Annotated in this window: 52 protein-coding genes and 1 pseudogene (1 of these 53 running past the window's edge); 27 read left to right on the top strand and 26 right to left on the bottom strand. The window is 61.1% G+C overall.

The features are described from left to right. A protein-coding gene (locus BJD99_RS01130; protein ID WP_084344968.1) for a GAF domain-containing sensor histidine kinase crosses the window boundary here: on the bottom strand, positions 1–573 show its start. 1,134 nt of this gene lie to the left of the window's left edge; 573 of the gene's 1,707 nt are visible here — the first part of the coding sequence; it begins with the start codon at positions 571–573; the stop codon falls past the left edge of the window. After that, a complete protein-coding gene (locus BJD99_RS01125; protein ID WP_084344966.1) occupies positions 566–1,237 on the bottom strand; it encodes a response regulator transcription factor in 672 nt (223 codons plus the stop codon). The genes BJD99_RS01130 and BJD99_RS01125 overlap by 8 nt, the downstream gene beginning before the upstream one ends. A 194-nt stretch (positions 1,238–1,431) precedes the next feature. On the opposite strand from BJD99_RS01125, the gene BJD99_RS01120 reads away from it, so the two are divergent. After that, positions 1,432–2,370, top strand: a complete 939-nt coding sequence (locus tag BJD99_RS01120) for a universal stress protein (RefSeq protein ID WP_084344964.1) — start codon at positions 1,432–1,434, stop codon at positions 2,368–2,370. 84 nt (positions 2,371–2,454) lie between these two features. Here the strand turns inward: BJD99_RS01120 and BJD99_RS01115 are convergent, their stop codons facing one another. The 3 genes from BJD99_RS01115 to BJD99_RS20845 all read right to left on the bottom strand — a co-directional run bounded on the left by BJD99_RS01115 (position 2,455) and on the right by BJD99_RS20845 (position 5,985). Then, positions 2,455–4,023, bottom strand: a complete 1,569-nt coding sequence (locus BJD99_RS01115) for a GMC oxidoreductase (protein WP_218775683.1) — start codon at positions 4,021–4,023, stop codon at positions 2,455–2,457. 538 nt (positions 4,024–4,561) lie between these two features. Next, the gene (locus BJD99_RS01110; RefSeq protein ID WP_256895270.1) at positions 4,562–5,572 is read right to left on the bottom strand and encodes a GGDEF domain-containing protein; all 1,011 of its coding nucleotides are present in this window, start codon (positions 5,570–5,572) and stop codon (positions 4,562–4,564) included. A 269-nt stretch (positions 5,573–5,841) separates the two neighbouring features. Beyond that, the gene (locus BJD99_RS20845; RefSeq protein WP_179142132.1) at positions 5,842–5,985 is read right to left on the bottom strand and encodes a hypothetical protein; all 144 of its coding nucleotides are present in this window, start codon (positions 5,983–5,985) and stop codon (positions 5,842–5,844) included. Between the two features lie 23 nt (positions 5,986–6,008). Between BJD99_RS20845 and BJD99_RS01105 the strand changes: the two are divergent. The 8 genes and pseudogenes from BJD99_RS01105 to BJD99_RS01070 all read left to right on the top strand — a co-directional run. Continuing rightward, positions 6,009–6,238, top strand: a pseudogene (locus BJD99_RS01105) (hypothetical protein); the annotation flags it as partial. Between the two features lie 160 nt (positions 6,239–6,398). Continuing rightward, entirely contained in the window at positions 6,399–7,730 is a 1,332-nt protein-coding gene (locus tag BJD99_RS01100; protein ID WP_084344958.1) for a glycoside hydrolase family 1 protein, read from the top strand. Positions 7,731–8,051: 321 nt separating this feature from the next. Further along, positions 8,052–10,850, top strand: coding sequence for an aconitate hydratase (locus BJD99_RS01095; RefSeq protein ID WP_084344956.1), 2,799 nt, complete (start codon positions 8,052–8,054; stop codon positions 10,848–10,850). Between the two features lie 35 nt (positions 10,851–10,885). Further along, positions 10,886–11,569, top strand: coding sequence for a succinate dehydrogenase cytochrome b subunit (locus BJD99_RS01090; RefSeq protein WP_247596238.1), 684 nt, complete (start codon positions 10,886–10,888; stop codon positions 11,567–11,569). Continuing rightward, positions 11,554–13,509 carry a fumarate reductase/succinate dehydrogenase flavoprotein subunit gene (locus tag BJD99_RS01085; protein WP_084344952.1) on the top strand — a complete coding sequence of 652 codons (1,956 nt, stop codon included), beginning with the start codon at positions 11,554–11,556 and terminating at the stop codon, positions 13,507–13,509. The genes BJD99_RS01090 and BJD99_RS01085 overlap by 16 nt, the downstream gene beginning before the upstream one ends. Next, positions 13,506–14,258: a succinate dehydrogenase/fumarate reductase iron-sulfur subunit gene (locus BJD99_RS01080; protein WP_084344950.1), complete on the top strand. Its 753-nt coding sequence runs from the start codon at positions 13,506–13,508 to the stop codon at positions 14,256–14,258. Before BJD99_RS01085 ends, BJD99_RS01080 begins: the two co-directional genes overlap by 4 nt. 57 nt (positions 14,259–14,315) lie before the next feature. Continuing rightward, positions 14,316–15,017: an iron-sulfur cluster repair di-iron protein gene (gene ric, locus BJD99_RS01075; RefSeq protein WP_084344948.1), complete on the top strand. Its 702-nt coding sequence runs from the start codon at positions 14,316–14,318 to the stop codon at positions 15,015–15,017. Between the two features lie 8 nt (positions 15,018–15,025). After that, on the top strand, positions 15,026–15,613 hold the full coding sequence (locus BJD99_RS01070; RefSeq protein WP_084344946.1) for a bifunctional 2-polyprenyl-6-hydroxyphenol methylase/3-demethylubiquinol 3-O-methyltransferase UbiG: 588 nt from the start codon (positions 15,026–15,028) through the stop codon (positions 15,611–15,613). Positions 15,614–15,644: 31 nt separating this feature from the next. Here BJD99_RS01070 and BJD99_RS01065 read toward each other — a convergent pair whose 3' ends face one another. Together BJD99_RS01065 and BJD99_RS01060 are read right to left on the bottom strand one after the other, a co-directional pair. Continuing rightward, positions 15,645–16,544 (bottom strand): universal stress protein, encoded by a 900-nt coding sequence (locus tag BJD99_RS01065; RefSeq protein ID WP_084344944.1) that lies wholly within the window; start codon positions 16,542–16,544, stop codon positions 15,645–15,647. Positions 16,545–16,585: 41 nt separating this feature from the next. Continuing rightward, positions 16,586–17,482 (bottom strand): universal stress protein, encoded by an 897-nt coding sequence (locus BJD99_RS01060; RefSeq protein WP_084344942.1) that lies wholly within the window; start codon positions 17,480–17,482, stop codon positions 16,586–16,588. Positions 17,483–17,743: 261 nt separating this feature from the next. On the opposite strand from BJD99_RS01060, the gene BJD99_RS01055 reads away from it, so the two are divergent. The 5 genes from BJD99_RS01055 to BJD99_RS01035 all read left to right on the top strand — a co-directional run bounded on the left by BJD99_RS01055 (position 17,744) and on the right by BJD99_RS01035 (position 22,508). Beyond that, positions 17,744–18,265 carry a flavodoxin domain-containing protein gene (locus BJD99_RS01055; RefSeq protein ID WP_084344940.1) on the top strand — a complete coding sequence of 174 codons (522 nt, stop codon included), beginning with the start codon at positions 17,744–17,746 and terminating at the stop codon, positions 18,263–18,265. Between the two features lie 144 nt (positions 18,266–18,409). After that, positions 18,410–19,312 carry a universal stress protein gene (locus BJD99_RS01050; protein ID WP_168708317.1) on the top strand — a complete coding sequence of 301 codons (903 nt, stop codon included), beginning with the start codon at positions 18,410–18,412 and terminating at the stop codon, positions 19,310–19,312. Then, complete coding sequence (locus BJD99_RS01045) at positions 19,313–20,314, top strand: zinc-binding alcohol dehydrogenase family protein (protein WP_084344936.1); 1,002 nt, start codon at positions 19,313–19,315, stop codon at positions 20,312–20,314. A 138-nt stretch (positions 20,315–20,452) separates the two neighbouring features. Beyond that, positions 20,453–20,665 carry a hypothetical protein gene (locus BJD99_RS01040; RefSeq protein WP_084344934.1) on the top strand — a complete coding sequence of 71 codons (213 nt, stop codon included), beginning with the start codon at positions 20,453–20,455 and terminating at the stop codon, positions 20,663–20,665. A gap of 58 nt (positions 20,666–20,723) precedes the next feature. Then, entirely contained in the window at positions 20,724–22,508 is a 1,785-nt protein-coding gene (locus BJD99_RS01035) for a SulP family inorganic anion transporter (RefSeq protein ID WP_084344932.1), read from the top strand. On the opposite strand, the gene BJD99_RS01030 is transcribed toward BJD99_RS01035, so the two are convergent. Together BJD99_RS01030 and BJD99_RS01025 are read right to left on the bottom strand one after the other, a co-directional pair. Next, on the bottom strand, positions 22,438–24,933 hold the full coding sequence (locus BJD99_RS01030) for a plasma-membrane proton-efflux P-type ATPase (protein ID WP_084344930.1): 2,496 nt from the start codon (positions 24,931–24,933) through the stop codon (positions 22,438–22,440). The two genes, BJD99_RS01035 and BJD99_RS01030, sit on opposite strands and share 71 nt — an antisense overlap. Positions 24,934–25,148: 215 nt before the next feature. Further along, positions 25,149–25,952, bottom strand: coding sequence for a GAF and ANTAR domain-containing protein (locus BJD99_RS01025; RefSeq protein ID WP_084344928.1), 804 nt, complete (start codon positions 25,950–25,952; stop codon positions 25,149–25,151). Between the two features lie 197 nt (positions 25,953–26,149). On the opposite strand from BJD99_RS01025, the gene BJD99_RS01020 reads away from it, so the two are divergent. Both BJD99_RS01020 and BJD99_RS01015 read left to right on the top strand, forming a co-directional pair. Then, positions 26,150–26,935, top strand: coding sequence for a beta-phosphoglucomutase family hydrolase (locus BJD99_RS01020; protein WP_084345053.1), 786 nt, complete (start codon positions 26,150–26,152; stop codon positions 26,933–26,935). Then, positions 26,932–29,286: a glycoside hydrolase family 65 protein gene (locus BJD99_RS01015; protein ID WP_084344926.1), complete on the top strand. Its 2,355-nt coding sequence runs from the start codon at positions 26,932–26,934 to the stop codon at positions 29,284–29,286. The genes BJD99_RS01020 and BJD99_RS01015 overlap by 4 nt, the downstream gene beginning before the upstream one ends. Before the next feature lie 32 nt (positions 29,287–29,318). On the opposite strand, the gene BJD99_RS21080 is transcribed toward BJD99_RS01015, so the two are convergent. The 5 genes from BJD99_RS21080 to BJD99_RS00990 form a co-directional block, all read right to left on the bottom strand. After that, positions 29,319–29,468: a hypothetical protein gene (locus tag BJD99_RS21080; RefSeq protein WP_373270495.1), complete on the bottom strand. Its 150-nt coding sequence runs from the start codon at positions 29,466–29,468 to the stop codon at positions 29,319–29,321. A gap of 113 nt (positions 29,469–29,581) precedes the next feature. Continuing rightward, on the bottom strand, positions 29,582–30,172 hold the full coding sequence (locus BJD99_RS01005) for a histidine phosphatase family protein (protein ID WP_084344924.1): 591 nt from the start codon (positions 30,170–30,172) through the stop codon (positions 29,582–29,584). Between the two features lie 13 nt (positions 30,173–30,185). Beyond that, positions 30,186–31,259, bottom strand: coding sequence for a class I fructose-bisphosphate aldolase (locus tag BJD99_RS01000; RefSeq protein ID WP_218775681.1), 1,074 nt, complete (start codon positions 31,257–31,259; stop codon positions 30,186–30,188). Next, on the bottom strand, positions 31,256–33,643 hold the full coding sequence (locus BJD99_RS00995; RefSeq protein WP_179142130.1) for a phosphoketolase: 2,388 nt from the start codon (positions 33,641–33,643) through the stop codon (positions 31,256–31,258). Before BJD99_RS00995 ends, BJD99_RS01000 begins: the two co-directional genes overlap by 4 nt. Before the next feature lie 91 nt (positions 33,644–33,734). Then, entirely contained in the window at positions 33,735–34,592 is an 858-nt protein-coding gene (locus BJD99_RS00990) for a slipin family protein (protein ID WP_084344920.1), read from the bottom strand. 298 nt (positions 34,593–34,890) lie between these two features. Between BJD99_RS00990 and BJD99_RS00985 the strand changes: the two genes are divergently transcribed. Next, positions 34,891–35,361: a universal stress protein gene (locus tag BJD99_RS00985; RefSeq protein WP_084344918.1), complete on the top strand. Its 471-nt coding sequence runs from the start codon at positions 34,891–34,893 to the stop codon at positions 35,359–35,361. A gap of 40 nt (positions 35,362–35,401) precedes the next feature. Continuing rightward, positions 35,402–35,800, top strand: coding sequence for a VOC family protein (locus BJD99_RS00980; RefSeq protein ID WP_306294078.1), 399 nt, complete (start codon positions 35,402–35,404; stop codon positions 35,798–35,800). 61 nt (positions 35,801–35,861) lie between these two features. On the opposite strand, the gene BJD99_RS00975 is transcribed toward BJD99_RS00980, so the two are convergent. From BJD99_RS00975 to BJD99_RS00950, 6 genes are all read right to left on the bottom strand, one after another. Beyond that, entirely contained in the window at positions 35,862–36,440 is a 579-nt protein-coding gene (locus tag BJD99_RS00975) for a hypothetical protein (protein WP_143541987.1), read from the bottom strand. Between the two features lie 197 nt (positions 36,441–36,637). Beyond that, positions 36,638–37,426: a GAF and ANTAR domain-containing protein gene (locus BJD99_RS00970; protein WP_084344914.1), complete on the bottom strand. Its 789-nt coding sequence runs from the start codon at positions 37,424–37,426 to the stop codon at positions 36,638–36,640. Between the two features lie 161 nt (positions 37,427–37,587). Beyond that, positions 37,588–38,619, bottom strand: coding sequence for a zinc-dependent alcohol dehydrogenase (locus tag BJD99_RS00965; RefSeq protein WP_256895265.1), 1,032 nt, complete (start codon positions 38,617–38,619; stop codon positions 37,588–37,590). Positions 38,620–38,875: 256 nt separating this feature from the next. After that, positions 38,876–40,222 (bottom strand): MFS transporter, encoded by a 1,347-nt coding sequence (locus tag BJD99_RS00960; protein ID WP_084344912.1) that lies wholly within the window; start codon positions 40,220–40,222, stop codon positions 38,876–38,878. A gap of 105 nt (positions 40,223–40,327) precedes the next feature. Then, positions 40,328–40,609, bottom strand: a complete 282-nt coding sequence (locus BJD99_RS00955) for an MGMT family protein (protein WP_084344910.1) — start codon at positions 40,607–40,609, stop codon at positions 40,328–40,330. After that, the gene (locus BJD99_RS00950; protein ID WP_136170382.1) at positions 40,606–41,166 is read right to left on the bottom strand and encodes a DUF488 family protein; all 561 of its coding nucleotides are present in this window, start codon (positions 41,164–41,166) and stop codon (positions 40,606–40,608) included. The genes BJD99_RS00955 and BJD99_RS00950 overlap by 4 nt, the downstream gene beginning before the upstream one ends. A gap of 223 nt (positions 41,167–41,389) precedes the next feature. Between BJD99_RS00950 and BJD99_RS00945 the strand changes: the two genes are divergently transcribed. Then, entirely contained in the window at positions 41,390–41,689 is a 300-nt protein-coding gene (locus BJD99_RS00945) for a DUF4342 domain-containing protein (RefSeq protein WP_143541986.1), read from the top strand. A gap of 133 nt (positions 41,690–41,822) precedes the next feature. Here BJD99_RS00945 and BJD99_RS00940 read toward each other — a convergent pair whose 3' ends face one another. Then, positions 41,823–42,617: an SDR family NAD(P)-dependent oxidoreductase gene (locus tag BJD99_RS00940; RefSeq protein WP_084344906.1), complete on the bottom strand. Its 795-nt coding sequence runs from the start codon at positions 42,615–42,617 to the stop codon at positions 41,823–41,825. 197 nt (positions 42,618–42,814) lie between these two features. Here BJD99_RS00940 and BJD99_RS20595 point away from each other — a divergent pair, with 197 nt between their 5' ends. Then, positions 42,815–43,402, top strand: coding sequence for a DUF6611 family protein (locus tag BJD99_RS20595; RefSeq protein WP_143541985.1), 588 nt, complete (start codon positions 42,815–42,817; stop codon positions 43,400–43,402). Between the two features lie 31 nt (positions 43,403–43,433). Here BJD99_RS20595 and BJD99_RS00930 read toward each other — a convergent pair whose 3' ends face one another. Next, positions 43,434–44,690, bottom strand: a complete 1,257-nt coding sequence (locus BJD99_RS00930; RefSeq protein ID WP_143541984.1) for a lipase family protein — start codon at positions 44,688–44,690, stop codon at positions 43,434–43,436. Positions 44,691–44,824: 134 nt separating this feature from the next. On the opposite strand from BJD99_RS00930, the gene BJD99_RS00925 reads away from it, so the two are divergent. The 4 genes from BJD99_RS00925 to BJD99_RS00910 all read left to right on the top strand — a co-directional run bounded on the left by BJD99_RS00925 (position 44,825) and on the right by BJD99_RS00910 (position 48,952). After that, a complete protein-coding gene (locus BJD99_RS00925; RefSeq protein WP_084344902.1) occupies positions 44,825–45,424 on the top strand; it encodes a TetR/AcrR family transcriptional regulator in 600 nt (199 codons plus the stop codon). 65 nt (positions 45,425–45,489) lie between these two features. Beyond that, positions 45,490–47,013 (top strand): acetyl-CoA acetyltransferase, encoded by a 1,524-nt coding sequence (locus BJD99_RS00920; protein WP_084344899.1) that lies wholly within the window; start codon positions 45,490–45,492, stop codon positions 47,011–47,013. Next, a complete protein-coding gene (locus tag BJD99_RS00915; RefSeq protein ID WP_084344897.1) occupies positions 47,010–47,801 on the top strand; it encodes an enoyl-CoA hydratase-related protein in 792 nt (263 codons plus the stop codon). Before BJD99_RS00920 ends, BJD99_RS00915 begins: the two co-directional genes overlap by 4 nt. Beyond that, on the top strand, positions 47,798–48,952 hold the full coding sequence (locus BJD99_RS00910; RefSeq protein WP_084344895.1) for an acyl-CoA dehydrogenase family protein: 1,155 nt from the start codon (positions 47,798–47,800) through the stop codon (positions 48,950–48,952). Before BJD99_RS00915 ends, BJD99_RS00910 begins: the two co-directional genes overlap by 4 nt. Positions 48,953–48,960: 8 nt before the next feature. Here the strand turns inward: BJD99_RS00910 and BJD99_RS00905 are convergent, their stop codons facing one another. From BJD99_RS00905 to BJD99_RS00890, 4 genes are all read right to left on the bottom strand, one after another. After that, positions 48,961–49,920: an alpha/beta fold hydrolase gene (locus tag BJD99_RS00905; RefSeq protein WP_084345047.1), complete on the bottom strand. Its 960-nt coding sequence runs from the start codon at positions 49,918–49,920 to the stop codon at positions 48,961–48,963. A gap of 56 nt (positions 49,921–49,976) precedes the next feature. Further along, a complete protein-coding gene (locus tag BJD99_RS00900; RefSeq protein WP_084344893.1) occupies positions 49,977–51,119 on the bottom strand; it encodes an acyl-CoA dehydrogenase family protein in 1,143 nt (380 codons plus the stop codon). Between the two features lie 167 nt (positions 51,120–51,286). Next, positions 51,287–52,645, bottom strand: a complete 1,359-nt coding sequence (locus BJD99_RS00895; protein ID WP_084344891.1) for a cytochrome P450 — start codon at positions 52,643–52,645, stop codon at positions 51,287–51,289. Between the two features lie 94 nt (positions 52,646–52,739). Further along, positions 52,740–53,996: a CdaR family transcriptional regulator gene (locus BJD99_RS00890; protein WP_084344889.1), complete on the bottom strand. Its 1,257-nt coding sequence runs from the start codon at positions 53,994–53,996 to the stop codon at positions 52,740–52,742. Between the two features lie 132 nt (positions 53,997–54,128). Between BJD99_RS00890 and BJD99_RS00885 the strand changes: the two genes are divergently transcribed. The 3 genes from BJD99_RS00885 to BJD99_RS00875 all read left to right on the top strand — a co-directional run. Beyond that, entirely contained in the window at positions 54,129–55,682 is a 1,554-nt protein-coding gene (locus tag BJD99_RS00885; protein WP_084345046.1) for an aldehyde dehydrogenase family protein, read from the top strand. A gap of 20 nt (positions 55,683–55,702) precedes the next feature. Next, positions 55,703–56,530, top strand: a complete 828-nt coding sequence (locus BJD99_RS00880) for an SDR family oxidoreductase (RefSeq protein ID WP_084344887.1) — start codon at positions 55,703–55,705, stop codon at positions 56,528–56,530. A gap of 46 nt (positions 56,531–56,576) precedes the next feature. Continuing rightward, positions 56,577–57,671: FAD-dependent oxidoreductase (locus BJD99_RS00875; protein ID WP_084345045.1), on the top strand; the 1,095-nt coding region annotated here is incomplete at its 3' end.

The following is a 57,671-nucleotide window of genomic DNA, read 5'->3' as shown; positions in this document are numbered from 1 at the left end:
TTCGATAGCAATACCTGCTGCCGACGCGAGCGCCTTGGTAACGACCTCGTCGTCATCGGTGAAAGGTGTTCCATCCTTCTTTTCCGTCAAATACAGGTTTCCGTAAATCTCGCTGCGGATTCGAATCGGTACTCCGAGAAAGGTTTTCATCAATGGATGATTCGGCGGAAATCCCACCGAATCCGGATGAGACGTCAAGTCTTCCAGGCGAAGGACTTCGGGCTGATCGATCAGCAGTCCCAACACTCCGCCTCCGGTGGGGAGCGGTCCTATACGGGTGCGCGTGTCGTCGTCCATCCCGAAGTTGATGAATGCGCTCAGTTCGTGACCTTCCCCGCGCACGCCGAGGGCACCATAGCGAGCGTCGACGAGTTTGACGGCCGATTCAACGATCGACCGCAGAGTCACCTCGAGGTCGAGGTCGGAGGTGATGACCAGCATGGCCTCCAGCAGACCGTCTGCCTGTGCTCTGGCGTCGGCGATCCGACCGATGCGGTTCTGGACTTCGAGCAGAAGTTCACCGAGGCGGAGTTGAGGCAATGACGAGCCGCTGGCACCGTGCCGATCATCCATCCCGAACTCCGGGTTGCCCGCCCGATATTGGATGTGTATCGGCAAGTTTCGAGGCATAAACGGCGGCTTGGGTGCGTCGCTCCATCCCGAGCTTCGCGAGAAGTCTCGAAACGTAGTTCTTCACTGTCTTTTCCGCCAGAAACATTCTGGTCGCAATCTGCCTGTTGGTCAGACCTTCACCGAGGAGGTCGAGCAAGGTGCGTTCCTGCCCCGTGAGATGGTCTATCGGTCCTGGCGCCGCGGTACCCGCTCGCAGCTTGTCCATCAGAACGGCCGCTGCGCGATTGTCGAGCAAAGATCTTCCAGAACCTACGTCCTTGATCGCGCGAGTCAGCTCCATTCCGGTGATGTCCTTGACGACGTATCCACTCGCGCCGGCAAGGATCGCGTCGAGCATCGCCTGATCCTCGGTGAAAGAAGTCAGCATCATGGTTTTCAGGTCTGGCAACCGATCGAGAAGTTCGCGGCACAACTCGATGCCGTTGCCGTCGGGCAGCCGCACGTCGAGCACAGCGACATCGGGCTTCAATGCCGGGATGCGGGCGAGGGCTTGGGCGCAACTGCCGGCCTCACCGATGACTTCGAGATCGGGATCGGAGTCGATGAGGTCGATCAACCCGCGCCGAACTATCTCGTGATCATCGACCAGAAACACTCTGACCACGCCAACGCTCCCTTACCCGCGTCCCCAATGGGCGCCTCGAGTCCAACCATACCTACCTAGGCCGCATTCAAACCGACCATCGGTCACCGAAATCGGCGACCAAAGTCCCTCACATCGGTGTAGTTGTCCTGCCGTGCCACTTGCTCAGTTCAGGGTCTGATGGAGGTCCAGCACCACGATGAAGGAGACTCGCGATGGGTTTACTCCCGACCGTCGTCGGAGTCGACGGGTCATCCGCGTCACTGGACGCAGTTCGATGGGCAGTGCTCGACGCCGAACTACACAATTCCGACCTCACAGTGGTGTCTTCGGTCCCCTTGCCGGGCGGATTTACCGGCATACAAATCCCGCCCGAACCCGCGACTGCGCAATGGAGAGGCGAGACGAGACGGATTCTGGACGAGGCGCTCACGGCGGCCGGGCGAGTCATGACTGGTGCGCGAACGATCGGCGTCGACGCATGCCTATCGGATCGACCTGCAGTGAGCACGCTACTCGCGTTGTCTGCAACGTCCAGGATGATCGTCATAGGCACCAGCGGACTCGGGGGAACCGATCGCCGAACGCTCGGGTCGATCAGTTTCGCACTCAGCACCCACGCCCACTGCCCTGTCACCATCGTGCGCGCCTGGCCCGACGATGATCGGGTGCAGGCTGCGGACGCCGTAGTCGTCGGGGTCGACGGAACGATGGCGAGCGATGCTGCAGTGGCGCTGGCGTTCGAGGAGGCTGCTGTGCGAAGAGCCCCACTCACCGCAGTCCACGCGTGGTCCGATGCGGATCTATCGATAGGAATCCCGGTTCACGGGCTCGAGTGGCCATTGAACAAGCCCCCTACCGAGGATGCTTTGACACGGATTCTGGACGAATACTCGCACCAATACCCGTCGGTGTCAGTCCGACGTGTGGTGGTCAGAGACCGACCAGTGCATGCCCTTCTCGATCATGCGCAGGGAGCGCAACTATTGGTGGTAGGCAGCCATGGTCGCGGCGGATTCAGCGGAATGATGCTCGGTTCGGCGAGCCGATCAGTGCTCGGACGCGCCAACTGTCCTGTTGTGATCGTTCCATCGTCCGGTCGATCCGTTGCAAGAGAGAACTCACACGTCGCCTCCGCTCCATCGAGTCGATAAAAATGCTGATCCCTTGAACAGACGAACACACGTCGAACACACCGGGACAGAAAGATGGCCTGGTGTGTTCGACGCGTTAGTCGGCTAGTTCATATCGTTAGCGATGATGTTCTCGATGTTCCGTTCCGCCAGTGCAGTAATGGTGACGAACGGATTGACGCCGACATTGCCGGGAACCAGGGAACCGTCCATGACATAGAGCCCCGGATACTCGGGGAGCCGACCGTAGTTATCGGTTGCCTTGCCCAGGACACAGCCACCGAGCGGGTGATACGTCAGCTGATCGCCCCACGTCTGCACGGGTCCGAAGAGATCGGTCCGATAGATGGTGCCTTCCTTTCGGTTGATCTTGTCGAACAACTTTTTCGTCATATTGATCGACGGTTGATTTTGGGAACGTTGCCAATCGAGCCCAACCTTGCCTGTTGTCGAGTTGTATTGAAACTGTGCACGTTCGGGGTTCTTGGCAATCGCCAGGTACAGACTCACCCACAGTTCGGCGCCGGCCGGGAACGGTGCGATCTCGGCGAACACCGGTGCGGTGGGATCGGCCCAGTTGTCGATACCCAAAACTGGTATCGAAGATTGCTTGGCCCCTGTCCCGTCCCATGCGTGGTTGGCACGGCCCACCATCACGTTGCCGTTGTGGCCCCATTCCTGACCGACAGCTCCAGGCAAATTCGCCAGTTGCCCTTGCGCTTTCATTGCCACCAGCAGCTTGCTCGTCCCGACACTGCCTGCTGCGAAGAAGACCTTGTCCGCTGTCACGGTCTTGGTGCCAGTGACATTTCCCTGCTCGTCGATCTGGTTCATCACCACCTGATACCCACCGCCCGTGGTGGCCGGCTTCACCTCGGTGACGACGTGCAGCGTGGTGATGGTGAGTTTGCCGGTCGCTGAGGCTTGGGCGAGGTAAGTCTTGTCGAGGGACTTCTTGCCGGCGTTGTTTCCATAGATGACTTCCGATGCCAATGCCGATTTGGTCACTTGACCGGCGGCTTCCTGTTTCATGTATTCGAAGTCGTACACATTGGGTACGAATGTTGTTGTGTAGCCGGATCTCTGCGCGGTTTTGCGTCCTGTCCTGGCAAATTTGTAATACTCGGTCGATTCGAACCACGCTGGGTCGACGTTGTTCACTCCCAGCGCGGCGTTTGCCTTGGGGAAGTAGGTCGAGTACATCGCATTGGAGTCGACGTTCGGCAGGATTTCCTCGAAGTAGTTGCGTTTCGGCGTCACAGCCATTCCGCCGTTGACGAGCGATCCACCACCGACTCCGCGACCCTGGTAGACCTTGATTCCACCGAAGTCTTCGATATCGAGAACACCGACGTATTTACTAATGTTCTTGTCGACCGAACCACCGGAGAAGTGTGAAACCGGTTGCACTGTGCGAGTTCGGAGCCAGGTCGACCGACCGTCCGGCGAGAGCATCGGGCAGAAGATCTTCCCGTCCGATCCCGGCGTGGTCCAGGCCTTGCCCATCTCGACCATGTGCGTGTCGATCCCGGCTTGCGTCAATCGGAGTGCGGCTACCGCCCCTCCGTAACCGCTCCCGATGACGAGCGCGGCAACCCGATCGCCGTCACCCAATGCCCGCCGCGGCGCCGCCGCGGCAGTTGTCCACGAAGACGAGAGTGCCGCTGCACCGATAGCCAATCCTGTTGCGGCGAGAAAGTTTCTGCGCGAGAACCCCGAAGTGGTACCCGAAGATCGATCTTTGGATCCAACGCGAATATTCAAGTAAATCCCTCTCGTTCGGTAACCCCCTCGCAGAGATATACCGTCCGAGAGAGGACCGCGCGAGCAGTACTGGCTAGTAACGTCACGGTGCCGTAAAGATTCCTTAAAAGCGTTCGATGCACACGGGGGTTCACCTGTTATGCCAGGATCCAGATCACGGTGGAGCGAGACCGATTTGGTTGAATTCTCAATCCTTTCGACCGTTCGCCTACCCACGACCCTGTCGCCTTCACTCGAACAGCAGCGGGCTCGTTCACGCTCGCGCCGTCCTGACTCGAGGCCGAATCCGCAGAACAGGACAAACAATACCTACCCGTTCAGTGACGTACCGTCGGCGCTGGATTCGAGAACGAGTGCAGCTCGAGCGCTGTCGTGTACATGAAAGTCCAAGCTCGCCAGAATAGCTTCCGGATACTTTGTATCTCCCGGAAACAGGAGTAGCCGTTGCTCAGTCGAGCGCAGTGCCGTCAGCCGGAACCGCCCTACCATCGGCGGTGTGCGCCCCGCCGTCGAAGCGGTGGAGGGTGTTGCCGCCCGCACGTTTGGCCGCATACATCGCAATATCGGCCCTGGTGTAAACGCTGTCGAACATTGCACCGAGAGTAGCCGCATCGGCATGCGCAACCCCGATACTGACAGTCACCCCCACTCCCGCCCCTTCCGCAAAACGAGACTGTAGTGCGTAAGCCTGCTCGAGGGCCTCCACCGGATCGAGGTGAGTAACGACCGCGAATTCCTCTCCCCCGGTGCGAGAAGTGACAGCAGGAAAGTCGAACGCCTCGTGAATGGCATTCGCGGCCGCACGCAGAACAAGGTCGCCGTGGGCATGACCGTGCCGATCGTTGACGGCTTTGAAAGCATCGAGATCGACCACCATCACCGTCGCCACTCCTACCTGATCTCCGAGTTCGGCGATTGCGGCGACAAGCCCTCGGCGGTTGCGCAATCCAGTCAAAGGATCGAAGAACGCCTGTGATGCATCACGCCGCAGTACGACCATCAGAACGTAGGAAAGCACAGGGGCCGAGAACAACATCAGAATTAACAAGACCAGGTAGGCGCACGCGAGCACTACATCCGCACCAGGCTCGATCACCGCACGCACGAACAACACACCGACAATCACTCCAGCCCACAGCTGATGAGAAACGATCAACTTCGGACTGTGAAAAGCCGCGATATAACCACCGTTCACAGCGAAACCCGCAGCACACGGCAACGCAACGAACGGGTCGGTGAGCATCAGCAACGCGGCAGCGGTAAACAGTTCCAAATAGGCGACGAACAGACGTGAATAATTTTTCGTCGGCCACGGCCCGCGGAGCCACACGAGACCGATCGCAGATCCGACACCGGCAAGACCGTACGCAAGGTAGCGCCCAATACCGTCGGGCACACCAGCGGGACTGAACGTCGCCAGGACACACAACGCCGCGAACAACCAGCACCAGGTACTCAAAGCGATCCGAACAGGGCTCGGCAGCGCGATGGAACGCTGATCGGGCGCAGTCCATCCGGTACCGCCCGGGCAAGACCACAATCGATCGATCGGAAACCTAATCGGCAGAGCCCTTCCGTGCGAGATGTAGCGTCACTACAGCCCGATGTGATGTACGGGTCGACCCCTCATCCGTAGCGACCTACTCAGTGTGACAGAAAACAGGCTGTCCGGTTCGGCAGTGCAATCCAAACCGGTCTCGCAACAACCGCTTACTACTTCGATTCCGTTCACTGTGTGAACAAAATAGTGGAGAGTCTTATGAGCTCGCCTCGCTCCTTCTCGTTCAGCACCGAGAATGTGTCTTCCTCGACCCGGTCGAGGACACGGTCGCTTTCGGCGAGTAGTCCGCGTCCAGCGTCGGTAATCGTCATGATCTGGCGCCGATCTGTCGCAAGTCGATGTCAATGGCGGCGCCATCGCGCTCGGACATCCCCTCGGCGCGACCCGCGCACGCCTGATGACCACTCTTCTGCACGAATTGGAACGGTCCGGCGGGTGCGCTTCGGGCTCCAGACCATGTGCAAGGGCGGCGGCCAAGCCAACGTGACAATCATCGAGCGACTGCAAATTGGACGAGATGAAGTCCAGACAAACGCTGACCTCGCAGCGCCACAGTCGAACTGAACTGCAATCCTAAGAATTTGGTCAGCAATGGAGATACAGAAGTATTCTGTTCGGGTATTCGAATACACCGCATTGTGGACGGTATGACCAATCGGTCCGGCCGGATTCGAATGCCAACCAAAACGGTCCCACTCCACTGACCGCGTACTACTCTGCGCCCATGCGTGTTTCGATACGGCTTTTCACCGCAACAGCACTGATCATGGCTTGGTTGTTGGTACCCGGCGCCTGGCTATCCACCACGCTTTCACCATCCGCCACCGCCACACCCCCGCCATTGTCGGTCGGTGAGGACTTTCTGTGGGGCGTGTCCACCGCCGGCTTCCAGGCCGAGGGGTCCTCCCCGGACAGCAACTGGTCTCGATATTCAGCTTCCGAAAATGCCGAAAACAAGGTCGGCACCTCAGTCGACTTCCGTCATCGCTATCCGGAGGACATCGAGAACGCGTCGAAACTTGGTGTCTCCGTGTTCCGTTTCAGTGTCGAATGGGCGCGCGTGCAGCCTGTCTCCGGAACCTGGGACGAAGAAGAACTCACGTACTACGACGACGTCATAGCGCAGATCCGTGCACATGGAATGCGTCCGATGATTACTCTCGACCACTGGGTGTACCCCGGTTGGGTGGCCGATCAGGGCGGTTGGACCAACCCCAAAACAGTCGATGACTGGTTGGCCAACGCTTCACATGTGATCGACCGATATGCCGGCAACGATGCGCAGTGGATCACCATCAACGAACCGACCGCGTACATCATCAAAGAACTCACCTTCGGCGGCATCACACTCACCCAGGCACCGCAGATGATGGACCGCCTCGTCCAGGTGCACCGGGCAGCGTTCGACATGATCCACACCAAAGATCCCGGTGCACCGGTCAGCAGCAATCTATCCTTCATCCCCACGGTCGCTGGACTTTTCGACTCCACCTTCGTCGACCGCGTCCGCGACAAGATGGACTTTCTCGGCCTCGACTACTACTACGGGCTCTCCGTTGACAACATCACCGCCGCCTACGCCCTCTTCGACCAGCTGTACAAGATCAGAACGCAGCCCGAAGGCCTCTACCACGCACTGATGTACTACAAGGACAAGTTCCCCGACCTGCCGATCTACATCGTCGAAAACGGCATGCCTACCGACAATGCTCAGCCCCGGAAGGACGGATACACCCGATCCGACCATCTCAGCGATCACATCTACTGGCTCGAACGAGCCCGCCAAGACGGAGCCAACGTGATCGGCTACAACTACTGGTCCATTACCGACAACTACGAATGGGGTTCTTACCGTCCACGTTTCGGTCTGTTCACCGTTGACGTAAAGACTGACCCGTCACTGGCCCGTCAGCCCACCGACGCAGTGGAGACCTACCGTCGGATCATCACCGACAAGGGCGTCCCCGCGAATTACACCCCGGTCCGGCGACCAGGTTTCTGTTCGCTGGTGACCTTGCCGGAAAGCTGCCTCGAACCGCCTTCTGTTCCCCGCTGAGCTATCTGAAGCCGAACAACACAAAGGCAACGAAAGCGATGATCTGGCAACTTGCGGGTCGGTTGGTAGTTGGCCGATTACGGGCTTCCGCTTCGTCTGCCGAGACCGGCGTCAACTGCGAAACGAAGGTCTGAGCTCGAAACATCGTGACGGTTGGTTCAGTTCCCTATACGGGCAGAGGTTCTGTGCGTAGGTTTGAGTTGTAGCCAGCATCAGCCGTCATAGCAGTCCGGGGTCAGTCCGATGACGACTGAAGCCTTGCGCGCAGCTAGGGAGCCGGGGCGATCCGCAGCGGACTGATCCTTCGCTTGAGGGAGCGTCATGACAAGCAATAGTTTCGGTGCCCGCGGCCAGCTGAGCGTGGACGGCAAAACCTACGAGATTCACCGGATCGACCGGATCGAAGGGGCCAACCGCCTGCCCTACAGCCTCAAGATCCTCCTGGAGAATCTGCTGCGGAACGAGGATGGACATCTGGTCACGGCTGACCACATCACGGCCCTCGCCGGATGGGACGCCAAGTCCGAAGCCAACTCCGAGATCCAGTACACCCCGGCGCGGGTGCTCATGCAGGATTTCACCGGCGTCCCGTGCGTAGTGGATCTGGTGGCCATGCGCGACGCGATGACCGAACTCGGCGGCGATCCACGAAAGATCAATCCGCTGATTCCAGCTGAACTCGTGATCGACCACTCGGTGATCGCCGACGTGTTTGCGCGCCCGGATGCCTTCGGAGTGAATGCCGAACTCGAATTCGAACGCAACCAGGAGCGCTACCAACTGCTCCGCTGGGGACAGCAGTCCTTCGACGACTTCCTCGTTGTTCCGCCGGACACCGGCATCTGCCACCAGGTGAACCTCGAATACTTGGCGCGGGTGGTCTTCACCCGTGAGGGGCCCCGCGGACTCCAGGCGTACCCGGATACGTTGGTAGGGACGGACTCTCATACCCCGATGGTCAACGGTCTCGGTGTGCTCGGCTGGGGCGTCGGCGGGATCGAAGCCGAGGCAGCCATGCTGGGCCAGCCCATGAGCATGTTGATCCCCCAGGTGGTGGGGCTCAAACTCTCCGGCGACCTCCCCGAGGGAACCACCGCCACCGACCTGGTGCTCACCGTTGCCGAACTATTGCGGAAGGTCCGCGTCGTCGGCAAGTTCGTCGACTTCTTCGGCCCCGGCGTCGGCAATGTCCCGTTGGCTACTCGGGCCACCCTGGGCAACATGAGCCCGGAGTACGGCTCGACTGCATCCATCTTCCCGATCGACGACGAAACTCTGAACTACCTGCGACTGACCGGCCGCGAAGAACACCAGATTCAGCTGGTCGAGGCGTATGCCCGCGAACAAGGCCTGTGGCACGATCCCGACCACGTACCCGAATACAGCCAGATAGTGGAGTTGGACTTGTCCACGGTCACCCCGTCGATCGCCGGCCCGAAAAGGCCCCAGGACCGTATCCCCCTGGCCGCGGCGTCCCAAATCATTCACCGCCTACTGGCCGGCCTGTCGCAAGACGACGCCGTTGCCGGCGGACTCGACTCCGCCGGGGAAGAATCCTTTCCCGCCAGTGACCCGGTGGCCATCAGCACTCGCATTCCCCGCGACGATCCACCGCGAATCCACGACCACGACGAGGATCCCGATCTCGACGACTGGCCGTCGAACCCGGCCGAGTTGATCGTCGGCGGACAACAGGCCAGCATCGACAACGGCGCCGTGGTCATCGCCGCCATCACCTCCTGTACCAACACCTCCAATCCCTCGGTGATGATCGGAGCGGCACTGCTGGCCAAGAACGCCGTCGAACGCGGGCTCGCGAGTAAGCCGTGGGTGAAGACCACCTTGGCTCCCGGGTCCCGCGTCGTCACCGACTACTACGAACGTTCTGGACTGACTCCGTATTTGGAGAAACTAGGTTTCAATCTGGTCGGCTATGGCTGCACTACCTGCATCGGCAACTCGGGGCCACTGATCCCAGAAGTCAGCAGTGCGGTCGCGCAGAACGATCTCACGGTGGCTTCGGTCCTATCGAGCAACCGTAACTTCGAGGGCCGCATCCATGCCGAGGTCCAGATGAACTTCCTGGCCTCACCGCCCTTGGTCATTGCCTATGCACTCGCCGGAACCATGCATACCGACATGGTCAATGACCCGCTCGGGCACGACCCCCAGGGGCAGCCGGTCTTCCTGCGCGACATTTGGCCGACAACCGCCGAAATCAAGAAAGTGGTCGACGCGAGCCTCGAAGCGTCGATGTTCACCAAGGGATACGCCGACGTCTACCACGGCGACGAAAACTGGCGCGGCATGTCCATCCCCGACGGGGATCAGTTCGCGTGGCAATCAGAGTCCACCTATATTCAGCGTCCGCCGTACTTCGACGACATGCCGGTCGATCCCGCGCCACTGACGGACATCAAGGACGCACGGGTGCTCGCCTACCTCGGGGACTCGGTGACCACCGACCACATCTCCCCGGCCGGCGTCATCAAGTCCGATTCCCCTGCCGGCCAATACCTTCAAGGATTGGGCGTCGCCCCGGCCGACTTCAACTCCTACGGTTCGCGCCGCGGCAACCACAACGTCATGATCCGCGGCACCTTCGCCAACGTCCGGCTACGCAACAAACTCGTCGCCGGGGTCGAAGGCGGCGTCACCCGCCATCTGCCCGACGGTGAACGCCACAGCATTTTCGACGCGGCTTCCGCCTACGCCGCCGAAGGAGTACCGCTGATTGTGCTGGCGGGATCCGATTACGGCTCAGGCTCCTCCCGCGACTGGGCTGCGAAGGGGACCACGCTGCTAGGCGTCAAGGCTGTCCTGGCCGTCTCCTACGAGCGGATTCACCGATCCAACCTCATCGGTATGGGCGTGCTGCCGCTCCAGTTCCTCGACGGAGAAAGCGCAGAATCTCATGGGCTGACCGGCGAGGAAAGCTATTCGATTGTTGGCATCGCGGGGGCTGATCCACTCCCGCGGGAGGTCACCGTCAGCGTCGACGACGGCGAACACAGGCGAAAAATTTCCGCGCTGGTGCGCATCGATACACCCGCAGAGGAGGCCTACTTCATCCACGGCGGCATCCTGCCTTACGTTCTGCGTCAGCTGCTTTCGTCATGATCGCGCACGGCCTGGAACAGGGACGCACCCCAACTGTGCGCTCCTCCGTCGTTCTGCATGCGGCCATGGCCGTCGGCGGGCTGATCATGGTGCTCTTCCTGATTGCCCACATGTACGGCAACCTGAAGGTCTTCGCCGGTCAAGAAGCCTTCGACGGATATTCGGCGTATCTGCGCACGATCCTCGAACCCCTGCTGCCGTACTCGGGAGCCCTGTGGATCCTCCGAGTGATCCTGTTGATCAGCGTCGGTATCCATATTTACGCGGCATTCGTACTGTGGCACCGATCCCGCAAGGCCACGGCCGGGGGCGGCGGGTGGAGATACGAGAGCACGCAGAACAGGCGGGGCGTACAGCGCACGTACGCCTCGTTCACCATGCGGTGGGGCGGGGTGACGATCGGACTCTTCATCGTCTACCACCTGTTGCACCTGACCGCGAACTACATCCATCCCGGCGGCGCATCGGAAAGCCCCTATGAGCGTATGGTCAATGGCTTTTCGATCTGGTGGGTGGTGCTTTCCTACGTCATTGCCCTCGTTGCGCTGGGTTTCCATCTGCGGCATGGCATTTGGAGTGCTTTTTCCTCGCTGGGCGCCAATACCGGCGCCAGTAGGCGTCGCCACCTCAATCAGCTGGCGTATCTGATCACCGTCGTAGTCATCGGCGGATTCTTGGTGCCGCCGCTGTGCATTCTGTTCGGATGGGTGGGGCCGTGAACGAATATTTTGTCGAAGGTGACGCGCTACGGGACACCAAGGCTCCGGACGGTCCGCTCGCAGAACGCTGGAACAAACGCCGTTTCGAAGCCAAGCTGGTCAGCCCCACCAACCGACGCAAACTTTCGGTCCTGATCATCGGAACAGGGTTGGCCGGAGGATCGGCGGCGGCCACCCTCGGCGAGGCCGGTTACAACGTCAAGGTCTTCTGCTATCAGGACAGTGCACGTCGGGCCCACAGCATCGCTGCCCAGGGCGGAATCAACGCCGCAAAGGACTACCGCAACGACGGCGACAGTGTCCAACGACTGTTCTACGACACCGTCAAGGGCGGAGACTATCGCTCGCGCGAATCCAACGTCTACCGGCTCGCTCAGGTCAGTGCGGCAATCATCGATCAGGCTGTCGCCCAGGGAGTTCCGTTTGCCCGAGAGTACGGCGGATTACTGGACACCCGTTCCTTCGGAGGCGTGCAGGTATCCCGGACGTTCTATGCGCGCGGACAAACCGGCCAACAACTGCTGCTGGGCGCCTACCAAGCGTTGGAGCGTCAAATCGGCGCAGGGACAGTGGAACTGAACACCCGGCACGAGATGCTGGACCTGATCGTCATCGACGGCAAGGCTCGCGGCGTCGTGGTGCGCGACATGGTTTCCGGGGAGTTCGAGACGCATCTGGCGGACGCCGTCGTGCTGGCCAGCGGCGGCTACGGCAACGTCTACTACCTCTCCACCAATGCGATGGGCTGCAACGTCACCGCCAGCTGGCGTGCTCACCGCAGGGGAGCCTATTTTGCGAACCCCTGTTACACGCAAATCCATCCCACCTGCATCCCCGTCAGTGGCGAACATCAGTCCAAGCTCACCCTGATGAGCGAATCTCTGCGGAACGACGGGCGCATCTGGGTGCCGGCCGCGGCCGGAGACGAACGGGCGCCGGCGGACATTCCCGAGTCGGAACGGGATTACTACCTGGAGCGGGCCTATCCGGCGTTCGGCAACCTCGTGCCACGCGACGTGGCATCGAGAGCCGCCAAAAACCAATGCGATCAAGGGCGGGGTGTGGGTCCCAACGGACTCGGGGTCTACCTCGATTTCGCGGACGCCATCGAGCGCCTGGGCAAACCTGCCATCGAGGAAAAATACGGAAACCTCTTCGACATGTACTTCAAGATCACCGACGAGGACCCGTACAAGGTGCCGATGCGCATCTATCCGGCTATCCACTACACGATGGGTGGACTGTGGGTGGATTACGACCTGCAGAGCTCGATCCCCGGGCTCTTCGTCATCGGAGAGGCGAACTTCTCCGACCACGGCGCCAACCGTTTGGGGGCCAGCGCCCTGATGCAGGGCCTGGCCGACGGCTATTTCGTCCTCCCCGGCACCATCAACGATTACCTCGCCCGCAATCCGCTACCCAAAGATGTGGATGCCTCGCACCCCTCCGTCGTCGAGGCAGTCCAAGCGGTGCGCGACCGGACGTCGAGGCTGCTGGCCGTCAAGGGAACCCGCTCCGTCGATTCTTTTCATCGCGAACTCGGCGGCATCGTGTGGGAGTACTGCGGCATGGAACGCGATGCCGAGGGGCTCACCCGCGCGATCAGGGAGATTCGCTCGCTGCGGGATTCCTTCTGGTCCGACGTGTTGGTCACCGGGACCAACGAGGAGCTCAACCAGGCTCTGGAGCGCGCAGGCCGGGTCGCGGACTTCTTCGAACTCGCCGAACTGATGTGTATCGATGCACTGCACCGCGAGGAATCCTGCGGGGCACATTTCCGCACCGAAAGCCAGACCGAAGACGGAGAAGCTCTCCGACGGGATGAGGAGTTCTCCTACGTCGCCGGGTGGGAATTCGGCGGGGACGGTTCCCCTCCGGTGCTGCACCGCGAGCACCTCGAATTCGAGAACATCAAAGTCCAGCAGAGGAGCTACACATGAACATCACGCTGCGCGTGTGGCGGCAGAAGAACCGCGACGATGTCGGCGGCATGGTGGCGTACGAGGTGGCCAACATCTCCGCCGACATGTCGTTCCTCGAGATGCTCGACGTCTTGAACGAGGATCTCACGCGGGGTGGCGGGGATCCGGTTGCCTTCGATCACGACTGCCGCGAGGGCATCTGCGGCATGTGTTCACTGGTGATCAATGGGCTTGCCCACGGCCCCGAAGCACTGACCACCACCTGCCAGCTCTACATGCGTCACTTCCACGACGGTCAGGTCATCGACGTCGAGCCCTGGCGTTCGACGTCGTTCCCCATCCTCCGGGACCTCGTCGTAGACCGGAGTGCGCTGGACCGCATCATCGAAGCGGGCGGCTATATCAGCGCCCCGACGGGCTGCGCACCCGATGCAAACGCGACGTCGGTATCGAGGAAAGACGCCGAGCGCGCCTTCGACGCCGCAGCCTGCATCGGTTGCGGGGCGTGCGTGGCCGCCTGCCCCAACGGTTCGGCCTCACTGTTCCTCGGCGCCAAGCTGACCCACCTCGGCTCGTTGCCCCAGGGACAGCCCGAACGGGGTCGCCGCGCGCTGGCCATGGTGCGCCGACACGACGCTGAGGGCTTCGGCGGGTGCAGTCAGATCGGCGAGTGCACCGCGGTGTGCCCGGCAGGCATCCCGTTGGACATGATTTCCCAACTCAATCATGATGTCCTGGTCGAGATCTCCCACAACAAGCACCGGTAAGAGCGCACCACGCACTTTCGCAGCCCACGTTGTCCGGGACGGGTTAGGGTAAGTCGCATGGCTATTGAGGCGTCGAATACATTGGCTGACCTGGTTGTCGAGGACAGTCGCCGCGCGCGGGTTTTGGAGGGATTCGGCCTCGACTACTGCTGCGATGGCCACCGATCCCTCTCCGACGCGACGGCCGAGGCCGACCTCGACTTGGAGGAAGTGCGTAAGGCACTCGACCTTCCCGGTGACAGCGCCCAAAAGACGCTCACGTCGCGGGAGTCCGCTGATCTTGCCCACGACATCGTCGACACCCACCATGCGTACATGTGGGAGGAGATGCCGCGGCTGCAGGCGCTCGTAGAAAAGGTGCACGGGGTCCACGGCGAACGGCACCCCGAGTTGGCCCGGGTGAACGAGCTCTACACCCAGGCGGTTACCGAACTCGATCCACATATGACCAAGGAAGAGCGCTCTGTTTTTCCCGCGATAGCTCGAATGGAAAAGACCGGGATCCCCGGTGTCCCCGGAGCGCTCGCAGCCCACATCGAGACGTTGGTCCAGGAGCACGTGGTGGTCGGCGACCTGTTCAAGGAGATCAACTCCGTGACGGGGGCCTACACGATGCCGGAAGACGGCTGCGGCTCGTACCGGGCGATGCTCGACGGGCTCCAGAAGATGGAGCTCGATCTGCACGAGCACATTCACAAGGAGAACAACATCCTCTTCCCGAAGGCGCTCGAATTCGAGCGGACCATCACCGGAACCTGAGTGTCGTCATGTCGACGGATGAGGTCAGGGACGCGTACGACGCGAACGCACAAAACGTCGTAAAGATGCTCGGCTCGAAGGTGTCCACGACAGACCCGGACCGGGCCGTCATCGAGCCGTGGGCCGACACGGTCAGAGGCCGGATTCTGGACGTGGGCTCCGGCATCGGTCGCTGGGCCGGCCACCTGGCAAGTCTCGGCCACCCGATCGACGGGCTGGAGCCTGTCGAGCGACTTGTAGATATCGCCCGCACAGCCAACCCCGCAGTAACGTTCCAGCTCGGTACAATCGACGACCTCGCCGGCTCGGATGATCGGTGGGCGGGCATTCTTGCCTGGTACTCGCTGATCCATCTGGGGCCCGACCACCTGCCGAACGCACTCGCAACCCTGCGCTCGGTGCTCGAAGATGACGGCACGATGCTCATGTCGTTCTTCTCGGGCCTGCGCCTCGAACCGTTCGATCATCCGGTGGTCACCGCATATCGATGGCCGTTGCCGGACATGGCCCGTGCCCTGAACCAGGCAGGGTTCGAGGTGATAAGCGAACGCTGGGACGGGCCGGCACCTCACGCAATCATGCTGGTACGCGCTTAGTTTCGGTCGTCGATGGCAGTGGTCGGTCGCCTCATTCGTGCTTCGGTTCCCTTGCGATGATCAACGGGCATTCGACACGATGCGACAGCGACCGACTGGTCGATCCCAACAGTAGGCCGCTGAAACCGCCTCTTCCTCTGGATCCGACGACGACGGTCTGCGCACTTTTGGAGAGTTCGAGAATTTTGCTCACGGCACTGCCATGCTCAACTATTCGATCTACGTGCACGTCCGGGTACTGCTCCTGCCATCCTGCGAGACTTTCCGACATGACGACCCATCCCGCTGCATCCTGCGCGGAGGACATTGCATCTTTGTCGCTGTCGGAGTGGATCTTCCACAATCCAACGTCCTCGGCCCAGGTGTGTACGGCGACTAGGCCGGTGCCACGAAGTGATGCCTCTTCGAAGGCAACACCTACTGCCCTACTACTGGCACTCGATCCGTCGACACCGAGGACAACGGGCCCTTCGCGCTCTCCGGATGACGGAATACCGCTGATGATCGCGACGGGGCATTCCGCTCGCTCGGATACAGCAGCACTGACCGAGCCGAGCAATTCTGCGAAATACTCACCGTTTCCCCGCGTACCCACCACTATCATTCGCGCTGAGGCAGATCGCTCGAGCAGAGTCGGAATCGCGGCGCCTACAACCACTTCGGTGGCTATAGACAAAGCGTCCGCATCCTTGGCGGCGGCCTTGGCGATGGCCGACGCCGACTCCAGACCCTTGTTCACTTCCAGTCTCATCGGTGGACCGAGCTGAGGTGGCATAGCGGCGAAAGTCGTATAGACGTCGGTGATCTGGTAAGTAGAAACCAGGGTCAACGATGCGCCACGCAGTTCCGCCGCACGCGTTGCCCAGCGGACGGCATCGAACGAAGCATTCGAGCCGTCGACACCTACGACAATGGGGCCGTTCTTATCCATATTTACTCCTCTGACAACGATCGAACTACGGAACTACGGAACTACGGAACTACGAGTACCGGACATTGGGCTCGGTGGATCAGACTCTGGCTCACGGAACCGAGAATTGCCGACGACAGGCGCCCTCGTCCACGACTACCGACCGCGATGACCTGAGCCGAAGCGGACATCGTGCCGAGTTCACGTGCCACCGAAGCACCTACCGATCGAACCTCTACCGCCACAGTCGGATACTCACTCTTGTACGGATCGACGATGCCCTGCAGCCACTTCCGTTCAGCGTCTCGTTGGTGCTGCCGATCCACCGAGGTCCCGTAATCGAGCTCGTCTGCATCCTCGACGGCCCCCACGTGCACTGCGACGAGGTCGGCGCCCAAGGTGCGTGCCAGATCGAAAGCTGCTGCCAGAGCGCGCCGGGACGGCTGCGACCCGTCGACACCCACCACTATCGGTCCAGTCGGGTCCGCGCTCTCGTCGCGACTTTTACGCCACACCAATACTGGGCATACTGCTGCGTTGACCAACTCGATGATGGAATGTCCGAATATCAGATCACGGAGCGGACCTGTTCGACTGCCGCCGAGGATCAGCAATCTGGAATTCGTCGAAATGGACTCGATCAGGTCGGTCGCCGCGCCACCGGTGATAGAACACTCGACCTCGATCTCGGCATCGAGGTCGCGGACGATCAGAGCCGCATCGTCGAGAAATTTCCTTCCTACCCGACGCAGTTCCAACTCGAGTTGAGCGCCGGCGATGAGCACTGCAGGGTCGAACCACCTGCCGACATCAGGAAGTGCATGAACGAGTCGGATCGAAGAGTGCACGTGCTGGGCAAGTCTCGCTGCCCATTCGACGGCGTTACGATCGTCGTCCGACCCATCTACGCATACAACGATGCTGCCCTCGTAGGCAGACGGTACGTCTTCGGTCTTCAAGGCTCTCCGTTTGTCGAATCCAGTGCTATCGACGAGCCTGGACCGCTTCTTCTCACAAGAACAGAGGACAAGGTCCTTACTGCACCGGGTACCTCGTCACCCACCGTTGCGCGGGTCCACCGAAGTCGATGAACTACTCATCGTTCGAGGACCGAAGTCCCTATTCGCGCCAGCGACACACGTTCACAGTGATGCCTACGAACAAGAGACTCTAGACGCAACAGCGTCGAAGTCCGGGCCTCGAGGAGAAGGAACACTGTCATGCGCGTCCTGATTGCAACTTCGAGCCGGCACGGTTCGACACGTGAGATCGGACAGTGGCTTTCGTCCTCGCTGACCGATGCCCTACAGAATTCCGGTGTTTCGGCGACAGTGGAGGTTCGCGACGCAGCTGACGTGGACAGCATCGCCGAATACGATGCGGTGATAATCGGCAGCGCCGTCTACATGGGCCGTTGGTTGCGAGGTGCTCGATCTCTCGTCGCGCGCCAACAGCCCGAACTCGAAGCACGCCCGGTGTGGTTGTTCTCCAGCGGACCCATCGGCGCCGCCGGTAAGCCCTCGGCACCATCAGCCATGGACAAGGCATCGTGGGCGGTCGAGCACCGTGTCTTCGGAGGAAAGTTCGACCTGTCGACGCTTTCCTGGTTCGAGAGACTCGTAGTGCGGCTCATTCGAGCCGATGAGGGAGACGACCGATCACGCGAAGAGATCGATGGGTGGGCGCGCTCGATCGGCGCGACACTGGCCGAGTCCGAGCCGACGGTTCCGACACTCCCGTGACACCTTCGACGGTCCGCCCGATATCTGCTGGAATTCGTGCCGGTTGTCGGATGAACCTGTGGAGAAGTGAAGTCGCAACCGTAGAAGCGAGGCTATGCTCGATGCACTGTGCCCGATGGTCGACGGAGCGATCGTGAGAACCCTGTGAACGCAACGAACAAGCCTCCATCGACGACGGTCTGGACGAACACGGTGTTGACCGAAATCGTCGTCGGCGTCGATGGGTCGGAATCCTCCCGAGGCGCACTCGCGTGGGCGGCCGGGTTGGCACACGACGTCAAGGCAAGAATTCGGATCGTTTACGCACTGCCACAGCGAGAATCGGCGAACAGGGTGACGCGAGAGCTGCGCGCATCCAAACCACGACTCCTCGGCAAACGCCTTCTCCGGTCATCCCGCAACGAAGTCCATCGTATCGATCCCGACATCGCAGTCGACACAGTGCTGACCGACGATCCCATCGCATCGTTCCTGGGCGCGCTGTCGCACACCGCAGATTTGATCGTGATCGGAGGCAATCCTTCGAGTCCTGTTCGAGATGTCGTCTTCGGCCACCATGCAACTCGCATAGTCGCCGACGCCCGATGCCCGGTCGTCGTGTGGCGGCCGCATGCCGTCGCCCCCGCTGTGACTTCCCAGCCAGTCGTCGTCGGTGTCGACAACTCCGACTCTTCGCACGGCGCAATCCTCGGCGCATTCTGGTTCGCCGACACCTTGAAGGCTCCGCTCATGGCCCTCCACATGGTTTCATCAGGGAGCCATAGGCCGGCGACAACGGTGGATGCAGACGTACAGGAACCGAAAGAGGGATCTCTTGCTTGGCTGGGGTCTCGTGTGACGGCTACCTCCGAGCGTCATCCCTCGGTCGAGCTTCACCTGCATTGTCTCGAGGCATCGGCAGACCACGAGTTACGCAGGGCGTCCGAAACAGCGCGTCTCGTCGTCGTCGGGAGCCGAGGGCTCGGTCCTGTGGCGGGTTCGATCCGCGGCTCGGTCGGGCAATCGCTCGTACACAGTTCGCACTGTCCGATTCTGGTGGTGCGCTGAGTGAAGGCCTGGCGGGTCACCGAACAGGGCAGCGTAGACGGCAGTCCCCTGCAGTTGGTCGATGAGCACATGCCTCGACCGACGTCCGGCGAGTTGCTCATATCTGTCCAAGCGTGCGGCGTGTGCCGAACCGACCTCCACGTCGTCGAAGGCGACCTTCCAATTCATCGGCCGCACGTAGTGCCCGGCCACGAAATCGTCGGCGCGATAACAGAAGTCGGAGACAACACCGAGACCGACTTCAGCGTGGGTGACATTGTCGGAATTCCATGGCTGCGTCACACCTGTGGCAACTGCCGATTTTGTGTGAGTGGTCGCGAAAACCTTTGCAAGGCATCGTTGTACACCGGATGGGATCACAACGGTGGGTTCGCGGAATACGCGGTGGTGCCGGCCGACTATGCCTTGGCACTACCGACCGGGTACAGCACCGAAGAACTGGCACCGTTGCTGTGCGCAGGGATCATCGGATACAGCGCCCTGCGCCGAGCCGAACTCCCGCCGTCGGGGAAGCTCGGTCTGTACGGCTTCGGCGCGAGCGCACACATAGTCGCTCAGCTGGCGCAGGCCGACGGCGCTACCGTGCACGTCATGACTCGGGACCTCGGTGCCCGACAGCTCGCACTGAAGATGGGGCTCGCGTCGGCACAGGGCACCTTCGATTCACCACCGGAGAAGCTCGACGCCGCCATTGTTTTCGCGCCTATCGGTGAGGCTGTTCCGACGGCTTTGGAAGCCGTCGACTCCGGGGGAACCGTCGTACTGGCAGGCATTCACATGACCGACATTCCGCGGCTGAACTACAACCGGCATCTTTTCCACGAAAAGCGACTGCTGAGCGTCGAAGCGAATACGCGGGTCGATGCTCGACAATTCCTCGAACGCTGCCAGAGAACGCACCTGACGATCGAAACTACGGTTTACCCTTTCGACCGCGCACTGTTCGCCTTGAGGGATCTCCGCCACGGCCGTTTTGCCGGCGCTGCAGTCATCACATTCTGACGCCGTCTTTTGTAGTGCACCACGGCCTGAACACCTTCGGCCGCACACTTGGGCACAAAGTCCCTTCTCCTGGTCCGTGAGGCTGAGTCAAAATGATGATAAGAAGTCGACACCCGGTCACCGAGAAAGACAAAATTCATGACGCTCGCGCTCGTAGCCACCCTTGCCGTGGCAGCTGCTGTCGGGACTGTGCGGTTCGGCTTCCGCTCGCCTGTCATCCGAACCGCGACGCACCTCGATGGGCCCGGCACGTTGGAGGAGCTGTTCGCTGCACGCTATGCGCGCGGCGATATCGATCTGCTCCAGTATCGAACCCTTCTCGACCATGTAGCAATGCAACTCCGCGGCTGACTCCAATCCGGCTCGAGCTGTTCATGTTCACAGTTGACGGCGATGCAAGGAGGCATCGATGCATCCGAAGTCGGCGTTGACACGTCGGGTGCGTTGTGTACGGCCGGTATTGTTTTCATCGTTGCAGGATTATCGGTGGTCCTGGCTACTCGGCGATCTGCTCGCGGGACTTACACTTTTGTCGATCGCGGTGCCCGAGCAATTGGCCACTGCACGGCTGGCAGGTATGCCGCCGATCACGGGCTTCTACGCGTTCGTTGCAGGCACACTCCTGTTCGCGTTGCTCGGATCGAACCGGCAGATGTCGATCGGGGCCGATTCGACGATCGCCCCACTCTTCGCCGTCGGAATCGCCACTGCGGTATCGACCGCCCCCGGTGATTATGTGGCGTCGGTGGGAATCCTCGCGGTGATGGTGGGTGTGATCGTGGCCCTGGTGGGCCTACTGCGACTCGGATGGATTGCCGAGTTCCTGTCGACGCCGATCATCGCTGGGTTCCTCGGTGGAGTCGCGATCATCATTGTTGTGCATCAGCTGCCCGACCTGCTCGGCCTGCCAGCCGTCAGCGGGGGGACGTTGAACCGAATCCGACTGATCGTCAGCGATCCGGCCATGGTAAACGGCTGGACGTTGGGTATCGGGGCCGGGGTTTTCGCTGTCGTGTTTCTCGCCGATCAGGTGGATCGACGGATTCCGGGTGCGTTGATCGCACTGGTGGGATCGACGATACTCGTCGGTGCGTTGAATCTGACTTCCCACGGGGTAGCAGTGCTGGGTTCGCTCGCACACGGCGCTCCACATCTCGGCCTGCACGGGGTGTCGTGGTCGGCGTTGAGCACACTTGCGCCCATCGCCGGTGTCGTCGCACTGGTGATCGTCAGCCAGAGTGCGGCGACCACGCGCGCTTTCGCCGACAAGGGCGGTTATGACGTGGATGTCAATCGCGACTTCCTCGGCATCGGAGCCGGCAATGTCGCCGCAGGCCTGGTGGGTGCGTTTCCGGTGAACGCGAGCCCGCCACGAACTGCAGCAGTGGTTTCGGCGTCGGGACGGACCCAGGTAGCGGGCATCGCTGCTGCCTGCGCGCTCGTGTTGCTGATCCCCGCTCTGGCGCTCCTCGAGAACCTGCCGGTGGCAACCCTGGCTGCGATTCTGATCTTCATCGCCACCCGAATCGTGCACGTACGCGAGCTGATCGATATCGCCCGCTACGACCGTTTCGAGTTCGCTCTCGCTGTGGTCACTCTCCTGACAGTTGCCCTCGTTGGTGTCGAGTACGGCATCGGCGTGGCGGTAGCGTTGGCAATTCTGGACCGCACCCGCCTCAGCGCACGTCCCCACCTTCACGTACTGGGACACATCCCATCGACAACCAGTTGGGTGCCCCTGAGCTACACCGAACAAGCGAGGAAGGTTCCCGGGGTACTCGTCGTGCAGTTCGCGACACCTCTGTGGTACGCCAACGCAACCGAATTTCGAACCGAGATCACCGCCACAATCGACGCCGCGGATGATCCCCTGCACCTCGTCGTGCTCGACACGATGGGGATGACCGATATCGACTACACGGGAGCGCACTCATTGCGGCAGTTGATCGATCAACTCCGCTCGAGAGGAATCACCTTCGCAATGGCAAGAACCAGCAAGACGGCGCGCAGAGGTTTGGCGCGGAGTGGACTGCTCGCGCTGATCGGAGAGGAGCACCTGTTCGAATCCGTAGGAGAAGCCGTGAGCGCCCTCAGTTCCCGATTGGAAGCCGAGAGCACACCAATTACGTCGCAGTCGAATTCACCCAACGATGATGAGGTCGCGGATCGAGGATTCGGTAGGCAAGGAGTTTGATGCGGTCACTGACAAGGAACCACAGGAGTGCGTAACCCCAGACTGCCGCGGCCCATCCCCAGCCGAGAGGGGACATGAAGAGCCCGTAGACGGCTATGAGAGTCGCGACGGCCTGGGTGCCGCAGACAGCGATCAGCAGGATGCGGGCGGGCCGAATGGACCAGAACGGCCCGCGGGTGCGGGTCAGGAAGATCGTCAGGTGCCCGGCGACGGAAAGCATGAGATACATCAACGTCTGTACGCGCGCGTGGCCGAGTTCGAAGACACGGTCCCCCAGGTAGAACAATCCGAAAGCGGCGATCGGCCCAACCACACCCAGAACTGTGGCAATACCGAGCACCATGCGCATGTTCCATGCTTCGGGTTCGTTGCGGTAGTGCACTTTGTCATAGGCAATGGACAATATGGCGCCGTCGTTGAGCAGCGCGAGCATCACGATCATGATGGCGGTGACCGGATAGAAGTTGAAGACCAGGATGGCAACGGTCATGAACAGCAGCACCCGCAACGTCTCCGCGATGCGGTAGATGGCGTAGCTGTTCATCCGCTGAAAGATCTTGCGGCTCTCCTTGATCGCCTCGATGATGACCGAGAGACCAGGAGTCATCAGTACGATATCGGCGGCCGCGCGGGCGGCGTCGGTGGCACCGGAGACGGCAATGCCGCAGTCCGCCTTCTTCAATGCGGGGGCGTCGTTGACCCCGTCCCCGGTCATGCCGGCGATGTGGCCACGCTTCTGTAGCACGTCGACGATGTGGTACTTGTGCTCTGGAAAGACTTGAGCGAAACCGTCTGCAATCTCGATGGATTCGGTCACCGCTGCCGATTCGTTCTTCTTCACGTCACCCAATGCCGCTGCATCTAGAATGTGTGTGCCCAAACCAATTTTGGACGCAGTTTCTTTGGCGATGGCCAGCGCATCGCCGGTGACCATCTTGACGGTGACGCCCATCGCGGCAGCGGTGGAGATGGTTTCCGCAGCGTCCTCGCGCGGAGGATCGAACAAGGGCAGGACTCCGACGAAGCGCCAGTCACCGTCTTTGTCGGCGCGGGCCACGCCCAGCGACCGGAATCCGTGCGCGGCGAAATCATCGACGGCACCGTCGGCGGCTCGGGTGATCTGTTCAGACGGTGTGGCCAGCGCCAAGATGACCTGTGGCGCGCCCTTCGTGACTCGGAACGTAGCCCCGTCGGATGCGCTGACGGTAGCCTCGGTGCGTTTGTGCACCGGGTCGAAAGGTGCGAAATGAGTGACTGTGAAGGTGTTCAAGATTGTCTCATCGTCGAGTCCGCCCAAGACTGCACGGTCGATGGGGTCGTCGTTGTCCGCGCGCGAGGCCAGCGCACCATCGAGAACGACAGCTGCCGGGGTCACACCATCGACGGCGAACGGGACACCCAACGTGAGTGAATTCTGGGTGAGTGTGCCTGTTTTGTCGGCGCACAGCACGTCCACACCGGCAAGTTCCTCGATGGCAACCAATCGGCTCACGATTGCCTGCTTCTTGGCGAGCAGCCGTGCGCCTACGGCCATCGTCACCGACAACACGGTCGGCATTGCCACCGGGATCGACGCAACGGTCAGGACCAGAGCGAACTGCAGAGTCGTGAGGATCTGGTCTCCGCGCAGCACTGCTACCAAGACGATGAGCGAGACAAGCGCAACCGCCAGAATGATCAGGTAGTTGCCGATCTGAAGCACAGCCTTTTGAAAATGGCTCACTGTGTGCGCGTCTTGCACCAATTCCGCGGTCTTCCCGAAATAGGTGCCGCTACCGGTGGCGTACACCAACGCACTGGCTTCCCCTTGTCGGATGACCGACCCCGAGAACACCGCGTCGCCGGTTGCGGCAGCAGCAGGCAGAGACTCTCCGGTCAGTGCCGACTGATCGACCTCGATGTCATCACCATCGAGCAGTCGTGCATCAGCAGGAACGATGTCACCGAGACGTAAGCGGATAACGTCACCCGGCACCAGCTCTCGTGCCGGTGCCGAAATCGACTTACCATCGCGGGTGACGCGCGCAGTAATAGCCAACTTGGCTTTGAGCGCGTCGATCGCGTTGCCTGCCTGACGTTCCTCGGTGTATCCGACGACACCGTTCGCCACTAGCAGCACCAGAATGATGAAGAAATCCGGCCAGTGCCCGACTGCGCCGGACAGAATGACGGCGATCTCGATCATCCACGGGATCGGGCCCCAGAAGTAGCTCAGGAATTTCAGCAGTGGATTGGTCTTGTGTTCAGCAATCTCGTTCGGCCCGAACTGCACCAACCGCTTCGCAGCATCGGCAATGCTCAGCCCGTCCGGTGAGTAGCCGAGCTGCGTCTTTACTGTGGCCAGCGGCACCGACTTGAAATCGATATCCGGTGCAGGCTGGTCCGCGGACCGTCGCGGCGCGGTCTGCGGGTCAGCCGCGGTCATAGCGCTGACCTGCTGCCGGCACCAAAGACATTGGGCGCGAAAAGGTCCGGTGAAAAATTCATGGCGATCCCCGAAAATTGCGGTGTCACCGAAGTGTCCGGCTGTGAGCGATTGCTCTGAGGGGTGCGGCTGACAGCCACCTTCATTTCGGACTGGCTGAGTGTCTCAACACAGTTGACGCTACACCCCATCGACCTGGGCGGAGCGGTCGCGATTCAGACCGGGTGGTGACGGGCAATCGCACGGCGAACGGCTTCGTCGACAATGTGTTGGGCCACCTCCCCCAATTTGCGATGCTCGGCCTGGCTGATCGCCCTCAGTTGACTGAAAGCGTCCTCGGCACTGCTCCCGCTGCGTCCGCGAAGCAGGCCGATCGCTTGATCGATCACCGGCCGTGTCGACAGAGCGCTCTGTAGCTGAGCAGCCAGTGTCGTCGCCTGGGCGAGGATCTGGGCATTGCGGACGGCGACTGCCGCGGGTTTGGCGAACAGTTCCCCGAGCTCGACGGCGTGCTCACCGAAGACATGCTTACCTCGGGCGTAGACGTTGATGGCCCCGACCACACGGTCAGGCAGCAACAGCGGTAGCGACAGTGCACTGTGCACGCCGAGTCTGCCCACACGCGGACCGAATCGCGGCCACATCTGCTCCCCGCCCAATGACCCCGACCGCACTGTGCGGCGCTCCGAGGCTGCGGTGATGCAGGGCCCCTCGTGCAGCGTCACATACTGAATCTTGTCGATTTCGGCGACGAACGGGGCGCTCGCTGCCAACGCCTCGACCAAGTTGTCGGTCCGGTCGACGCGCAACAGTGTTACCCCAGCACCATCCGCGCCGGGGATCGCACGAACTGCGAAAGCCGCGACGTCGGTCAACAACTCGAGGAGCCCGCCGCTACCCGCCACCAGCCCTGCCAATTCACCTATAGCGCTTCGCAAGTCGTCGAAATCTGTGCTGACCTGCTCCGCAGTCAACGATCCAGCTCGAATATTGTGAACCACTTCGGTGAACTCCGTCATCTGTATTTCCCTTAGCGCTCGATCAGTCCGCTCCAGGCCGCCGTACCGAGACAGACCTCCGACGACATGCCCATACAGCCGACGGCCGTGAGGTGAATTCTCACACCAACAGTAGCGCCGTCGCGGATACAAATTGAGGTGAATCTTGCCGGTCCTCATCCAAATACAAATAATTGCCAAGAGAATTTAAAGTGCTGATGGTTCCTTGCCGCGGCGGGTGGCAGCGTAGCGTCGACGTCGTGTTGGGTCTCCCGGATCAGGTACGCGGCTGTCTGTTCGATCTCGACGGTGTGCTGACGCAAACAGCTACAGTGCACGCGGCTGCATGGAAACAGATGTTCGACGCCTATCTCCGAGATCGGGCCGAGAAGTCGGATACCGAATTCGTGCCGTTCGACCGGGTCTCCGACTATGACGCTTACGTCGACGGCAAACCACGTGCAGATGGGACACGGTCCTTCCTCGAGTCGCGCGGAATCGAGTTGCCCGAAGGAGCCGACGATGAGCAGCCAGAGCGGTACACCGTGCAGGGCCTGGGGGCACGAAACAACACAATTTTGCTCCGAATGATCCACCGCGACGGGGTGACGGCCTACGAGGGATCAGTCCGCTATGTGCACGCAGCGCGTGACGCCGGATTGGCGCGCGCAGTGGTCTCGTCGAGCATCAACTGCCGTGACGTGCTCGCCTCGGCGGGGATCGAGGATCTTTTCGACGCCCGAATCGACGGAGTCGTCGCGCGCCGCGACCATCTGCGAGGCAAACCGGAACCCGACACGTTCCTCGCGGGTGCACATGCGCTGCAGGTGGAACCATCACAGGCGGCGGTGTTCGAGGACGCTCTCGCCGGGGTGGCGGCAGGTCGAGCAGGCGGCTTCGGTTTCGTCGTAGGAGTCGATCGGGTCGGGCAAGCCGACGCGCTACGTGCGCATGGGGCCGACATCGTGGTGACCGATCTGGCCGAACTGTTCGACCGGCGATGATTCTGAATCCGTCCTTCACCGTCGACCCGTGGTGTATTCGCGCAACCTCGTTCGATCTCAACTTGTTGGCACAGACCGAGTCGGTGTTTGCATTGTCGAACGGGCACATCGGGTGGCGCGGAAACCTCGACGAAGGTGAACCGAGCGGTCTGCCGGGGTCCTATCTGAACGGGGTGTGGGAGCAACGCCGTCTGCCGTATGCGGAGGCCGGATACGGCTACCCGGAGTCCGGCCAGACGGTTATCAACGTCACCGATGGAAAACTCATTCGGCTACTCATCGACGACGAACCCTTCGACATTCGCTACGGTGAATTGCACACTCACGAACAAGTGCTCGACTTGCGAGCCGGGGTACTGAGCCGCAGCGTCGACTGGACCTCGCCGGCCGGTCGCCGCATCCGGGTCACCTCGGTACGTCTGGTATCTCTGGTGCAACGGGCGGTAGCTGCGATCGCCTACGACGTGGAGGTCCTGGACGGTCCGGCCCGAGTCGTCGTGCAATCCGAACTCGTCGCCAACGAGCAGATGCCGCCGACCGACGACAATGACCCACGGGCTTCCTCGCCCCTCGACTCACCGCTGCAATCGGAGGCACATTCTTCCCACGCAGCCTGGGCCGAACTGCTGCACTGCACGCGGGGCAGTCAGTTGCGGATCGGGTGCGCGATGGACCACGTAGTGACCGGCCCGGCAGTACAGCAGGACGTGGCGAGCTACCCGGATCTTGCCCGCGTGACAGTGACCGCGGACCTGAGCCCCGGACAACCGCTCCACCTGGTCAAGTTCGTCGGCTACGGCTGGTCGAGTACGCGTTCGTTGCCGGGGGTACGCGCTCAGGTCGCTGGGGCGCTCACCGCCGCCACCGGGTGGGACGGCTTACTCGCCGAGCAACGCGACTACCTCGACGACTTCTGGGACCGCGCCGATGTCGAGGTCGAGGGAGACGCCGAGATCCAACAGGCCGTGCGGTTCGCGATGTTTCATGTATTGCAAGCAGGTGCCCGCGCCGAGGGCAAAGCAATCCCGGCGAAAGGCCTCACCGGTCCCGGGTACAATGGCCACACCTTCTGGGACACCGAAACATTCGTGCTTCCTGTGCTCACCTACACTTCACCGGACGCCGCCGCACACGCGTTGCGTTGGCGCCACGCCACCTTGCCTGCCGCGCTGGATCGAGCTGCTCATCTGGGTCTGCGGGGCGCAGCGTTTCCGTGGCGCACCATCGCAGGTGAGGAATGCTCGAGCTATTGGCCGGCCGGCACGGCTGCGTTTCATATCGCTGCCGATATCGCCGACGCGGTCGTCCGTTACGTACGCGTCACCGGGGACACAGAATTCGAACGGACCGTCGGCGTGGAATTGCTGGTGCAGACCGCCCGGCTGTGGCACAGCCTCGGTCATCACGACGACACGGGCAGGTTCCGCATCGACGGGGTCACCGGACCGGATGAATACAGTGCAATCGCCGACAACAACGTCTACACCAACCTGATGGCACAACAGAACCTGCAGGCCGCTGCCGACACCACCCACCGCTACCCCGAACGGGCCCGTGACCTCGACGTCGACGACGAGGAGACCGCGGCTTGGCGCGACGCCGCGCATGGCATGTACGTGCCCTACGACGACGAGCAGGGTGTGCACCCGCAAGCCGAGGGCTTCCTGGAACATCAGAGTTGGGACTTTGCTGCCACCGATGCCGGGAACTATCCACTGCTGCTTCACTTTCCATACTTCGATCTCTACCGTCGCAAGGTCACGAAGCAAGCCGACCTGGTGCTTGCCATGTATCTGCGCGGTGACGCGTTCACAACCGAGCAGAAAGCACGAAACTTCGACTACTACGAGGCAATCACTGTCCGGGACTCCTCGCTGTCGGCATGCATTCAGTCGGTCATCGCCGCCGAGGTCGGCCATCTCGGTCTCGCCCATGACTACCTCGGCGAGGCCGCGTTGATGGACCTGGACAACCTCGAACACAACACCCGTGACGGCCTCCACATTGCATCGTTGGCGGGGACCTGGATTGCGCTGGTCGGCGGGCTCGGCGGGATGCGCCACCACGACGACGGCGCCCTCGTATTCGGGCCTCGCCTGCCGGAGGGCATAACCCGGCTCGCATTCACCTTGTTTCTGCGCGGTCAACGACTGTATGTCGAAGTCACCCAGGGATCTGCTCGCTACTCCCTCACCGACGGGGCTCCGATGGACGTCGTCCACCACGGACACCCCGCCCAGGTCATCGCCGGACAACCTTTGCAGCTACCGATCCCTCATCCGACGCCGCGGCCGACGCCCACTCAACCGGCGGGGCGCGCGCCGGTGCACAGGCGACTCCGTCGTAGGTAAATGGAAGTACTTTCCCCAGCGCATACTTCCGGTCACTTGCTGAGCTGACTACGAAAAGACTCGAGCTCGCGGTGACGCTCCGGTGTGCCGTGCCCTTGCAGGATCTCGGGATGGACACGAGCGATGAGGACGTCCTCGTAGTACGAGCGGTTGAAGATCCCGATCCTGCCGCGTTCAGGCAAACGACAGGTGGTCCGCCAGAGAAAGTCGTGTTGTCCTGCTTCTACCCGGAACCTATCCATGAGCAACGTCGTCGCACATGACCCAAAAGACGTCTCCTGGGTAGTATTTCCGTTCATCTGGGGAGCAGCGCCGCATCCACATTCCACCGCCCGACGCAGCGCTCGCCGTGGTAGTCCTCGATCACTGAAATGGACGCGGTGATGCTGGCGAACAGCCGCCCACTCTCGGGGGTCAGGCCTAACGCCCGCGCAGCCAAAATTCGAGAAAAGTGCCCGTGGGTGACAACTACTACCGCCTCGTCGCCCGTCCCTGGTTGCGCATCGAGAAAGGAATCGGCCCGCTTCCCGACAGCCTCGGTGGATTCGCCGTGGGCACAACCGTCTCTCCAGATGTCCCAACTGGGTGCCAGAGAGTCGATCTGGGTTTTCGTCAGACCCTCGTAGTCGCCGTAATCGTATTCCGAGACGAGTGGATCCACTGTGACCGGCCAACCGGGGAGGGCGAGGGCAGCGGTCTCAGTTGCACGTCCGAGGGGACTGGAAATCGCTCGCGCACTGTGGCCGGACAACATGCGATCTATTAAAGGCGCCAGTGCGGAAGCTTGTCCACGACCGTGCGGTGTCAAGTCCAGATCGGTACTGCCGGTGTATCTTCGGTGTACTGTCCACTCGGTTTCACCATGACGAATGATGATTAGTTTCATCGTGTCGGGTCGCTCACGTCGGGGTGAGGACGGTTGAGGACGTGTACTTGCCACGTCGTGCGTCCTGATTATTTTCAGCGCGTTGACGTAGGGCGCGTTGTGCGGCGGCAGCATTCGCATCCTGTCCGTCCCAGATGGACAGGGCAGGTTGTTGAATTGCTCTGCCGTAGGAAAACCCGACGGGCCACGGCAATATCGGAAGTTCTGCGGAGTTGATGGCGTCGAGTCGTGCCGTCGCTAGATCACCGGATTGGCCACCGGAGAGAAAAACGATTCCAGCGGTCGCCGCGGGCACGGTCCGGCGCAGGCAAGAGATAGTAGCCTCGGCGACGTCTTCGACGCTCTCCTGAATTGGGCAGTCGAGCCCGGGAAGGACCATGTTGATCTTGAGCAGCATGGCCTCGACCACGACACCGTTCATGTGTAGCTGAGAAAAAACCTCTCGCAGAACAGTTTCGGTTACCTCGCCGCATCGGGCCGCGGTGTGGTCGCCGGTCATGAGCACTTCGGGTTCCACGACGGGAACGAGACCGGTTTCCTGACACAGAGCTGCGTAACGGGCCAGTGCGTGGGCATTGGCCTCTATGCATGCGCGGCTCGGCGTGGCCGGGCCGATGGTGAACACAGCCCGCCACTTGGCGAACCGGGCCCCCGACTCGGCGTACCGAACCAGACGTTCGCGCAGCCCGTCGAGACCTTCGGTCACTTTCTCGCCAGGATGGCCTGCCAGCGGGTGGGTACCGCGGTCCACCTTGATACCGGGGACGATGTCCCGATTCGCCAGGACGGTAGCGAACGCATGACCGCCAGAGGTGTTCTCGCGAATCGTTTCGTCACACAGGATGACTCCGCTGATGCTGTCGGCGAGGCCGGGCGTAGTGACAATCAGTTCTCGATAGCTTCGTCGGTTGTCCTCGGTCTCGGCAATCCCGAGTGCAGCGAATCTTTTGTTGCAGGTGGGGATGGACTCGTCGATTGCCAGCAGGCCCTTGTCGGCGGGGACCAAAGCATTCGCCGCAGCCACCAGGTACGCAATGCCCGGTCGATCGATCTCAGTCGCCGGCTCCCGGGCCGCTGTGCTCGTCACGACGCGGGGTTCCAGATCCAGTTGCGAATCTCGGGAAGGTCCTGGCCATGAATATCGATGTAGCGGTTGTGCTCGACGAGCTTGTCGGCCATCGTCTGCTTGAGGTAGTCGGCAGTGCCACCAAGTTCCGGGAGCCGGTCGATGACGTCCATGACGAGGTGGAATCGGTCGAGCCTGTTCTGCACCCTCATATCGAATTCGGTTGTGATACTGCCTTCTTCGTTGTATCCACGGACATGAAGATTTCGATTTGTACGACGATAGGTGAGTCGGTGGATCAGAGACGGGTACCCGTGGAAAGCGAAGATGATGTGCTTGCCGACGGTGAACATCGAGTCGTAATCGCCGTCGGACAATCCATGCGGGTGCTCGCTCGGGGATTGCAGCTTCATCAGGTCCACGACGTTGACGACCCGAACCTTCAGCTCAGGCAGGTGTTCCCGCAGGATCGACACCGCTCCCAACACTTCGAGGGTCGGGGTGTCGCCGCAGCACGCCAATACGATGTCAGGTTCGTCACCGGCGTCGTTGCCGGCCCATTCCCAGATGCCGATTCCTTCGGTGCAGTGCACTTCGGCCTGCTCGATGGTGAGCCATTGCGGCATCGGGTGTTTGCCCGCGACGATCACGTTGACGTAATGGCGGCTGCGGAGGCAGTGGTCCGCCACCGACAGTAGACAGTTGGCGTCCGGAGGCAGATAGATCCGGACGATGTCGGCTTTCTTGTTGACGACGTGGTCGAGGAAGCCGGGGTCTTGATGGGTGAATCCGTTGTGGTCCTGCTGCCAGACGTGGGAAGCGAGTAGATAGTTCAGGGAGGCGATGTTTCGCCGCCACGGTAGTTCCGAAGTTATTTTGAGCCATTTGGCGTGCTGGTTGAACATCGAGTCGACGATGTGGATGAATGCTTCGTAGCAGTTGAACAGCCCGTGCCGTCCAGTGAGCAGGTAGCCCTCGAGCCAACCCTCGCTCTGATGGGCGCTGAGCATCGAATCCAGGACCCTCCCCTGGGTCGCAAGATCTTCGTCGTTGTCTACGGTGCGAGCTTCCCACTGCCGGTCGGTGACTTCGAAGACAGCGCCGAGATTGTTGGACAGCGTTTCGTCGGGCCCGAAGATGCGGAAATTGCGTGCCTCGTCGTTCGCGGTTATCACGTCGCGCAGGAAGGTCCCGAGCACTCGGGTGTCTTCGGCGCTCACTGCACCGTGCGCGGTCACGGCCACGGCGTAGGTGCGGTAGTCGGGCATCACGAGGTCACGGCGCACGCCCGGGTTGGTGTGTGGGTTGACTCCCATCCGCCTCGGTCCATAGGGAGCAAGTTCGGCTAGTTCGGGAAGAAGGCGACCGGACGGATCGAAGAGCTCATCAGGTTCGTAACTGCGCATCCACGCGTCGAGTTGCTCGACGTGCTGCGGATGCGCCTCGTCGACCAGCAGTGGTACCTGGTGTGCCCGAAACGTCCCTTCGATCTTCACGCCGTCCACGAACTTCGGACCGGTCCACCCCTTCGGCGACCGCAGCACGATCATCGGCCACCTCGGTCTTGCGCTGTTACCCGTCGTTCGGGCGTGGTGTTGGATGGCGTGAATGGTCTCGATCGTTTCGTCCAGCACAGTAGCCATGAGCTCGTGCATCACGTCCGGATCGTCACCTTCGACGTAGCGTGGATCCCACCCGCAGCCACGAAGGAATTGATCGAGTTCCTCGGGTTCTATCCGCGAGAGCAGGGTGGGATTGCTGATCTTGAATCCGTTGAGATGCAGGATCGGTAGGACCGCTCCATCGCTGATGGAGTTGAGAAATTTGGTCGAATGCCACGCTGTGGCCAGCGGACCGGTCTCGGCCTCACCGTCGCCGATGATGCACGCCACGATCAGATCCGGATTGTCGAATGCGGCGCCGAAAGCGTGGCTCAGCGAATAGCCGAGTTCTCCACCTTCGTGAATCGAACCCGGAGTCGTCGGCGCCACGTGACTGGAAATGCCTCCAGGAAAGGAGAATTGGGTAAACAGCTTCTTCATCCCCGCCTCATCCTGGCTCACGTCGGGATAGATCTCTGAGTAAGAACCTTCCAGATAGGTGTTCGCGACGAGAGCAGGACCACCATGACCGGGCCCCGCAACGTAGAACATGTCCAGGCCGTACTTGTTGATTGCACGATTCAGATGCAGATAGATGAAGTTCTGCCCCGGCGTCGTTCCCCAGTGACCGACAACGAGCGGTTTGACATCCGAGAGCACCAGCGGCCTGGTCAACAGCGGATTGTCATAGAGGTAGATCTGACCGACCGAGAGGTAATTCGCCGCGCGCCAGTAAGCGTGCATCCTCCGCAGTAGTTCAGGTTCCAGTGTGTTGGCGTGTGGCATCACTACGGTGTCGGTCATGGGTGTCCTTGTTCTCGTCATGGGGAACTTCACTGTCGGTCGACTTCGGCACCGGTGGGTGCGGCGGCACCGAATTTGTGGGCCGTGGCGATCACCGCAAACCCTCGTCCGCGGCTTTGCGGTTCGGCACCATTGCGGTCGGCGCAGAAGAGGGAACCTGCGTCGCGGGCTCGACCGCTGCCGATCCCTCCCGAGCCAGGAAACTCCCGAGCTCGGCGATCGTCGACATCAGCGGTGCTGGGAAAACGACGGTGGTGTTCTTGTCGACGCCGAGCTCGACCAGTGTCTGCAAGTTGCGTAGCTGCAACGCCAATGGATGCGCCATCATGGTGTCGGACGCGTCACCCAACGCTGCCGCAGCCAACGATTCGCCCTCGGCGGCAATGATCTTCGCGCGCTTCTCTCGCTCGGCTTCCGCTTGTCGGGCCATCGCTCGCTTCATCGTGTCGGGCAATTGGATGTCTTTGAGTTCGACCAGGGTGACCTGCACGCCCCATTCGATAGTGGTGACGTCCAGGATGGCCCGGATGTCGAGGTTGATCTTGTCGGTCTCCGACAAGGTCTCGTCCAAGGTGTGTTGGCCGACGACCTTGCGCAGCGTGGTTTGTGCGATCTGGTCGATCGCCGAGTAGACGTTCTCGATCGCGACGACCGACTTCACCGCGTCGACCACCTTGAAGTAAGCCACCGCCGAGACGTCGACGCTTACGTTGTCGCGGGTGATGATGCCTTGTGACTGGATCGGCATCGTCACAATTCGCAACGAAATTCTATGCAGCACATCTACGAACGGAATGATGAATCTCAGGCCCGGTGCACGTTCTCCGATTACCCGACCCAGCCGGAAGAGCACACCGTCCTCGTACTGCTTGACGACCCGCACCGACAACGCCAGCAGCAGCAGGATCAGCGCGATGAAAATGACAACCACCACGACCAGCGCATTCATCACTGGGAACCTGAGACATGAACGAGCGCGGCATATTTACCGCAGAGCACGGGTGACCGCTCAACAGAAGAGCTGTGTGAAACCGTCATGGCGATCCAGACTTACAGACGATCAGCGACTCGTACGGGCCGCGGAGCCGAATACCCCAGCAATTCCGCGGCGGACGGCGAAATTCTTCCCGAACCAGCTGAAGTTCTCAGCACCGTCGACGCTACCCCTTTTCGGGTCCCACGTGGTCCCTGACATATCGGGACAAAAGACTCTGACGAGACGCGCAACCAACGCGCAGTCTCAACAGATGAGTACAACACCGACCAGCGGGCCCCAGACGGGTCCTTCTGAATCCACAGGCCACATAGTGGTGGGCGTCGACGGTTCACCCTCCTCGATCCTGGCACTACAGCAAGCGCGACGGATATCGGAGGCATTGGGAATCGGCATAGATGTCATGGCTGCGTGGCAGTATCCGACATACATGGGTGAGGGCTTCGCCAACGACATTCACCCCGATGAGGACGCCAAGCAAATTATGGCCGAATCGATCGTTGCCGCATTCGGTGACGATGCACCGACTGACATCGGACAGAGTGCGGTACAAGGTGTTCCAGCGCAGGTACTGCTCGACGCCAGTCGAGTGGCAGACATGCTCGTCGTGGGAAGCCGCGGCCGTGGTGGGTTCGTCGGTCTGCTGTTGGGATCGGTCAGTGCACAGTGCGCCGAGCATGCTCGATGCCCCGTGCTCGTCGTTCATTCGAGGGATCATCACTAGCGCGGGCAACGCCGGGTCCGTGCCACCCAACATTCCTTCGGTGGCCGTCTCGTCGATGTTGATGGGAGTACTCGAGCTCGAGATCTCGACCAAGTTCTACTGCGAGGTCTTCGAATGCACCGTCGCGTTACGGGAGCCGGATGCGGCACTATTGTTGGCACCGGACGGATTTCAGATCTATCTGTACGCGGACCGATCTCTGGTGCAACGCCCAATCGGCGCCCTCGGAGTAAAAGAGGTCATGTGGTCCACTGCAACCGAGAAAGAACTCGAACAGGTCGGTGAACGATTGCGACAGCACTATCCGTCCACGTACATTCACAGCGCCGGCGGAGTGAAGTTCCTCGACGGACGGGACCCGGATGGAAACCGAATTCTCGTTGCCTATCCGAGTCCGCTCCAACTTCCGCGCCACATCATCGCCGATCGGTTCAAATGACAGCGGCTACCTTTTCGATCCTCCAGTGCTGCATCGATTTTCATGCATCATAGTCGATCCGCTAGCATCGGGGCGGATGCCATCCGAGGGCATCACGTAGGACCCGTCGGGCAATCTCGATAGTCGGTGAGCCCGACTGCAGCGCAAGACGATGCAATTCCGCGCGTCCCTCGCAGGGTGTTCGGCCGCTCTCGATGAGCACTCCCACTGCCTGATTGATTACGCTGACCGCAGTCAGCGTCCGCTGAACATCTGTTGCAGCCGGCTCATTTTTGTCGGTGTGTCGAATACGGTCGTCTAGGACGATCGCGTCGCCGGCCAGTCCGAGTGAATAGCTCACGTCCGCAGCGAGATTGACGAAAGCACCGGCTGTCCCGGAGAGAATCACCAGTTGCGCAACGGCAGACGTCTTCGGTAAACCCGGCAGAGTGATCCGTAGAGACGAGGCAGCACCGCACGCATTGCCATCCTCCGTCGACGCCGCAACCTCGAACTGTCCACCATCGATCGTGATGGTGAGAGAAACGGAGACGACGGACGACACGGCATCGTCGATGTCGGACACCAGCCGGAGCGCCAGATGTGCGAGATCGACTGTGTCACTGTCGAGCGCTTCGGTAAGTAGGAAAAGGTCGGCCATCAACCGACGTTGTAGTTCCATCGAAAATCCAGTGCGGCCCGATCGCCTGTTCGATACTTCCAGGACCCTGCGGAGTCAAATTTCCGTTAGGGAGATGCACGTGAGAGACCAAAGTCGGACTCCAAGTCTCGGGTTCACCTGCGCCGTCGACGTTACCCTCTTTCGGTGGGCGATGCTCACAGCACCATGCGACGGACTTATTTCCGTCGAAGACGCGAACGGGCAGTCTTCATCGCCTCGGCGACCACCGTATCGGCCACAACAGCGAGCTTCTTGTGTTCGTTCTGGCTGAGCGTTCGAAGTTTTTCGTACCCTTCAGTGCCGCTGCATCCGCTTCTGCTGATCAGAATACCGATTGCCTGATCGATCACCGCTCGGCTGCTGAGAGCCTTTTCGAGCTGCTCGGTGAGTTGCACGGCGCTGGCCAACGCACGTGCGTTCTGAACCGAGACGGCGGCGGGGACTGCAAAGAGTTCGCCGAGTTCTACGGAGCGGTCGTCGAACGCATCCGGCTGATGGGCGTAGACATTCATCGCTCCGAGCACACCGGCTCGGGTGATCAACGGCAGCGACAGCACACTATGAACTCCCAGATGACCGACCTGGGGCCCGAACTCTGGCCATTGAGGATCTGCGTCGAGCGAACCGGACCGAACTGTGATGCCCTCCGAGGCGGCCGTGATGCACGGGCCTTGCCCCAGCCCGTACTGAATGCCGTCGACCACTCGCACGAAGTCCGCGCTGGCGACGATCGTTGGAGGCTTGTCCGAATGGAGAAGCGTCAGCCCTGCCCCATCGGCGCCGGGGATGGCCCGCACCGCGAACTCTGCCACGTGGGACAGCGTCTCCGACAGGGTCAACGTGCTCATCGCGAGCTTACCCAGGTCTGCCAGACTCGCTCTGAAATCGTCGTCGAGCTCGTCAGGGTATGTGTGCCGTGCACGAACAGCTACCCGCTCCGGACCACCGATGTCCTCTGCGTTCATCACGCTGCTCGATTCGTTGTGGCCACACGCGGTTTCTGCACGTGCTTGCCCTCCCGAACCCTACGGCGTCTGCACCGTCGTTATGACCTCGGCCGATGTTCTGCGAGGCGAGAAGCGCTTCGTCATTGTCCGCGTACTTCTCGAGATGGCGTCGGCCACCATCAGAACTCGAAGACCGCTCGCGCAGTCAAACGGCCGGCGAGCAGGTCGTCGAAACACTCGTTGACTTCGTCGAGCTTGCGAGGTACTGCGGAGACCTGTGTCCGGCCGGCTTCGTGCAAGGCGAATACTTCACGTAGATCTTTCCTGGTGCCGACGATCGAGCCGAGCACCGAGATACCACCGACCACAGTCTCGAAGATCGGCACCGGGAACACTCCATGAGCAGGCATCGACACACACACCAGCCGCCCACCGCGACGGAGTGATCGGAAAGCTTGGTCGAATACCTCGGGAATCACTGCCAATACGATCGCGACATCGGCACCGCCGAGTGCGCGGATCGCTTCGACCGGGTCCGTCGACGACGAGTTGACGGTGTGGTCTGCCCCGAGTTCGGTCGCAAGTTCCAACTTCTCGTCTTCGATGTCGACTGCGGTGACGAATCCTCCGGCAATCTTGGCATATTGCACAGCCATGTGACCCAGGCCGCCGACGCCGAAGATCGCAACACGCTGAGCCGGCAACACCCCGCCGACTTTGACCGCTTTGTAGGTCGTTACCCCTGCGCAAGTCAATGGAGCGGCGTCGAAGGAGGAGATTCCATCTGGCACTCGGGTGACGTAACGGGCATCTGCCACTGCGTATTCGGCGTACGCCCCATCGATCGAGTACCCGCTGTTCTGCTGTTTCTCACACAGGGTCTCCCACCCGGATACGCAGTAATCGCACTCACCGCACGCCGAACCCAGCCACGCGATGGCGACGCGCTCGCCGATTCGATCCTCGGACACTTGTGATCCCACGGCCTCGATGAGGCCGATACCCTCGTGCCCTGGGACGAAAGGCACGGTTGGCTTGGCGGGCCAGTCACCTTTCGCAGCGTGAATGTCGGTGTGACACACTCCGCAAGTTTGAATCTTCACGAGCACCTGCTGGGGTCCCGGGATGGGAACAGGAATGTCCTGGACGACGAGGGGCGTACCGAACTCGGTAACGACAGCAGCTTCATCCTGGGTTCCTCCGTAAATCACAAAGCAATGCCGTTCTCGACGGTCGAGCGATGCACGCTATCGATCCTCGCTGCCTCGACAACCATGCGTGCAGGGCCAGAAGTCACCACCGTCCAGGGACAATTATCAGCGCAGCAGAATATGCCGATACACGAAAGGAAGCCCCTGAACTGCGCATTTCGCAGTTCAGGGGGCCGCTCGAGTTTGTTTCATACAGAAGACTGGACGGCTGATGGCCGGTGCGTCGAACGGTAGCGTTGCCTAGCCCTATTGCAGGTCAGGTCATGCTCACTTCCTTCGTATCGGAGAGCGCTTTCGTGCAGGCGAGGCTGAGTACCGACAAGAGCGCCAGCATGACACCGATAGCAATACTTCCGAATTGTGCCGCGAGAGGGGCGGCGAGCAACGGCGGGATTGCGCCGCCGAGAACACCGGCGAGGTTGTATCCCAGTCCGGCACCTGTGTAGCGGAATCGAGTCTGGAACAGTTCCGGAAGAAGGGCACCGGTTGGCCCATAGGCGATACCGAAGATCGTCAGCGTCACACACATGGCCACGACATACGCAATCGGGCTCCCCGTGTCGAGCAAGGGAAATAGAACGAGCGACCAAGGAATTGCCGCTGCACAAGAGGTCATGATCACTCTGCGGCGTCCGACTCGGTCGGAATACGTTGCAGATAGTGCGATCGCGATACCGAAGACCACGGCGCCTACCAAGCCTGTCCACAACACGAAGGGGCGATCGAAGCCGAGGGTCTTTGTGCCGTAACTGGTCAGATATGCGGTGCCCATGTAGAAGAGCGAGAACAGTGAAGCCAGCGCTCCGGCGGCAAGCAGAATCTCCTTCTTCTGTACGTGCCAGGCTTCGAAGATCGGAAGGGTGGTAGCACGATCAGGAGTTCGAACTTCCGCTTCTTGGTTCGCACGGAAAACGGGTGTTTCTTCGATGGCCAGTCGCATGTACAACCCGATCAGCACGAGAACTGCACTGAGAAGGAACGGTATACGCCAACCGAAGTCGAGGAAGACTGCGTTGGTGTCACCGAATACAGCCCCCGTTACGAGGAATGTCGCGCTCGAAAGAATGAATGCCGCTGACGGGCCCAGCTGCGGGAACATGGCGTAGAAGCCGCGCTTTTTCGGTGGTGCATATTCGGCAGTGAGAAGAGTTGCGCCCGCCCATTCTCCACCTACAGCGAATCCCTGCCCGAATCGCAACAGAACGAGAATTATCGGAGCCGCTATTCCGATGGTGTCAGCGCTGGGTAGCAACCCGATTACAAAAGTGGATATGCCCATCAGAAGCAGCGTCGAGATCAGCGTCTTCTTTCGGCCGATACGGTCGCCGAAGTGTCCGAAGACCACAGCTCCGACAGGCCTCGCGATGAAAGCGACCGCAAAGGTGGCGAAGGATGCGACGGTCCCCGCAGTGGCACCCAATGCTGGGAAGAAGACTGTCGGAAATACGAGTGCGGCAGCAGTTCCATAAATGAAGAAGTCATAGAACTCGATTGTGGTTCCTATGCCGCTGGCGATCGCCACCTTCCGAACACTTGTGGTGGGTGCGGCGGAACGGGTCGTCGGCCTGCGGTCGACCGCATCATCCGGTGTAATTGAGGGCATTCATTCTCCAGAGGTATCGTCAGGAAGTGTGATGTGAATCTGAAGAAAAAGCCTATGTGACCCGCGTCATAAGCACCCACCCCTGAAAAGGGGTGGAAGATCCGCCTACTTCGTTCCGACCTTGGCCATATCCACGCGGTTGCCACGGAACGGAACACCTTCCGCTTCGAGCAATGCGCGCGCTGCTCCGCCATGGCACGTCGCAGGCGCACCGTCGGCGTGAACCACCCGCCACCACGGCACACCGTCGTCGAGCAGTCCGACGGCCCGGCCCACCTGCCGGGGACCTATGCCCAGTGCGCGACCGATCTCACCGTAGGCGGCGACGTGACCCGCCGGAATCCTCACCACCACGGCTCGAACTTCCGACACCAGGTCGATGGTCATGCCTCTGCTGACTCTGGATAAGTGATCGTTTCGCCTTGTACGTGCGCGAACTCTGTCATCGATGCGAGGCGGGTCGATGAAATCGACATAATGTCGAAAACCTCCGCCCCTGCAACGATGAGCGCATCCGTTATCAACCGTCGATGACAACGCCATGGCACGGCCTCGCTGCACATGATCGCCGGGATCGACTCGTGCGCGACCCGTAGCAGCTCAGCGAGCCCGGAACGGAATTCCGCGGTCTCCATGTAGTCCGCATAGTCGCGGAATGCCTTGACCCGCCACCCTCCGTTCGGGCTCGGCACATCAACCGGTGTATATCTACGACCGCCGATATCCCGGATCCACCGGTACCCGATTTCGGCCGGCAGCGCATCCTCGATCGCGTCCTGGTTCCACTGCGGATACTTTCGCGACCCTGGAAACGAACGCACATCGACCAGCTCGGTCACCTCGTTCGCACGCAGCATCTCGAACACTTCATCAGCAGTGCGAGTGGAGTGTCCGATAGTGAATACCCGAGGCACGGCGCGTTTGCTTTCCTGGCCCTTCGTCATCGAATCCAGATTACTCGATCGACTCCAGGCCACTCATCTCATGCATCTGGACAATGTCGCCGGCCCCATTCTGCTTTGATCTCGACGACCACTCCAACGGCCACACTTTCAGCAGAAGACAGAGGCACAAAGACCCTGAACTTCAGATGGCTCGAACAGCAGACTGATACCGGTGACCACACAAGGCCACCTCTCGCCCACCCGGAACGGAAATATACCAATCATGACCGAAAAGAATCAGGCCGACACGACTGTTGCCGAATCTCCCTCTCCGGCAGACACCTTGCAGGTTCAGGGGGCTGAAATCACTGCGGCGGTGAAGAAACTGCTTCACGGTGGCAACGTCCGAAAAATTGCGGTGAAAAGTAATCAGGACCAGAGCATCATCGAGATTCCAGTCACGGCCGGCGTCGCTGTCGCCATCGTCGCACCGGTTCTCGTAGCAGTTGCTGCCATCGCTGCCGCGGTGAAGGACTGCACAATCGAGGTTCACCGCGTCGACGAAGCTGCTCTGATCGCATGACAGCGATCCGAAAACCGCTCAGAAGGGCGGGAGCCCAAGTGGTTGCTGGTATCGATCGTGACTCTCTCACATCTGAGCAATCGGTAACTGCATGAGTCTCGCTGCGAATGAACAGCATTCACAGTCCGAGTGGTCAGTCAGGTTGCATGCGGCGATCCTCGGCAATTGCGTGATGGCTGGTCATACCACCGTCGACGACGAGTGTCTGTCCGGTGATGTAGCGGGACTCGTCCGAGGCCAGGAACAACATGGCGGCGGCAATGTCCTCGGGTTCACCGATGAACGGCAGGGCGTTGTGTGACCGGATCTTGTCGATGGCCTCAACGGAAAGATTGTTTTGCAAGGCTGGGGTCATCACCGCGCCGGGGGCGATCGCATTACAACGCACTTTTTGCGCTCCGTACTCGGTGGCGACGTACTGGGTCATGCGAATGACCGCAGCCTTGGCGGTGCCGTAAGCCACTTGCACGTAGTCCCCAGCCAAGCCCCCGACGGAGGCAGTGTTGATGATCGAGCCGCCGCCGGCATCGATCAGGTGCGGCAGAGCAAGCCGGCAGCCGAGGAGCGCACTACGCACGTTCAACTGCATCGTGCGGTCGAACTCTTCCAAGTCCAGCCGGAGCACGTCCAGATCCTTGCGCGGGTTACTACCGCCCACGTGATTGCACATGACGTCCAAGCGACCGAATTCCTGTACCGAGGCATTTACCAGGTCAGCGAGGGACTCCTCGTCCATCACGTCGACGGCGATTCCGATCGCGCGCCCGCCGGCTTCCTGTATCCGGGCAGCAGCATCGCTGGCCTGCTGCTGGTCCAAATCGGCGATTGTGACGGCCGCACCCTCGGCTGCGAACATTTGCGCGGCCGCCATACCGATGCCGCTTGCCCCGCCGGTAATTATCGCTGCCTTGCCCTGGAGTCTTCCCATAACGCTGCCTGCTTTCGACTAGTTTCCGAAGGTCAACTGTCGTCAATTGTCTCTGCAGCATACGACCGTCCGGCTACCTCCCGGGGCTGATAGAGCTCTGCACTGCGTGTCAAGGGATCATCAAGATCTTCAGCATGGGCATACAAGTCTCGTATCTTTCCGCCCAACGGCCCCGCCGTTGTCGTAGACCTGACCCAATGGATGAAGAACCTGTCACGCGAGGGTCGGCAGCGGGACACCCCCACCGCCACCCCGATGCGACACCGTCGGCCACACCCAGTGCTGCACGTCGCCTCTGGCGCCACCTTCTCGACGGCGAAAGGGCCTGGGGCTCAGTAGACACCTGGCACGCCCGCCACGGCATGACCCGCCACCGGCTCGTCGTTTTTCCTCCGGGCACCAACCTTGTCGAGCGTAGAGGTCTGCGCCTATGGCGAGGGTGGCCCTTGTGGGGCGCGATATTGTGGATCGTCAGCGAGGTGGTGCTGAGCAATCAGCTCGCTCCGATTCAGGCAGTCGCCGCGTCGACGACCGTCTACGTGCTCAGCGGGTACTGCGCATTCGTGATGGCAGGCACCCCGCGAACGCACATTCGGATAGAGGTAGCGATCACGATGACCGATCTACCCGACCGCGACTCCCTCGCTCGCCGCGAGAACATCGGCCGACACGCGAATCTCCTCGTCGACGCCGACAACCGTTTTGCAACACAACAGATCACCGCAGCCGAGCACGAAATGATCTGGAGCGAGGTCTACCGGCAACTGCCGGCAGGCAAGTACTGAACGTTCCATAGGTTCGATGAAGAATCGACGCTCAGCAATTACTCGTCGCAACGGCACCGTCGAACCGGTCCTTCAACCATTGCAGCGCCGGGACAGCTGTGACGAAGCCGATGACGTGGCCGAGTCCGGTCTTCGGAAGTATTTGCGGCACAGCGAGGTTGGCCGACTGGACAGGGACACCCATCTCGCACCACTCTCGTTCGAGCCTCTCGGTGCCACGCGCAGCGACGATATCGTCGCCCAAGTTCTGCCCCACGAAGACGGGCATTGCCGGCTTCAGCGTCCCGAGCCGCTGCGCGGCCACCAACGACGACAGCGGTTCGGTATTCATGTATTCCGAGATCGATCGACCGTCTCTGGTGTAGTCGGTCGTCGTGCCGAAGGGGCTCATTCGGACCGCGTCGAACACGCAGTAGTTCTGTGAACGCGCCAGGATCTCGCGTCCGGCATCGTTGAAGATCGAGAGCAGCGCGGTGTCGTGTTCGGGGTACGCAGCGATGAGACCGCTGACTACCCAGCCGATTCCGCCGGAGAGGATAGACCGGTCCCCGTAGTCGGCGAGATCGGTGAGATCAGGGGCTGGTGATCCCGCGAACGCCCCGGCGAACTCCAACTCGGGCGCGTACGTCGACGCGAGCTCGGCTGCGGCTCCGGCTGCTTGTCCGCCCTGAGAGTATCCCCACAACGCCAGCGGTGACGCGGGCGTGACGTCCTCCGAATTCATCGACCGCGCAGCACGTGCCATGTTGAGCAGTGCCCGCCCACCATCGACACGATTGAGGTAGGTGTGGGTTCCAGGAGTGCCGAGTCCGACATAGTCGGTCATGGCGACGCTGTAACCGGCCGCCAGCAATGGGCCGACCTGAAGGTTTTCGTACTCCTGCCCGTACGTCATCAACTTCGAGGGTGCGCATTGATCACCCAGCCCTTGCGTTCCTGGGGCAAACGCAACCAACGGTCGAGGTCCTTGTCCTGCCCAAGGCAGGTTGGGCACGAGCAGAGTACCGGTGACGGCGACCGGCTCGTCAGCGACGTTCTCGCTGCGATACATCACCCGGGTCACGCGAGCATCGACGACAGCTCCGGTGCCAGGGATGATTGCGTCGACCGACGGTTCGGTTCTGATGACGTCTCCAGGAGCGCCCGGCGGCAGCGGGGTCGGTGGCGTGTAGAAGTCGGCCCCACCTTCGGCAGCGGGTGCAGCGGCGGAAATGGGAGTGACCATCACAGTGGCGACGCCCCACAGCATCATCACGGCCACTGTTCGGATCATCTTGTTCTTCGACATTCACCTGCCCCTCGGACCTGGACGGAATCGGACCGACACTAATTCAGACAGTCATTGTCCGCAATAGGCGGGTCGACTTCCCAGGCCGATGCCTCGTCGCGAGAGTGCGATCTCGCAGGTGCGACAATTGGCGAATGCCTCAGGAGCGTCAGCGCGGGCCCGGTAGACCTCGGGATGCGGACATGGAAGTTCGCGTCTACGACGCGGTGCTCGAAGTGTATTGGGAAACCAGTTGGCGCGGATTCACTTTCGACGCGGTTGCGCGCAAGGCGAAGGTTGGTCGCGCGGCGTTGTATCGGCGTTGGGACAGCAAGGAAGACCTGTTGGTGCAGGCACTCGAGGCCCGATCGCCGCTGTCGACGCCGATCGATACCGGCACTGTTCGCGATGACCTCATCGAACTTTCCGAGCAACTCACCCATGGCTACGCCGAACTGTCCGGACTGGTATCGCTACGGGTGACTCTCGACGCGATGGTCAACCCCGACCTTTTGTCGCATCTCACCGACACGCTCAACCAGAGCCGCTTCGTCACCACAAGGCAGATCGTTCAGCGCGCAGTGATGCGAGGGGAGTTGCCGAGCGAGACTTCGACGACGCTACTGCTCGAACTCGTGACCGGCGCAGTACTTACACGCGCACTGTTCGCGCAGGCGCGCGCGGATGCGGGAATGCCGGATTCTCTGCGACATTCGACACTGATCGTCGACACCGTACTGCGCTCGCTGACCTAGCCGCGGTCCCCCGCTCGACCTACCCAGCATTGCGGACAATTATTGTCTGTATTAGCGTGGGGTGCATGACAGACCCCACGACAGTGCCGGTGATCATCGGCGTTGCCGATATTCGCTCGGGACGGGCCGGAGCACCCGCTACGCCGCGAGATCCCCTGGACCTCATCTCCGAAGCCACGATCGCAGCCCTTGCCGACACCGGAATCGAGACCATCGGCTCCCGCGTGGACACGATCTACGCGGTGAAGACCGCGAGCTGGTCCTACGACGACCTACCTGGCTTGCTCGCGAAGCGCATCGGCGCAGACAGCCCACGAACCTGGACCAGTTCGATCGGCGGGCACTGGCCTGCAGCTCTACTCGACCGCATCGCCTCCGAGATAGCCGACCGGTCCTCGTCGGTGGCGCTCTTGGTGGGCGGTGAAGCCCAAGCGTCGGTGACCGCGTTGATGAAACTCGGCGTCGATCCGACCACTCGGGGCTGGCTTGCGGCACCCGGGGGGCCACCCACCTTCACCTCGGACGACCTCGGCAGCCCCGAAATGCAACGCGCCGGGATACTCGCACCGACCCGCGTGTACCCACTGTTCGAGAACCGGTTCAGCTACGACATCGGTGACAACCCCCAGCAGTCTCGTGAATACTCCGCGCGGATGTATGCGCAGTTCTCCGAACTTGCTGCCGCACACCCGTGCGCGTGGATGCCTACCGCGCGGACATCGGAAGACATCGCCACCAGCGGACCCAAGAACCGGTTGGTCAGCGACGCGTACCCACTGACGATGAATGCGATGCCGTTCGTCGATCAAGCTGCCGCAATCGTCGTATGTTCACTCGCCGCTGCCATCGAACTCGGTGTCGCGGAGGATCGCATCGTCTATCTGTGGGGCGGCGCGGGCGCAACCGAATCCGCGGACGTGCTTGCGCGCAAAGACTTCGGCCGATCGGCAGCACTGACATCCGCCGTGGACCGCACCTTGAAGCAAGCCGAGGTGACAGGTGGCGATCTACGAATCATCGACGCCTACAGTTGCTTCCCCGTCGTGCCGAAGCTGCTGATCCAGGCTCTGGGTCTCCCGCACTCGACCGTGCCCAGCGTCCTCGGCGGTCACTCCTTTTTCGGTGGACCGCTCAACAGCTACTCACTCCACGCCATCGCTGAGGTCACCCGACTGTTGCGCAGCTCCGACGTCGACGCACCTGCGCTGGTCCATGCGAACGGTGGCTATCTCACCCATCAGCACACCGTGCTGTTGGCACGCACTCCTCATCGCAACGGGTACGTCGGCGATCCGAACATTCATGAGATACCGGCAACCGGTCCGCCCATGCTGCACGGCTACATCGGTGATGCCGATATCGTCACCGCAACAATAGATTTCGAGCGAGATGAGAGCCCGAAGTCTGCCTTGATCATCGCGGTGACCGACGATGGATCACGGGTCGCAGGCCACACGGACTCGAACGACGCCGCAACACTGCTTCGCTACACACAAGGCGGCGCTCGCTCGCTCGTCGGCGCGCGAATATCCATCACCGACCACGACGGCCGGGTTGCGGTCTCGTTGAAAGAAGAGGTACAGCCATGACCGAAGTCGTACTCACCGAAACACGTGGGCACACAATGCTAGTGACCATCAACCGACCCGCAGCCGCCAACAGCATCAACGCCGACGTACACCGCGGTCTCGGTGAAGCGTGGGAACTGGCACAAGCCACCGACGAGATCCGAGTGGTGGTGCTGACCGGGGCTGGAGAGGCAACGTTCTGCGCCGGCGCAGATCTCAAGGCCCTCGGCACCTCCGGACCGGATGGGGTGACACCGCCCGACACCGCACACTGGGGTTTCGCCGGAGTCGTCAAACACCACATCACGAAACCGATCATCGCGGCAGTCAACGGCAGCGCACTCGGCGGTGGTACAGAGCTCGCGCTTGCAAGCGATCTCGTTGTGGCAGCGGACACGTCGACCTTCGGGCTACCGGAGGTCAAGCGCGGATTGATCGCCGGCGCAGGTGGAGTGTTTCGACTCGTCACCGCCATCCCACGCGCAGTCGCGCTGGAACTGCTGCTCACCGGGAACGCACTGAGCGCCGAGGATGCGCTGCGTTGGGGCTTGGTCAATCGTGTGGTTCCGCAGGCCGAGGTACTGGCCACCGCTCTTGCACTCGCCGAGACCATTGCCGGCGGTGCGCCGTTGGCGGTCCAAGCCAGCAAGACCGTTGCCCGCGGAATCGTCGACGGGGCAGTCCGCAGCGAGACAGAGGGCTGGGCCCTCACCGAACAGGCCTTGGCACAGTTGAGTGCTTCGGCGGACACGATGGAAGGCATCATGGCTTTCCTGGAGAAGCGTGACCCGATCTGGAGTGGAAAATGACTGCTGCACTGCCGAATTCGTGGGACACCGATGACCGCAGGGCATTGCGCGATCTCACCCGACAGTTCACCACCAAGCACGTCCTTCCCGACCTCGCCACTTGGGAGCGCAATGGCGAGGTTCCCCGCGAGCTGCATCACACTGCGGCCACCTTGGGTCTCCTCGGGGCATCGACTCCCGAAAGTGTCGGCGGATCGGGCGGCAATGCACTCGATATGCTGGCAATCCTCGAGGAGATCATTCTGTCCGGGGGCTCCTCGGGCCTGATATCGGCGCTGTTCAGTCACGGGATCGCAACCCCACATATCGTGTCCTCGGGCAACGACGATCTCATCGACCGGTTCGCAAGGCCCGCTCTGGAAGGACGGATGATCGGGGCGCTGGCAATCACCGAACCGGGTGGCGGATCCGACGTCGCGAACATCTCCACCACAGCCACCCGCGATGGCGACTCCTATGTCATCAACGGCGCCAAGCTCTACATCACCTCCGGTACGCGTGCGGATTTCGTCACCACCGCTGTGCGGACCGGAGATCGCGGACACGCCGGCATCTCCCTCATCGTGGTCCCGACCACCACAACGGGATTCACCGTGTCTCGGCGGCTGGAGAAGATGGGGTGGCTGTGTTCGGACACCGCAGAACTGTTCTACGACAACGTGCGCGTCCCGGCCCAGAACCTCATCGGCGAAGAGGGATCGGGTTTCGGACAAATCGCCCAGCAGTTCCAAGGCGAGCGACTGTCGTTGGCATTTCAGGCCGTCGCAACCGCCCGTCGATGCCTGAACCTGACAACGGAATGGGTGCGCTCACGCGAGACCTTCGGACGACCGTTGTCCACCCGCCAGGTCGTCCGACATCGTATCGCCGAGTTGGCGACCGAAATCACTGCAGCCGAGGAGTTCTGCCGGTCGGTAGCAGTGCGGTGGGTCGACAACGGAGGCATGCTGGCCGAAACAGCGATGGCCAAGAACAACGCGGTCAAAGTCTGCGACCACGCCGTATACGAAGCCGTCCAACTGTTCGGAGGGCTCGGTTGTATGCGGGAGTCAGAGGTCGAACGACACTACCGCGACGCCCGAGTCCTGGGCATCGGTGGTGGAACCACCGAAATCATGAACGAGATCATTTGCAAGATGCTCGGACTCTGAGTTACTGATCAGTCGTTCGCAGTGGTGCGGGGTCGGGTCATCTCGAGCAATTCGATCACTTCTGCGTCGAATTCCGCAGAGGCCTGGATGTTCGAGCAGTGGCCGATCCCGACCATTTCGACGAATTTGGGTAATCTGCCGTGCGAGCGCAGGATCGCGGCGATCTGCCGGGCGACCGTAGGCGGTGTGAGGCGATCCATAGAACCCACAAGCACAGTGCAGGGGACCGTGAGATGCTCGAGACCACCGCGGACATCGAGATCGAACAATCCCGAACCCCACAGGACCCGCGTTTTGATCGCTACTCCCGTCACCATGGTGCGCAAGAAGTCCGCTTGTTTCAAGGTGGCCTGCGGTGACATTGCGATACTGCGCACTGCGCGGGTGATCGGTGCATGTTCGGGCAACCAGGCCCGGCTGCGCATGATCGCACCCAGTACTGGGCCTCGAACGAAGCCGTACCGTCCAGCGAACGGCATGATGGCCGTGTTTGCTCTGAATCGATCTGCGACCGTATTGGCAAGCAAGACAGCTGAAGCGTGGCTGCGCACCTGCTCCGGATGACTTTGTGCCCACGCCATGATGGTGATGCCGCCGAAACTGTGACCGGTGACCACCGCCGGCCTACCCGGCGAGATCGTCGCATCGAGGACGGCCGCGAGATCATCACCGAGCACGTCCGGCCGTACCCCGGCACTTCCCATCGTGCTACGTCCGAGCCCGCGCTGGTCGTAGGCAATGACGCGGTAGCGACTACTCAGGCTGTTGATCTGCGGGTTCCAGTATTCGAGCCTGCACGCGAATCCATGAACGAACACCACGGCAGGCGCGTTCTTCGGCCCGTATGCGCGGACATGGATCTGCGCACCGTCAGTGGTGCCAACCGTGAAAACTTCATACGGGCCCTGTGGATTTCGGAGCGGCCCCTCGGCCGTGTAACCCGCGCGGAAGTCGGAAACAGCATCCATGACAACTCCAAGTTCTCTGAAATCCATGCCGGGTCGTCATCGCTTCTCAGTTGCGATCAAAGGTTCAAGGATCGACCGATGATCTCTTTCATTATCTCGGTAGTGCCGCCGTAGATGGTCTGAACACGAGAATCCATGAATGCCTTGGCCACTGGGTATTCTTTCATGTAACCGTAGCCACCGTGGAGTTGCAGACAGCGATCGATCAGCTTGACCTGCGCTTCGGTTGTCCACCACTTGGCCATAGCTGCCTCTTGGACGGTCAGCTTCTCGGCATTGAGCTGTTCGATGAACTTGTCCACGAGAATGCGGACGGCTGTGGCCATCGTGGCCTCCTCCGCCAACACGAATCGTGTGTTCTGGAACTTGCTGATCGACTTACCGAACGCCTTACGGTCGCGGCAATACTGAATTGTGCTCTCCAAGACGGATTCCATGACCGCAGCCGCCACGACGGCGATGGACAGCCGTTCCTGCGGAAGGTTTTTCATCAGATAGAGAAAACCCATTCCTTCGTCGCCCAGCATGTTGGCCGCGGGAATTCGGACGTCGGTGAAGCTCAGTTCTGCGGTGTCCTGTGCCTTCAACCCGATCTTGTCGAGGTTGCGGCCACGTTCGAAGCCCGGCATTCCTCGTTCCACAACGAAAAGGCTGAACCCCTGTGCTCCCTTTTCAGGATCAGTGCACGCCACGACGATCACGATATCTGCGTTGATACCGTTGGTGATGAAAGTCTTGGAGCCGTTGAGAATCCAGTCATCGCCGTCGCGAACTGCGCGGGTCTTGATCCCCTGCAGGTCACTACCGGTTCCGGGCTCCGTCATGGCGATCGCAGAGATCAGTTCTCCCGACGCAAATCCCGGGAGCCACCTCTGCTTCTGCTCTTCGTTGCAGAGGTCGATCAGGTAAGGCGCGACGACATCGTTGTGGAGCATGAATCCGATACCGCTGTAACCACCCTTGGTGGCTTCTTCCGTGATGACTACGTTGTATCGGAAGTCTTTGACTCCACCGCCACCGAATTCCTCTGGAACGTCCATCCCGAGGAATCCTTGCTTGCCGGCTTCCACCCAGACGTCGCGGTCGACAATATTCTGCTCTTCCCACTTCTCGTGAAACGGCGCGACGTGTTGCGCCAAGAACTTCTTGAAGGATTCCCGAAAGAGCTCGTGCTCGGGTTCGAAAATAGTACGTTCCATGCCATCTCCCACTACGTCGATGCACCGTGTCCTCTTCTGAACTCCGGTGCACCCATTGAATTGTCGTACCAAAGATAGAATTCTTCAGAGCCTCCGTCGATGACCCAGACGATCCGGATCGATGACCGCATCCGTCAGCGTCGGCCATCGCGATCGCCTGCGAACTGTCATACCTCGCGTCGACGCAGATCGATCGGTTGGCCGTCCGAGGGGAACGGCAACGAGGTGAAGTCGAGTGGTGCAACGTAATCCGCGTCGACGTGCCAATCGAAGCGGAGCAGCAAGTGATGCATGATCGTCTTGATCTCGGCACCGGCGAAGGACATGCCGAGGCACTTGTGTACACCGCCGCCGAACGGCTCCCAGGCGTAACGGTGCACCTTGTCTTCACGTCTATCGTCCGCGAAGCGCTCGGGATCGAACCGTTCGGGTTCGGGCCAGTACTGCGACATGTGATGGGTGAAGTGTGGGACCACCGCCGCGTAGCTTCCGGCGGGGACGAAATGCCCCTGAATTTCGGTGTCCAGTACTGCTCGGCGCGCCATCACCGGCACCGGCGAAACAAGCCTGAGGCATTCCTTCATTACCAGATCGAGGCTGCTCAGTTCATCGAGATCGCCATAACTGGGCGCCGACGTTCCCAACGCGAGCGACTCCGTCCGGCATCTTTCCTGCCACTGTGGGTGCTGACCCAGGTACTGCATCATCGTGGAAATGGTGATCGTGGAGGTGTCGTGGGCGGCCATCAGAAGGAAGATCATGTGATCGATGACCTCGTCGTCGCTGAAGCGTTGACCGTCCTCCGACTCGATGTGACAGAGCACGGAGAACAGATCGTCCGTTTCGTGGGCTCGACGTGCCGGTAGGTAGTGCCGGAAGAAGTCCTCGAGCACCCGACGACCATCGAGCCCCCGCTTCCACCTCGTACCCGGGACCGGGTAGCGGACCACCGAGGTAGCCGCCTGCACACAATCGACGAAAGCTTCTTTCACCAAGGCGATTTCGCTGGCGGTGGAGTCTTCCGCGCCGCCCATGAAGATTTCGGTGGCAAGATCGAGGGTGAGGGTTTTGAGGGCAGTGTAGGCGCGGAATCCGGTTACCGGAGCCCACGCGTCGAGCGCCGAGTCCAGCGCCGGATTGAGCACGTCGACAGTTTTTTCGAGCCGCGATCGGGTGAAAGCCTGCTGCATGATGCGTCGATGCCGCAGATGTTCCTTGGAATCGAGCAGCATCAGGCCACCGTGAAAGAAGGGGCCGATCAGCACCGACCAACCGTCGCCATTGGCGAATGCCCGATCCTTGTTCTGCAGCACTTCCTGGCACGCGTCCGGCCCCAGCACCGCAACCCAACGCCTCCCGACCATCGAGAACCACGAGACCTCGCCGTATTGGTCCCATTGTTTTTGCATCAGTGCCAGTGGGTCGCGGATGTATTCGAACGAGTGCCCGACGCCGGGGATCCCGGATCGCCCCGAGATCGGGCGCAGGTTCGAGCCAGCGGGTGGGGCGGCCAGGACTTTGGACATCACGAAACCTCGACTTCGTTCCTATCTGACAGCGCGTCCTGTCAGATAGGAACACTGTGCGTTACGAAGGTCACATCTGTCAAGATCTGCTCCCCTATGCTCCGACGAGTCCGTTCGTATCGACCGGACCGTAGGCGTCGGCGTACTCGAGCGCGAGTTCCAACTTCAGCCGGTTCGGTCCGATTGGACGTCCGAGCAACTCCTCGGCGCGTTGAATGCGGTAGCGCACGGTGTTCTTGTGGACGCCGAGCGCCCGCGCGGCCGCGTCCGGACTGCGATTCGCCGCCAAATAGCTGCGCAGCGTACGACGGAGCATTGCCGAGGATGCATCGCTACCGTCGAGGCCGCGGAGCTCACGGGACACCAGCGCCCTGGCCGCGTCAGCGTTACCTTCGAGCAAGTGAAGAATCTCGATGTCGGCATAGCGCAGCAGCCGGGAACAGTCCGGTCGAGACTCCGAGATATGCTGGGCGGCAATAGCTTCCGTGTGACTCTGACGAAATCCATGCATTCCGACGACTGGATTACCGATTGCTACCCGAATACCGGTCGGAACGTCGCCGCCGATAGCCAGCGCCGTGAGATCTGGTTCGCAATCCGCAGACATCCATGCCCAGAGACCCCGCGATCCGGATGGCACTGTCAGCAGTTGCCGAGCCCCGATTGTTGCGGCGAGCGAACGGGCAGCGGAATCCAAGATCCCGATACCGTCTTCAGCAGGCTCGGGCTGCGAGTCTTCGAACCACAGCACAAGGGCAGTGTTATACCGAAGCAAAGGGTAGTCCAACCGATTCGACGCCGTCCCGACGTCCGCAATCTCACCCCGCATGATCGCCTGAACGGTTTCCGCCCGCCGCGCGAACGCGCCACTCAATCCCCGTTCCCGCTCTTGCCCGTAGGTGTCGGCGAGCACCTCGAGTGAGACGTTGAGCCAATGACTCGCCCTCTCCAGCAATCGAATCAGAACCTTCGGTTCCAGCACCGGGTCGGCGATGCGCTCATTCGCGGTCTCCGCTGCGAATTTCAGCAGCGCCTTCTGCCCGACGCGGTAAATCTGCATCAGCACCCTCAGATGCATACCGCGGCGGGCGATTGTGCGCGCAAGATCATGCGCCGCCGGCGGGGGTGCTACCTCCAAGGAATCACCGGTGAGCCACACCAGCAAGGCGCGTCCCTGCTCACGAGTACTGACGCCCAAATCTCTTCGAAGCTCTCGGTCCGCGGACACCTCGGGGACCTCGGCCTCGATCGCGGCGGCGAAGCGCACGACGAGGCTGTCCAGCGTTTCCGGCATCAGGGCCTCCGCCGCGAAGTCCCGGAGCCAAGCAAAGACAATGTCGTCAGCGGACACGCCAACACCCCTTCCATTTTGGACTTCGAACACAAATCGCAACGGTCCATTTAGCCAAATTGGCCAAGAATCGGTGTGACAACTGTGCAATCGTAATAGTTAATGTCGTACATCACAGAAGGCGGGGCTCGCATGACATCGGAGACCACAGTGCACACCGACCACCCGAGCATCGACGTGCACTGCCCCGCAGACGGCCGGTTCGTCGCATCCGTCCCGGACGAGGGTGCCGCGGCGGTAACCGACACGGTCAGAAGATTGCGCACTCACCAAACCGAGTGGGAGGCGCTAGGGCCGGAAGGAAGAGCCACATGGCTCCGGAAGCTGCGGGACTGGCTCCTCGACAATGAGCATCGCATCATCGACGTGCTCCAGTCCGAGACCGGCAAGCCACGCGCCGAAGCAGCCATCGAACCTGCGCTTGCGTGCGATCTGATCAACTATTTCGCGGACAACGCCGGCAAGTTTCTCGCCGACGAGCGAGTGCGGCCGCATGGCCCTCTGTCGATGAGCAAACGACTGATCAAGACCTTCCGCCCGTATCAAGTGGTGGGTGTGATCACGCCGTGGAACTTCCCGCTCGCGATGCCTGCGATGGACATCATTCCGGCTCTGCTCGCTGGTGCAGCTGTGCTCCTCAAGCCATCCGAGGTCACACCGCTGGCAGCGGTAGAACTGGCAAGGGGGTGGTCGGAAATCGGCGCTCCCCCAGTCTTTTCGGTACTCACCGGCCGAGGTGACACCGGTGCATCGGTCGTCGATTCAGTGGACTTCGTGCAGTTCACCGGTTCCACCGCAACCGGTCGAGCGATCGCGATACGGGCTGCCGAGCGACTGGTGCCCTGCAGCCTCGAACTCGGTGGCAAGGATCCTGCCATCGTGCTGGCGGATGCGGATCTGGACCGTGCAGTAGCCGGAATCGCCTGGGGTGGATTGTTCAACGCCGGACAGGTGTGCGTGTCGATCGAACGCGTCTACGTCGAAGCGCCGGTCTACGACGACTTCGTCGAACGACTGGCGAAGCTCGTGGGTTCGCTGCGTCAAGGAGCCGACGACGACGGGTATGCAATCGACATCGGTGCCCTGGCGACCCCGGCCCAGCGCGACCTTGTCGCGCGGCACGTAGCCGACGCTGTGAAGGGCGGCGCCACTGCCCTGACCGGCGGCAAGGCCGGCAGCACCGGCACGTTCTTCGAGCCGACAGTCCTCGTCGACGTCGATCAATCGATGGACTGCATCAGGGAGGAGACCTTCGGGCCGACAATCCCGGTCGTGAAGGTTGCCGATGCCGATGAAGCCGTGCGCTTGGCCAACGATTCCGAGTACGGACTGTCCGCAACCGTGTGGTGCGGGGACCGAGCCCGCGGCGAGGAGATCGCCCGCCGACTCGAAGCCGGCGCGGTGAACATCAACGACGTCTTCTCCAACCTGTTCGCGCTGGGACTACCGCATGGAGGCTGGAAGCAATCCGGTCTCGGCGCACGATTCGGTGGAGAGTATGGAATTCGGAAATACACTCGGCAGCAAGCGATCACAGTTCCGCGCGGACCCAAATTGAAGCGCGAGTTGCTGTGGTACCCGTACTCGCCGATCCGCGGTCGACTCGTCGGCCGCGTCCTGAGAGCCCTCGTCGCGCGTGACCCGCGCCGTCGCTTGTCCGTGACAAGCCGCTCGAACTCCCTGTAACGACCACAGAAGGACGGAACATGACAAATTCTCTGCGCGGTCGCGTCATCGCGATCACCGGCGGTGCCCGTGGAATCGGATTCGCTACTGCAACGGCCCTGACTCAGCTGGGTGCCAAGGTTGCGATCGGAGATATCGACGAAGTCAAACTGAAAGAGTCGGCGACCGAACTAGACCTTCTCAGCTACCACACACTCGATGTGACGGACGCCGAGTCGTTCGAGGCCTTCCTCGACCACGTGGAGACCACGCTCGGGCCTATCGACGTACTCATCAACAATGCCGGCATCATGCCCACCGGTCGGATCGCGGACGAGCCCCATGCGGTCACCCGCCGCATCCTCGACATCAACATCCTCGGAGTCATCACCGGTTCCAAGCTGGCTGTTCAGCGAATGTTGCCTCGCAGGCGTGGCCACGTGATCAACATTGCCTCACTTGCAGGCGAGATTTACACACCGGGTCTGGCTACCTACTGCGCCAGCAAATATGCCGTCGTCGGATTCACGGACGCAGCGCGGGTAGAACACCGCGGCACCGGAATCGAGTTTTCCATGGTCCTCCCCTCTTTCGTCAACACCGAGCTGACGGCAGGTACCAAGGGAATCCCCGGGCTCAAGAACGCCGAGCCCGAGACCATCGCGCGTGCCATCGTGGCATTGATCGAAAAACCCAAGCCGAAGGTAAGGGTGACGAAGCTGGTCGGTGCTCTGGCCGCGAGTCAGAAGTTCCTCCCGCGAAGCGTCGGTGAAGCGCTCACTCGTGCCCTTCACACCGACAGAGTCTTCCTCGAAGACGTCGACAGCGCTGCCCGGCGGGACTACGAGGAGCGGGCGCGTCACAGCTGAGAGTCCGCACGATCGCAGCCACCGACAGAAAGTACCGAGCCTTGCCATGAACAGTGAAAATGTAAGTGCAACAACAGCTGAACCGTCCGGAGAGCATGACCTGCGTCCACTGCGCGTCGCCATCGTCGGCGCCGGACCGGCAGGCATCTACGCCGCCGACGCACTCATGAAGTCCGACTACAACATCGCCGGCCGCGGCGTCAGCGTCGACCTGTTCGAACGCATGCCCGCCCCCTTCGGACTCATCCGCTACGGCGTCGCACCAGACCACCCCCGCATCAAAGGCATCATCACCGCCCTACACAAAGTCCTCGACAAACCACAAGTACGCCTCCTCGGCAACATCGACTACGGCACCGACATCACCCTCGACGACATGCGCCGCTTCTACGACGCCGTCATCTTCTCCACCGGCGCCAACGCCGACCGCGACCTCAACATCCCCGGCATCGACCTCGACGGCAGCTACGGCGCCGCCGACTTCGTCTCCTGGTACGACGGCCACCCCGACGTCCCCCGCACCTGGCCCCTCACGGCCGAAAAAGTCGCCGTACTCGGCGTCGGCAACGTCGCCCTCGACGTCGCCCGCGTCCTCGCCAAAACCGGCGACGAACTCCTCCCCACCGAAATCCCCGCCAACGTCTACGCCGGCCTCAAAACCAACAAAGCCATCGAAGTCCACGTCTTCGGACGCCGCGGACCCGCACAAGCCAAATTCACCCCCCTCGAACTCCGCGAACTCGACCACTCCACCAACATCGAAGTCATCGTCGCCCCCGAAGACATCGACTACGACGAAGGCTCCGAAGCCGCACGCCGCGGATCCAAACAGGTCGACATGGTCGCCAACACCCTCCAAGACTGGGCCATCCGCGACGTCGGCAACCGCCCCCACAAACTGTTCCTGCACTTCTTCGAATCCCCCACCGAAATCCTCGGCGACAACGGCAAAGTCATCGGCCTACGCACCGAACGCACCGAACTCGACGGCACCGGCAACGTCCGCGGCACCGGCAAATACAACGACTGGGACGTCCAAGCGGTCTACCGCGCCGTCGGATACCTCTCCAAAAACATCGCCCAACTCCCCTTCGACGACCAAGCCGGCACCATCCCCAACGAAGCAGGCCGCGTACTCGAA

It is taken from the genome of Rhodococcus sp. 1163 (assembly GCF_002091985.1).
Taxonomy (GTDB): domain Bacteria; phylum Actinomycetota; class Actinomycetes; order Mycobacteriales; family Mycobacteriaceae; genus Rhodococcoides.
The sequence above is the reverse complement of the archived record's forward strand: the minus strand, read 5'-3'. Positions and strand labels throughout refer to the sequence as shown.

Excerpts from the sequence above, each read along its gene's own strand:
- BJD99_RS01120 (WP_084344964.1), top strand. The coding sequence starts at position 1,432 with ATGGGTTTACTCCCGACCGTCGTCGGAGTCGACGGGTCATCCGCGTCA.
- BJD99_RS20845 (WP_179142132.1), bottom strand. The coding sequence starts at position 5,985 with ATGACGATTACCGACGCTGGACGCGGACTACTCGCCGAAAGCGACCGT.
- BJD99_RS01100 (WP_084344958.1), top strand. The coding sequence starts at position 6,399 with ATGCGTGTTTCGATACGGCTTTTCACCGCAACAGCACTGATCATGGCT.
- BJD99_RS01095 (WP_084344956.1), top strand. The coding sequence starts at position 8,052 with ATGACAAGCAATAGTTTCGGTGCCCGCGGCCAGCTGAGCGTGGACGGC.
- BJD99_RS01085 (WP_084344952.1), top strand. The coding sequence starts at position 11,554 with ATGGGTGGGGCCGTGAACGAATATTTTGTCGAAGGTGACGCGCTACGG.
- BJD99_RS01080 (WP_084344950.1), top strand. The coding sequence starts at position 13,506 with ATGAACATCACGCTGCGCGTGTGGCGGCAGAAGAACCGCGACGATGTC.
- ric (WP_084344948.1), top strand. The coding sequence starts at position 14,316 with ATGGCTATTGAGGCGTCGAATACATTGGCTGACCTGGTTGTCGAGGAC.
- BJD99_RS01070 (WP_084344946.1), top strand. The coding sequence starts at position 15,026 with ATGTCGACGGATGAGGTCAGGGACGCGTACGACGCGAACGCACAAAAC.
- BJD99_RS01065 (WP_084344944.1), bottom strand. The coding sequence starts at position 16,544 with ATGGATAAGAACGGCCCCATTGTCGTAGGTGTCGACGGCTCGAATGCT.
- BJD99_RS01055 (WP_084344940.1), top strand. The coding sequence starts at position 17,744 with ATGCGCGTCCTGATTGCAACTTCGAGCCGGCACGGTTCGACACGTGAG.
- BJD99_RS01040 (WP_084344934.1), top strand. The coding sequence starts at position 20,453 with ATGACGCTCGCGCTCGTAGCCACCCTTGCCGTGGCAGCTGCTGTCGGG.
- BJD99_RS01035 (WP_084344932.1), top strand. The coding sequence starts at position 20,724 with ATGCATCCGAAGTCGGCGTTGACACGTCGGGTGCGTTGTGTACGGCCG.
- BJD99_RS01030 (WP_084344930.1), bottom strand. The coding sequence starts at position 24,933 with ATGACCGCGGCTGACCCGCAGACCGCGCCGCGACGGTCCGCGGACCAG.
- BJD99_RS01025 (WP_084344928.1), bottom strand. The coding sequence starts at position 25,952 with ATGACGGAGTTCACCGAAGTGGTTCACAATATTCGAGCTGGATCGTTG.
- BJD99_RS01020 (WP_084345053.1), top strand. The coding sequence starts at position 26,150 with ATGGTTCCTTGCCGCGGCGGGTGGCAGCGTAGCGTCGACGTCGTGTTG.
- BJD99_RS01015 (WP_084344926.1), top strand. The coding sequence starts at position 26,932 with ATGATTCTGAATCCGTCCTTCACCGTCGACCCGTGGTGTATTCGCGCA.
- BJD99_RS01005 (WP_084344924.1), bottom strand. The coding sequence starts at position 30,172 with ATGAAACTAATCATCATTCGTCATGGTGAAACCGAGTGGACAGTACAC.
- BJD99_RS00995 (WP_179142130.1), bottom strand. The coding sequence starts at position 33,643 with ATGACCGACACCGTAGTGATGCCACACGCCAACACACTGGAACCTGAA.
- BJD99_RS00990 (WP_084344920.1), bottom strand. The coding sequence starts at position 34,592 with ATGAATGCGCTGGTCGTGGTGGTTGTCATTTTCATCGCGCTGATCCTG.
- BJD99_RS00985 (WP_084344918.1), top strand. The coding sequence starts at position 34,891 with ATGAGTACAACACCGACCAGCGGGCCCCAGACGGGTCCTTCTGAATCC.
- BJD99_RS00975 (WP_143541987.1), bottom strand. The coding sequence starts at position 36,440 with ATGGCCGACCTTTTCCTACTTACCGAAGCGCTCGACAGTGACACAGTC.
- BJD99_RS00970 (WP_084344914.1), bottom strand. The coding sequence starts at position 37,426 with ATGAACGCAGAGGACATCGGTGGTCCGGAGCGGGTAGCTGTTCGTGCA.
- BJD99_RS00960 (WP_084344912.1), bottom strand. The coding sequence starts at position 40,222 with ATGCCCTCAATTACACCGGATGATGCGGTCGACCGCAGGCCGACGACC.
- BJD99_RS00955 (WP_084344910.1), bottom strand. The coding sequence starts at position 40,609 with ATGACCATCGACCTGGTGTCGGAAGTTCGAGCCGTGGTGGTGAGGATT.
- BJD99_RS00950 (WP_136170382.1), bottom strand. The coding sequence starts at position 41,166 with ATGACGAAGGGCCAGGAAAGCAAACGCGCCGTGCCTCGGGTATTCACT.
- BJD99_RS00945 (WP_143541986.1), top strand. The coding sequence starts at position 41,390 with ATGACCGAAAAGAATCAGGCCGACACGACTGTTGCCGAATCTCCCTCT.
- BJD99_RS00940 (WP_084344906.1), bottom strand. The coding sequence starts at position 42,617 with ATGGGAAGACTCCAGGGCAAGGCAGCGATAATTACCGGCGGGGCAAGC.
- BJD99_RS20595 (WP_143541985.1), top strand. The coding sequence starts at position 42,815 with ATGGATGAAGAACCTGTCACGCGAGGGTCGGCAGCGGGACACCCCCAC.
- BJD99_RS00930 (WP_143541984.1), bottom strand. The coding sequence starts at position 44,690 with ATGTCGAAGAACAAGATGATCCGAACAGTGGCCGTGATGATGCTGTGG.
- BJD99_RS00925 (WP_084344902.1), top strand. The coding sequence starts at position 44,825 with ATGCCTCAGGAGCGTCAGCGCGGGCCCGGTAGACCTCGGGATGCGGAC.
- BJD99_RS00920 (WP_084344899.1), top strand. The coding sequence starts at position 45,490 with ATGACAGACCCCACGACAGTGCCGGTGATCATCGGCGTTGCCGATATT.
- BJD99_RS00915 (WP_084344897.1), top strand. The coding sequence starts at position 47,010 with ATGACCGAAGTCGTACTCACCGAAACACGTGGGCACACAATGCTAGTG.
- BJD99_RS00910 (WP_084344895.1), top strand. The coding sequence starts at position 47,798 with ATGACTGCTGCACTGCCGAATTCGTGGGACACCGATGACCGCAGGGCA.
- BJD99_RS00905 (WP_084345047.1), bottom strand. The coding sequence starts at position 49,920 with ATGGATGCTGTTTCCGACTTCCGCGCGGGTTACACGGCCGAGGGGCCG.
- BJD99_RS00900 (WP_084344893.1), bottom strand. The coding sequence starts at position 51,119 with ATGGAACGTACTATTTTCGAACCCGAGCACGAGCTCTTTCGGGAATCC.
- BJD99_RS00895 (WP_084344891.1), bottom strand. The coding sequence starts at position 52,645 with ATGTCCAAAGTCCTGGCCGCCCCACCCGCTGGCTCGAACCTGCGCCCG.
- BJD99_RS00885 (WP_084345046.1), top strand. The coding sequence starts at position 54,129 with ATGACATCGGAGACCACAGTGCACACCGACCACCCGAGCATCGACGTG.
- BJD99_RS00880 (WP_084344887.1), top strand. The coding sequence starts at position 55,703 with ATGACAAATTCTCTGCGCGGTCGCGTCATCGCGATCACCGGCGGTGCC.